General features: G+C 47.4%; 59 protein-coding genes and 1 riboswitch (1 of these 60 running past the window's edge). Of the genes, 4 read left to right on the forward strand and 55 right to left on the reverse strand.

The annotated features are described in order from the left end of the window. Positions 1-987: 987 nt before the first annotated feature. From ACI955_RS11130 to ACI955_RS11185, 12 genes are all read right to left on the reverse strand, one after another. Positions 988-1,428, reverse strand: a complete 441-nt coding sequence (locus ACI955_RS11130) for a hypothetical protein (protein WP_415243808.1) — start codon at positions 1,426-1,428, stop codon at positions 988-990. Positions 1,429-1,533: 105 nt separating this feature from the next. Further along, positions 1,534-1,746, reverse strand: a complete 213-nt coding sequence (locus ACI955_RS11135) for a hypothetical protein (protein WP_415243809.1) — start codon at positions 1,744-1,746, stop codon at positions 1,534-1,536. A 114-nt stretch (positions 1,747-1,860) separates the two neighbouring features. Beyond that, positions 1,861-2,739, reverse strand: coding sequence for a hypothetical protein (locus tag ACI955_RS11140; RefSeq protein ID WP_415243810.1), 879 nt, complete (start codon positions 2,737-2,739; stop codon positions 1,861-1,863). Positions 2,740-3,301: 562 nt separating this feature from the next. Next, a complete protein-coding gene (locus ACI955_RS11145; RefSeq protein WP_415243811.1) occupies positions 3,302-5,470 on the reverse strand; it encodes a hypothetical protein in 2,169 nt (722 codons plus the stop codon). Between the two features lie 94 nt (positions 5,471-5,564). Next, on the reverse strand, positions 5,565-6,335 hold the full coding sequence (locus ACI955_RS11150) for a DUF2971 domain-containing protein (protein WP_415243812.1): 771 nt from the start codon (positions 6,333-6,335) through the stop codon (positions 5,565-5,567). 541 nt (positions 6,336-6,876) lie between these two features. Beyond that, on the reverse strand, positions 6,877-7,161 hold the full coding sequence (locus tag ACI955_RS11155; protein WP_415243813.1) for a hypothetical protein: 285 nt from the start codon (positions 7,159-7,161) through the stop codon (positions 6,877-6,879). Positions 7,162-7,655: 494 nt separating this feature from the next. Continuing rightward, entirely contained in the window at positions 7,656-8,297 is a 642-nt protein-coding gene (locus ACI955_RS11160; protein ID WP_415243814.1) for a hypothetical protein, read from the reverse strand. Positions 8,298-8,573: 276 nt separating this feature from the next. Next, the gene (locus tag ACI955_RS11165) at positions 8,574-9,848 is read right to left on the reverse strand and encodes an NAD(P)/FAD-dependent oxidoreductase (protein ID WP_415243815.1); all 1,275 of its coding nucleotides are present in this window, start codon (positions 9,846-9,848) and stop codon (positions 8,574-8,576) included. A gap of 437 nt (positions 9,849-10,285) precedes the next feature. Further along, positions 10,286-10,993 (reverse strand): glutathione S-transferase family protein, encoded by a 708-nt coding sequence (locus ACI955_RS11170; protein ID WP_415243816.1) that lies wholly within the window; start codon positions 10,991-10,993, stop codon positions 10,286-10,288. 44 nt (positions 10,994-11,037) lie between these two features. After that, complete coding sequence (locus ACI955_RS11175) at positions 11,038-11,475, reverse strand: DUF2721 domain-containing protein (protein WP_415243817.1); 438 nt, start codon at positions 11,473-11,475, stop codon at positions 11,038-11,040. Positions 11,476-11,507: 32 nt separating this feature from the next. Then, complete coding sequence (locus ACI955_RS11180; RefSeq protein WP_415243818.1) at positions 11,508-11,873, reverse strand: Rieske (2Fe-2S) protein; 366 nt, start codon at positions 11,871-11,873, stop codon at positions 11,508-11,510. A gap of 55 nt (positions 11,874-11,928) precedes the next feature. Beyond that, positions 11,929-12,408 carry an Lrp/AsnC family transcriptional regulator gene (locus tag ACI955_RS11185; protein ID WP_415243819.1) on the reverse strand — a complete coding sequence of 160 codons (480 nt, stop codon included), beginning with the start codon at positions 12,406-12,408 and terminating at the stop codon, positions 11,929-11,931. Between the two features lie 320 nt (positions 12,409-12,728). On the opposite strand from ACI955_RS11185, the gene ACI955_RS11190 reads away from it, so the two are divergent. Further along, positions 12,729-14,408 carry a 2-isopropylmalate synthase gene (locus ACI955_RS11190; RefSeq protein ID WP_415243820.1) on the forward strand — a complete coding sequence of 560 codons (1,680 nt, stop codon included), beginning with the start codon at positions 12,729-12,731 and terminating at the stop codon, positions 14,406-14,408. A gap of 72 nt (positions 14,409-14,480) precedes the next feature. Here ACI955_RS11190 and ACI955_RS11195 read toward each other — a convergent pair whose 3' ends face one another. The 43 genes from ACI955_RS11195 to flgB all read right to left on the reverse strand — a co-directional run bounded on the left by ACI955_RS11195 (position 14,481) and on the right by flgB (position 56,289). Beyond that, entirely contained in the window at positions 14,481-15,356 is an 876-nt protein-coding gene (locus tag ACI955_RS11195) for a choline kinase family protein (protein ID WP_415243821.1), read from the reverse strand. Positions 15,357-15,363: 7 nt separating this feature from the next. Further along, a complete protein-coding gene (gene pnuC, locus ACI955_RS11200; protein ID WP_415243822.1) occupies positions 15,364-15,990 on the reverse strand; it encodes a nicotinamide riboside transporter PnuC in 627 nt (208 codons plus the stop codon). Next, positions 15,983-16,246 (reverse strand): YkoF family thiamine/hydroxymethylpyrimidine-binding protein, encoded by a 264-nt coding sequence (locus ACI955_RS11205; RefSeq protein WP_415243823.1) that lies wholly within the window; start codon positions 16,244-16,246, stop codon positions 15,983-15,985. The genes pnuC and ACI955_RS11205 overlap by 8 nt, the downstream gene beginning before the upstream one ends. Positions 16,247-16,332: 86 nt before the next feature. Continuing rightward, on the reverse strand, positions 16,333-18,480 hold the full coding sequence (locus tag ACI955_RS11210; protein ID WP_415243824.1) for a TonB-dependent receptor: 2,148 nt from the start codon (positions 18,478-18,480) through the stop codon (positions 16,333-16,335). A 53-nt stretch (positions 18,481-18,533) separates the two neighbouring features. Continuing rightward, positions 18,534-18,649, reverse strand: a riboswitch (TPP riboswitch). A gap of 448 nt (positions 18,650-19,097) precedes the next feature. Further along, positions 19,098-19,547 carry a DUF2802 domain-containing protein gene (locus ACI955_RS11215; protein WP_415243825.1) on the reverse strand — a complete coding sequence of 150 codons (450 nt, stop codon included), beginning with the start codon at positions 19,545-19,547 and terminating at the stop codon, positions 19,098-19,100. Between the two features lie 64 nt (positions 19,548-19,611). Further along, complete coding sequence (locus ACI955_RS11220) at positions 19,612-20,343, reverse strand: RNA polymerase sigma factor FliA (RefSeq protein WP_415243826.1); 732 nt, start codon at positions 20,341-20,343, stop codon at positions 19,612-19,614. Further along, positions 20,340-21,167: a MinD/ParA family protein gene (locus ACI955_RS11225; protein WP_415243827.1), complete on the reverse strand. Its 828-nt coding sequence runs from the start codon at positions 21,165-21,167 to the stop codon at positions 20,340-20,342. Before ACI955_RS11225 ends, ACI955_RS11220 begins: the two co-directional genes overlap by 4 nt. Positions 21,168-21,307: 140 nt before the next feature. Then, positions 21,308-22,648 (reverse strand): flagellar biosynthesis protein FlhF, encoded by a 1,341-nt coding sequence (gene flhF / locus ACI955_RS11230; RefSeq protein ID WP_415243828.1) that lies wholly within the window; start codon positions 22,646-22,648, stop codon positions 21,308-21,310. An 84-nt stretch (positions 22,649-22,732) separates the two neighbouring features. After that, positions 22,733-24,838, reverse strand: a complete 2,106-nt coding sequence (flhA, locus tag ACI955_RS11235) for a flagellar biosynthesis protein FlhA (RefSeq protein ID WP_415243829.1) — start codon at positions 24,836-24,838, stop codon at positions 22,733-22,735. A gap of 153 nt (positions 24,839-24,991) precedes the next feature. Further along, on the reverse strand, positions 24,992-26,119 hold the full coding sequence (gene flhB, locus ACI955_RS11240) for a flagellar biosynthesis protein FlhB (RefSeq protein WP_415243830.1): 1,128 nt from the start codon (positions 26,117-26,119) through the stop codon (positions 24,992-24,994). Between the two features lie 3 nt (positions 26,120-26,122). After that, complete coding sequence (gene fliR, locus ACI955_RS11245; protein ID WP_415243831.1) at positions 26,123-26,899, reverse strand: flagellar biosynthetic protein FliR; 777 nt, start codon at positions 26,897-26,899, stop codon at positions 26,123-26,125. Positions 26,900-26,906: 7 nt separating this feature from the next. Beyond that, positions 26,907-27,176, reverse strand: a complete 270-nt coding sequence (gene fliQ, locus ACI955_RS11250; protein WP_415243832.1) for a flagellar biosynthesis protein FliQ — start codon at positions 27,174-27,176, stop codon at positions 26,907-26,909. Positions 27,177-27,258: 82 nt separating this feature from the next. Next, positions 27,259-28,005: a flagellar type III secretion system pore protein FliP gene (fliP, locus tag ACI955_RS11255; protein WP_415243833.1), complete on the reverse strand. Its 747-nt coding sequence runs from the start codon at positions 28,003-28,005 to the stop codon at positions 27,259-27,261. Continuing rightward, positions 28,002-28,505, reverse strand: a complete 504-nt coding sequence (locus tag ACI955_RS11260; protein ID WP_415243834.1) for a FliO/MopB family protein — start codon at positions 28,503-28,505, stop codon at positions 28,002-28,004. Before ACI955_RS11260 ends, fliP begins: the two co-directional genes overlap by 4 nt. Further along, positions 28,505-28,909, reverse strand: a complete 405-nt coding sequence (gene fliN, locus ACI955_RS11265) for a flagellar motor switch protein FliN (RefSeq protein ID WP_415243835.1) — start codon at positions 28,907-28,909, stop codon at positions 28,505-28,507. Before fliN ends, ACI955_RS11260 begins: the two co-directional genes overlap by 1 nt. Before the next feature lie 9 nt (positions 28,910-28,918). Further along, entirely contained in the window at positions 28,919-29,866 is a 948-nt protein-coding gene (locus ACI955_RS11270; protein ID WP_415243836.1) for a flagellar motor switch protein FliM, read from the reverse strand. Between the two features lie 10 nt (positions 29,867-29,876). Continuing rightward, a complete protein-coding gene (gene fliL / locus ACI955_RS11275; RefSeq protein WP_415243837.1) occupies positions 29,877-30,347 on the reverse strand; it encodes a flagellar basal body-associated protein FliL in 471 nt (156 codons plus the stop codon). A 407-nt stretch (positions 30,348-30,754) separates the two neighbouring features. Continuing rightward, positions 30,755-31,870, reverse strand: a complete 1,116-nt coding sequence (locus ACI955_RS11280) for a flagellar hook-length control protein FliK (protein ID WP_415243838.1) — start codon at positions 31,868-31,870, stop codon at positions 30,755-30,757. 146 nt (positions 31,871-32,016) lie between these two features. Then, positions 32,017-32,478, reverse strand: a complete 462-nt coding sequence (gene fliJ / locus ACI955_RS11285; protein ID WP_415243839.1) for a flagellar export protein FliJ — start codon at positions 32,476-32,478, stop codon at positions 32,017-32,019. Between the two features lie 65 nt (positions 32,479-32,543). Further along, positions 32,544-33,884 carry a flagellar protein export ATPase FliI gene (gene fliI, locus ACI955_RS11290; RefSeq protein WP_415243840.1) on the reverse strand — a complete coding sequence of 447 codons (1,341 nt, stop codon included), beginning with the start codon at positions 33,882-33,884 and terminating at the stop codon, positions 32,544-32,546. 42 nt (positions 33,885-33,926) lie between these two features. After that, entirely contained in the window at positions 33,927-34,643 is a 717-nt protein-coding gene (locus tag ACI955_RS11295; RefSeq protein WP_415243841.1) for a FliH/SctL family protein, read from the reverse strand. 66 nt (positions 34,644-34,709) lie between these two features. Continuing rightward, positions 34,710-35,732 (reverse strand): flagellar motor switch protein FliG, encoded by a 1,023-nt coding sequence (fliG, locus tag ACI955_RS11300; protein ID WP_415243842.1) that lies wholly within the window; start codon positions 35,730-35,732, stop codon positions 34,710-34,712. Continuing rightward, on the reverse strand, positions 35,719-37,350 hold the full coding sequence (gene fliF / locus ACI955_RS11305; protein ID WP_415243843.1) for a flagellar basal-body MS-ring/collar protein FliF: 1,632 nt from the start codon (positions 37,348-37,350) through the stop codon (positions 35,719-35,721). The genes fliG and fliF overlap by 14 nt, the downstream gene beginning before the upstream one ends. Positions 37,351-37,389: 39 nt before the next feature. Continuing rightward, the gene (gene fliE / locus ACI955_RS11310) at positions 37,390-37,737 is read right to left on the reverse strand and encodes a flagellar hook-basal body complex protein FliE (RefSeq protein ID WP_415243844.1); all 348 of its coding nucleotides are present in this window, start codon (positions 37,735-37,737) and stop codon (positions 37,390-37,392) included. 11 nt (positions 37,738-37,748) lie between these two features. Further along, positions 37,749-38,747, reverse strand: coding sequence for a sigma-54 interaction domain-containing protein (locus tag ACI955_RS11315; protein ID WP_415243845.1), 999 nt, complete (start codon positions 38,745-38,747; stop codon positions 37,749-37,751). Between the two features lie 486 nt (positions 38,748-39,233). After that, positions 39,234-40,328 carry a sigma-54 interaction domain-containing protein gene (locus ACI955_RS11320; protein ID WP_415243846.1) on the reverse strand — a complete coding sequence of 365 codons (1,095 nt, stop codon included), beginning with the start codon at positions 40,326-40,328 and terminating at the stop codon, positions 39,234-39,236. 218 nt (positions 40,329-40,546) lie between these two features. Beyond that, on the reverse strand, positions 40,547-40,894 hold the full coding sequence (locus tag ACI955_RS11325) for a hypothetical protein (RefSeq protein ID WP_415243847.1): 348 nt from the start codon (positions 40,892-40,894) through the stop codon (positions 40,547-40,549). A gap of 88 nt (positions 40,895-40,982) precedes the next feature. Further along, positions 40,983-41,417, reverse strand: coding sequence for a flagellar export chaperone FliS (fliS, locus tag ACI955_RS11330; protein ID WP_415243848.1), 435 nt, complete (start codon positions 41,415-41,417; stop codon positions 40,983-40,985). Between the two features lie 100 nt (positions 41,418-41,517). Continuing rightward, on the reverse strand, positions 41,518-42,918 hold the full coding sequence (gene fliD / locus ACI955_RS11335; RefSeq protein ID WP_415243849.1) for a flagellar filament capping protein FliD: 1,401 nt from the start codon (positions 42,916-42,918) through the stop codon (positions 41,518-41,520). Between the two features lie 162 nt (positions 42,919-43,080). After that, positions 43,081-43,578, reverse strand: a complete 498-nt coding sequence (locus tag ACI955_RS11340) for a flagellar protein FlaG (RefSeq protein ID WP_415243850.1) — start codon at positions 43,576-43,578, stop codon at positions 43,081-43,083. A 141-nt stretch (positions 43,579-43,719) separates the two neighbouring features. Further along, positions 43,720-45,114, reverse strand: a complete 1,395-nt coding sequence (locus ACI955_RS11345; protein ID WP_415243851.1) for a flagellin — start codon at positions 45,112-45,114, stop codon at positions 43,720-43,722. A 401-nt stretch (positions 45,115-45,515) separates the two neighbouring features. Further along, positions 45,516-45,824 carry a hypothetical protein gene (locus ACI955_RS11350; protein ID WP_415243852.1) on the reverse strand — a complete coding sequence of 103 codons (309 nt, stop codon included), beginning with the start codon at positions 45,822-45,824 and terminating at the stop codon, positions 45,516-45,518. A 499-nt stretch (positions 45,825-46,323) separates the two neighbouring features. After that, positions 46,324-47,517, reverse strand: coding sequence for a flagellar hook-associated protein FlgL (gene flgL / locus ACI955_RS11355; protein ID WP_415243853.1), 1,194 nt, complete (start codon positions 47,515-47,517; stop codon positions 46,324-46,326). 80 nt (positions 47,518-47,597) lie between these two features. Beyond that, entirely contained in the window at positions 47,598-49,487 is a 1,890-nt protein-coding gene (flgK, locus tag ACI955_RS11360) for a flagellar hook-associated protein FlgK (RefSeq protein ID WP_415243854.1), read from the reverse strand. A gap of 10 nt (positions 49,488-49,497) precedes the next feature. Then, positions 49,498-49,920, reverse strand: coding sequence for a rod-binding protein (locus ACI955_RS11365; RefSeq protein ID WP_415243855.1), 423 nt, complete (start codon positions 49,918-49,920; stop codon positions 49,498-49,500). A 29-nt stretch (positions 49,921-49,949) separates the two neighbouring features. Continuing rightward, positions 49,950-51,035: a flagellar basal body P-ring protein FlgI gene (locus tag ACI955_RS11370; RefSeq protein WP_415243901.1), complete on the reverse strand. Its 1,086-nt coding sequence runs from the start codon at positions 51,033-51,035 to the stop codon at positions 49,950-49,952. A 59-nt stretch (positions 51,036-51,094) separates the two neighbouring features. Next, positions 51,095-51,799: a flagellar basal body L-ring protein FlgH gene (flgH, locus tag ACI955_RS11375; protein ID WP_415243856.1), complete on the reverse strand. Its 705-nt coding sequence runs from the start codon at positions 51,797-51,799 to the stop codon at positions 51,095-51,097. A gap of 87 nt (positions 51,800-51,886) precedes the next feature. Beyond that, the gene (flgG, locus tag ACI955_RS11380) at positions 51,887-52,672 is read right to left on the reverse strand and encodes a flagellar basal-body rod protein FlgG (protein ID WP_415243857.1); all 786 of its coding nucleotides are present in this window, start codon (positions 52,670-52,672) and stop codon (positions 51,887-51,889) included. A 12-nt stretch (positions 52,673-52,684) separates the two neighbouring features. After that, positions 52,685-53,428 (reverse strand): flagellar basal body rod protein FlgF, encoded by a 744-nt coding sequence (locus ACI955_RS11385; protein WP_415243858.1) that lies wholly within the window; start codon positions 53,426-53,428, stop codon positions 52,685-52,687. Positions 53,429-53,462: 34 nt separating this feature from the next. Next, positions 53,463-54,680 (reverse strand): flagellar hook protein FlgE, encoded by a 1,218-nt coding sequence (flgE, locus tag ACI955_RS11390; RefSeq protein ID WP_415243859.1) that lies wholly within the window; start codon positions 54,678-54,680, stop codon positions 53,463-53,465. Positions 54,681-54,736: 56 nt separating this feature from the next. Continuing rightward, the gene (locus ACI955_RS11395) at positions 54,737-55,402 is read right to left on the reverse strand and encodes a flagellar hook assembly protein FlgD (RefSeq protein ID WP_415243860.1); all 666 of its coding nucleotides are present in this window, start codon (positions 55,400-55,402) and stop codon (positions 54,737-54,739) included. An 11-nt stretch (positions 55,403-55,413) separates the two neighbouring features. After that, positions 55,414-55,815: a flagellar basal body rod protein FlgC gene (gene flgC / locus ACI955_RS11400; protein ID WP_368375490.1), complete on the reverse strand. Its 402-nt coding sequence runs from the start codon at positions 55,813-55,815 to the stop codon at positions 55,414-55,416. Between the two features lie 3 nt (positions 55,816-55,818). After that, positions 55,819-56,289, reverse strand: coding sequence for a flagellar basal body rod protein FlgB (gene flgB, locus ACI955_RS11405; protein ID WP_415243861.1), 471 nt, complete (start codon positions 56,287-56,289; stop codon positions 55,819-55,821). A gap of 271 nt (positions 56,290-56,560) precedes the next feature. Here flgB and flgA point away from each other — a divergent pair, with 271 nt between their 5' ends. The 3 genes in view from flgA to flgN are tightly spaced (at most 59 nt apart) and all read left to right on the forward strand, a layout consistent with a single transcriptional unit that may run on beyond the window. After that, complete coding sequence (flgA, locus tag ACI955_RS11410; protein WP_415243862.1) at positions 56,561-57,271, forward strand: flagellar basal body P-ring formation chaperone FlgA; 711 nt, start codon at positions 56,561-56,563, stop codon at positions 57,269-57,271. 59 nt (positions 57,272-57,330) lie between these two features. After that, a complete protein-coding gene (gene flgM / locus ACI955_RS11415) occupies positions 57,331-57,633 on the forward strand; it encodes a flagellar biosynthesis anti-sigma factor FlgM (protein ID WP_415243863.1) in 303 nt (100 codons plus the stop codon). Positions 57,634-57,638: 5 nt separating this feature from the next. Next, on the forward strand, positions 57,639-57,671 hold the start of the coding sequence (flgN, locus tag ACI955_RS11420; RefSeq protein ID WP_415243864.1) for a flagellar export chaperone FlgN. The gene runs 393 nt beyond the window's last position; 33 of the gene's 426 nt are visible here — the first part of the coding sequence; its start codon is at positions 57,639-57,641; its stop codon lies beyond the right edge, outside the window.

Consider the following 57,671-nt stretch of genomic DNA (forward strand, 5'->3'; position numbering starts at 1 on the left):
AAGTAATAAACTTCTCTATAGTTCAATTTGAGTGAATTACTTTTAAAATCAGTTGGTGACGGCTCACAAATTGGCACTTGTGAGCCGTCACCCAATAAAACTTATGGATACTTTGTGTCATTAGTTAACGTTAAAATGTGGAATACCAACGATAATAAGTTTAAACCAGCCCCACAAATGAGCAAGAGACTTCAGTTAGTATTGCCCAAATATGATCGTGCTTTCACAAAAGCTAAGGTCAGCTTATGGCTATCAGTTGACCTAAATAACAACCCATAGTTAATGTCAGCAATGCGTACCAAGTGAACATTAGCAACAATATTCATTGGTGCTAAAAAACTACGTCGTTCGAGGGATTTGGTTTAAACGTCACTTTTGCCACTTTGCTGACATTAGCATTAACTAACTAAAATTGAATTCGGATAAGATTTTTTATCGACAACGCCCAAGCCAGGGGCAGACAAAGTGGAGCGCGCTTTTGTGCAACAATGAGCGAAGCGATTGCACAAAAACGCGCGAGGCATTGGCTGTCCTGCCGCGCTTCTCAGCGGCAAACTGCGCGTGTTTGTTATGCATTTTTAAATGCCTCTCTAGTTGCTGGCTTCACCAAAACCGAAACTAGATAACCGGTGAAAATTAATAGCACTAACGACACCCAGCGACCGTAACCGACCCCAACGACTCCAGGAGTTATCAGCGGTTGTACAATTGAAGACCATACAGACAATGCGCTACCAAAGCAGAACATAGACAACAAAATCAGAGAAGACCACCAAGCCCATAGCTTACGCTTCATGAAGCACGTACCTGTTTGATACCAAATGCCTGCCAGCACGACGTATATCAATGAAACTTCAACGTTGCCCTGAGCGGCAAAGATTGCCACAAGCGACAATACCGCCAGTACAAAAAAAGTACGCTACAAAGTTCATATTTCGGCCTTATGCATAACGCCGCATTCAGCGGCTAGTCCGCTGCAATGCCTTGTTATGAGTGTAGAGTTTCAAAATACCCCTCCCAAAACTCGATAATTTTATCTGCAAGTTTAAGTATAGGGATGGAAGAAGCCCCTATGTTTTCTGCCTCCACTTCGCTTAGCTGGATTGTGAGCACTTCCTCGAAGTAGTCTCCTACAACGTGACCCTCTTCTACATAAATATCGACACTGCTCGACTCTACCTGCGTCTTATTCTTGTGCGTAACAATGTAATGCTTTGCTCCAGTAGCTAGGTGTGAGCATATACGCAGATAAGGATTTGAATACTTGAGCTCTTGTTTACCTAACCATTCTGGCAAGTGCTCAGCTGTAACGAAAAAATTAAATGCTGAGTAAGGGTCGAGCTGATTACCCTGCAAAACTTCATAGTCGTGTTTAACCTTCTCGAACAGACTACCAGCTGTAGAAAGTAGTAAAAATCCAGCTTCCATCAGAAATACTCATAACGCCTCGCACACGAGCAAGCGAAACGCAGTGTAGCTTGTCCGGGCAGCGAAGCTGCGCTGTGCTGCGACTTGTTATAAGTGTGCACTGCTTCAAAATACATTACGCGAGGCTCCTGGGAGTAATTTGGCGAATTTATTTTTACCTAATATACCAAATAGAAAAAATATAGGACCAAGAATTACACCGACCCAAAGATCAGAATTACCCAATGCTAAATACATGAATGCTGCCATGCCAAACATGAAGAGACCTAACAGCACTGCAAGGACTCTGAGTATTTTGGTAAATCTGGCTTCTTCCATAATTACCTCAACTACTTATAACGCTTTGCCAAAGGGCAAATGCGAACGTTGTCGGGCGAAGCCCAGAGAGTATTTGTCCCAGCCGCGCTGTTTGCGGCGAATTTAGGCAACTTGTTATGCGGTTGCCTCACGAACTGTCATCTCAATTCGTTGCCCAACATTAATGGGATCATCCACATACTTAAAAACTCTCATAGAATTCAATTTAAATTCAATTGCATCTCGTTGAGATTCATATTTTGCAGGCAAAAGACTTATAAGATTGTCCAATTCATTTTTACGGCCTTCGGTTATTTCTATTTCTTTATTTATTATGGTGACAATATCCGAGAGAGTGTATTTTATCTCATGGCCATTTTTAAGTTCAAGTATGGCTGTCGTTGTATAACGAGCCAAAGCGTTGGCTTTAACTCCTTTTAAATCCCAAACATCACCAATATTTTTTTCAAGCTTTATATCAACATGTTCAATTTTATATTCTAATGCGGATTTAACCGTTTCAGTGTCTTGCTTGCACTTGTCAAAATTTAAATTAATTGATTTGTGTTCATCAAATAATCGAACATCTATATTTTTGCTAATTTCTTGTTTAAATAAATTAAAATCTTGTCGAAATAGCTTTTCTTTATCGTTATAAAGAGTGTTAATTTGTTTAATGAAATCAAAATTAGAATTGGATATTTTTTTATCTAATTCTGTCTTGATACTATGAATTTCTTCTTTTTTTAATTTGAAGTTAAATAAGAATTGAGTACCAAATAACGCTATAAGAAAAGTGATCACAACTCCAATGATCAGATGTATTGTAGTAATTAGACGATCGTTCGCACTCTTAGAGTTCTCATATAAAATCTTATATAGCTCTGCATTTTCTTTTAAATTTATTTCAACAATTCTTCCCGGTGTTTCATTATTAATTGAAGTAGTATTCTCAGTAGCAAAAGCTGGCAAAGAACAAATTAGACCTAAGACGAGTATTAGTTTTGTAAGCACATTTAAATCCTAATTTGGTAGCTGAAATTTAATGACCGCATAACGCCTAGCACAACGGCGTAGTGATATTGGCGACTTTTGTGCGTTTCTTTGCGCTAAAGGTGCCAATATTACGGAGTCCGTTGGTACTACTTGTTATGTGTTGAAGTTGAACAGTACACAAAACTAAGTACCCCAGTGTTGTACTTTGACTTTGTGACTGCAATTATTGCAAACTAAGCTTTTAGTATATTTTCTTGGCCCTCGATAGAAAGAAACCGTAATTTCTTTTGTGGCATTAAAGCCCACCGGATCTTTAACTTTATCTAGAAACAAATTACCGCCGCATTCAGGACACTTTTTATTGATCAATTTGTATACCTTTGAGAGGGGAATCGCTATACAGACTCCAATAATCAATAGGTAAAGTACTTGATTGAATTCCATCATTATTTACACATAACGCTCGCTTCAGCTGCGCTGAAGCCGGAAGGTTTTTGTGTTAATGTTTGAGCGCAGCGAGTAACACAAAAACGTGGAGGCTTTGGCGTCAGACTGGAAGCGCTTGTTAGCTGATTTTCAGTCACAACAGCGTGTTCTTAACATTTTCGTATAAATTAACAAGAGTCAGATTAGACATATCCAATATAGGTTCATACATAAACGAATTTATATGAATATTTTCCGGTGTCATCAAATTTACTTGGGCGAGTATTTCCAATTTTAGTCGGTCACCAAGACTCATTTCAATGTACTTACTGTATAGCTTGAAAGTCTGGTTGCTAGTAATCGAATTAACAAACACTGGATTATTGATTGAGGCGATCATATATTCCTCGGCCTTTAGGCGAATGGCAATTGCCAATACTATCTTTCCTTCCAGGTCGATCTGCTCCCCTTCTTCACCAGTAATCCGATTTGCCTCTTCAAAAATAATATCTAAAACAATGTGATCTTTATCTGGCAGATCCAAGTTCGCGTGATTTTTCAATATCCCTTTGTGAATGCATTCGAGATCAGCCACGCTGATAGAATCAGTATCATTTTTAATATGTAACAGCGATGTTAACTTATTAAAACTTTCCGTATCATCAGAATACTCGGCAATATTTCGGACAAATGGAATGGATGCAATAAGCATTGCTTTATTGCTATTCAAATGATTTTTCCAGTGCTGAAATGGGCTATTCTGATACTTTTCTTGCACCAAGATCACTTCATCATCATTTTTTATCGTATGTAGCTTATGCTCTCGTCTCATGTCGAGCCTGCCACATATTGTTCTGTAAAAATCGAAATTATGAGTAAGTAATATTTGGTAAAAATCACTGAACATCGAAATATCTTTCAGGTACTCTACTATTGCATACTTATTTTTGTAATCGAACGAATCGGCTATATCATCTACTATAAATAATGTTTTCTGCCTTTTTGACTTCCTAGCCTCAACTTCAAATATAATATTTAGTATATATAGTGCTCGCTTTTCCCCATTACTAAGAACTCTTAACAAATCTGACTCGTTAATAGGTTTGCTACCTTCAGAGTCTTCGAAGGTAAATTTAATGCTAGGCCCATCGCTCTTTAAAATTACATCTTCTTGATTGTCAACTGAAAGTCGAAATGGAACCGAAAACCTTTTATTAAAAATATCTATTACATTTCGCCAGCCGGTCTCCTCCCTTTTTGCTTCTTTTATAATTACCTCAATCTCTTCCTTACCTTTACTATATTCAAGTTCAAGATTAACGTATGATTCTTTAGTAGCTTTAAGATATGAAATCCATAGCTTTTGTTTAAATAAATCAAGGTTTTCTAACTCGGGTAATATTTTTTTATTTTCTAGTAAGTAATCCCTAAAGTCCCGCAACTCCTTGTTAGCCTTTAGTTTGGAATCTAGAGCATCGAACGCCTTTGTTAGATCAGGATTATTCAATATTGCATCTTTTTCTTGAGTTATTACCTCTTCCAATTCTTTTTGTGTCGATATTTCCTTTTTTTCACCTCCAGAATTCAGCGACACGGAGTGTTTCGCCTCAAAGAAACCGTTGTCCTTTAAATTTTTTGCTACAACCGATGCGTTATTGTGATTAAAAACACCTCGTTTGAAATAGGTTGAGGAGTCGATTAATTCATCATATTTTTCAATATATTCAGATATTTTTTCTTTAAAGTCTTTTGTACCTATAAAAGCAACAACTTTATCAGAGAAGACTGACGTGTAAGATATATCGTCAAATAGAGGCTCCTCTTCATCAAGCACCTCTTCTTTAACCCTAACCAATGCCTTATAGAATTCATTTTCAGAGTGTGTAAATGCGAAGGAAAACGATTTATCAATCCCCTTCTTGAGTCCGGAAAGCGGATTAAGTTCGTTCAATAAAATTACTTTTCTCTCATCAATACTGCCATGAATCGCATCATATTTTGCCTTTAGGTCACTATTAACCAGCAGAGTAGATAGCTTTTCTGATTTATATTCTTGGTTGTATGGTTCAATTACAAATATTTGCTCGGAATCTAAATCATTTCCATCTTCACTTTTTATACTTCTAACCGTGTTTCTATCAGGAAAAACCAAATCGGACGACTTGGAATTTTTACTAAAATCCATGAAAGCCTTTGCAAATGAAGTTTTCATTGTTCCGTTAGGCGAATAAACTGCGTAAATAGACTTTTCTGAAAAGTCAAAAACATAATTGAGTTTTTTTATTCCGTAACAATTTTCGAACGATGTATGGACTTTAAACATTTCGAATCACTTTCCTTGGCAGCTAACGCCCGCATTTTTGGCTGGTTTGGAGCGCAGCGGAAAACCAGTCCGCCAACATGCGCTTTTTAGGCGATTACAAAGCCTTAAATTCCACTTTGAATGAGCCGTGGGCTTTTACACCTTTAAAAAAGTTAATATTAGTTAAACCTTTGCTACAACATATTTTACGTATCTCATCAATATCTTCTTGAGTAGTGTTGATTCCAAAATAGACTTCACGGATAGCCTTTTCGCTAATTTTGTGTAGCCCTGATTTATTTTTATATATCCTGATTTCACTTTCATAGATCCATTGAGACGATTTAATTTTGAGTGTATCAATGGTTGATTTTTCAGGATCAGATAAGTAATTAAGCTCTTCATAACTATCTTTGTAATCGATTCTTATGGGCGTCACAAAGAAATCTAAGTCGGCTTCCATATCTAAGCCGAAAACAGCCCCTTGGTGATATTGAGAATAATGTGACCACATTAAAATATCATCAAATCTTTCTGAAAGAGATAGAACACCTTTAGTGTAAATGGACTTCTCCTTCGCATTTTTTACAAGTCCAGCTAATTCTTCTGGATTTCTTTCTAGCCACTCTATTGATTTCTCTATTGTCTCTTCAGCAATTTTCAGCCTCTTAAAGTGATTTCGTGCGTCATCCAAAGTCGGAGCTGGATTCTCTGAAAGACCACAGTCAAATGGGTCATTAAATGTGTCTGGAGTAGCAAACCAAAATGAGAAATTATCTAATATTTGTTTTACTTGATTTAATGTCCTGTACTTATATAGCAGCTTAGGGAAATTCCCGTTATCGATGCCTCTTTGTATCAGTTCTTTTTTATATTCTTGATTCATGACGTACTTCTATTTTCGCCTAACAGTTTATTATAACGACTCAGGCCATATATCACTTTGGCCCCCTTATCACGGAACTGGTTCTTATGTTGATTGAAAAATTATTGGGAATTCAATCAGATGGCGGCCTAGCTATTAGCGAGTGCCAGTCAAACGGAGACTAATTCCCTTTATTTCTGCCAAATATTCCTTTCCTTTGATCGTATCTCGTTTTTTAGAAATTTCAATAAGTTAAGTAACTCTCCACTGTGTTAATAGGAAGCACTCTATTGTTCACTTGTCTCGACAACGCGGAAACAGCGACTGACCACTATTGTAACTGTACAGCCAAGCTCGCAGATTAATCCTCGAGTTTGTTTAAGCCTGCAGTTATGAGCAGTTGAATATTCAAATACCAGCGTAGGGCCTGATAAGAGCCGCCTAGCGACAATATTTCAAATCATAGTTATAGCTTTGTTTGGATAACACTAGTGGGGCCTTCATATCTTAATGGCTCGCAGCAATTTCATTGCAAATATGTTCCGTGTCTCGGCCGACCTTATTATGCATTTCGGCGCCAAATGGACGTTGTTGTTTTGACTGGTGGCACACGATCATCAGTTTCAGATGCCGCGGACTCAACCTGAACAATACCAAGACGCTCTTCATTGCGTCTTAGCAACTTACCAAATTGCGCATTGAAGGAGTAATAAGCAGGCGTTTCCTTATTGCTGAAAAAGCCACCGCAATATTCACGCAAGACAGCTACAGTTGAAAAATCATCTGCTCCGAACCCATCAATGATTTTTTCTACACGTTCAAGACTAACCTCAATTACTTCATCCATTTTGTATTTCCACTTTAAGTGCATAACAGTTTTATTCAGAACAATGGCGCCATATATAACTTTCGCCCCCCTTATCAAAGTTGGAGCTTCAGTATGGATTAAAAAATATCAGGGAATTCAATGAGATGGCGGCCTCGCTATTAGCGAGTGCCGGTCAAACGAAGACTAATTCCCTTTATTTCTGCCAAATATCCCTTTCCCCTGATCATATCGCATTTTTTATTAATTTCAATGGGTTAAGTAACTCTCCAATGTGTTAATGGGAAGCACTCTCTTGTTCACTTGTCTCGATAACGCGGAATCAACGACTGACGGCTATTGACGGCTATTGACGTAGGAGTCCGTTGCATCAGATTTCCACAACTTATGCCCTGACCTAGTAAAAAGCGGACGGCCAAAAATCCCGAATTAAATGGAAGTCTGTCGGTTTTTATACAGCATGAAAGCCTTAAGCAGAAGCGCGCTAGGTTTGCGCGTCCTTCGGGCTTAATGGGTTATGCTTTTTCAACGATTATCTGATAATAAAAAGTATCAGGGGTGTCAGACGATTTTTCCGCAATCACCAGCTTTTGTTCCTGTTTACTCTTCCTCTGAAGCAATCTGTCAACTTGGTTTAATGGCTGCCCTGGAAAATACAATTGTGTGGTCAGTTCAATATATCCCTTTTTGGTCACCTTAAAATGAATATGTGGCGGTCGCGACCACCCTCCTCCAACAGGATAAATACCTGGCAACACAGTTCTAAATCGAAACCCTCCACTTTGTCCACTCGGCACTATCGCCCAGCCCTGAAAGTTGTCGTCCACTGGTGCCGGATTTGAGTCATGTGGGTGAGAATATCTTCCAGCCGCGTTAGCTTGCCATAGATCGACGGTAGCACCTTCGACAGGATTGCCTTCTGTATCAATAACGACTCCATGGATGACGATATGCTGTCCCAACGCCTTCGCTTTGCGTCCCTTAACCTTGGTAAGGTCAAAATCTTTATCTTGCTGCGCAATCACTGGATAGAACGGACCCTCTATTTCTGTTGGTGTTTGCAAGCCTAAGGTCACATTCCCATTACTTCCAATGGCTTGACTTGCGACACCTAAACTTCCTACGGCTCCAGTTTTGAGAAAGCTACGACGGTTCATTTAAACCTCCTTTTAGCATAACGTCTTGGTTCACCGGCTTTTGAGGTGACGCCTGTTTTTGCGATAGTGTAGTGGCGTAGTGAATTTGGCCATCTGAAAAGAGGTGACCAATGCGCAATCGCACAAGAAACAGCGACGGACTCCTAATGTGACTTAGCGGATAAATCCCCACTTTTATTTAATGCCTTGCAATAAGATGCAACTTTCAATGTGGGACTGCTTTGCCGAACTGCGGCAAGCCATCCTAGTCATTGCCGCATCACTCTCATTTTTAAGCTAGTGTAACTTCAATCTAGGCCTTACCAGCCGATTAAAACGCCCCGCCATTAGTAACATAATGGTCCGCAACCACCCATAGATAGCCGCTTGATGCAGTCGATACAGGCTGATGTACATTATTCGCGCCAGCCAGCCTTCTATGAAAAAGCTGCCGCCGCGCATACTGCCCATTAAATTCCCCAGTGCGGAATATTCAGACAGCGATACCAATGAACCGTGATCACGATAGGTAAACGGTTTAAGTGGCTGTCCATTAATAATGCGCTGTAAGTTTTTGGCAGTGTGCTTGGCCATTTGCTGAGCCGATTGGGCGCGCGGTGGTACGTTCTTGCCCGCTGCAAGTTCACAGGCACAGCAATCACCCATCGCAAAGATTGCGGCATCGGCAGTTTGTAAGTTTGGATCAACGACCAACTGGTTAATACGATTAACTTGCAGGCCCCACTGGCCCACTACATCCGGCGCTTTTATTCCAGCAGCCCAAACCAAAAGCGCGGCGTCAATACGTTCGCCGTCACCAGTGATAAAGCCCTGCTCATCGGCTTCTTTGACCATGGTTGCGGTATGCACTTTTACGCCTAGGTTTTCTAGCTCGACCTGGGCGGCGCTTGCGATCTGCTCACTTAGTGCGGGCAATAGGCGCGGCCCTGCCTCAATGACGTGAACTTGCAGCCGGCTGCGATCCAGCGCTTTAAGACCGTAGAGTTTTAACAGCCCCACAGCGTGGTGAATTTCTGCAGCTAATTCAACACCTGTGGCGCCGCCGCCGACAATTGCAACTGACAGGGTGTCGTTATAATAATCTGCGTTTGAGCAGTGATTTAAAAATCGTTCATGAAAGCGATCGGCTTGCTCGCGGGTGTCTAAAAACAGACAATGATCTCTGACCCCAGTGGTATTAAAATCGTTGCCAAGGCTACCCACGGTAATCACAAGATAATCATAGGGAATACGACGTTCCGGCAATATCTCCTGGCCTGTCGATGTCATGACCGGCTCAAGAATAATGTCTTTTTTATCGCGATCTAGACCACTCATACGGCCTTTAGCAAAGTTGTAATGATTTTGATGGGCGTGGGCTCGATAATCTACCGCATCTAAATCTGAATCTATCGCGCCAGTGGCGACTTCGTGGAAGCGGGGCTTCCAAATATGGCTGGGGCTGGCATCTACCAAGGTGATCTTTGCTTTACCGCGCTTGCCTAACGTTTTCCCTAATTTTGTTACCAGTGGTAAACCTCCTGCCCCACCGCCAACAACAACAATATTCATACTCACCTCACCTCTACATCGCTAACTCAATTTGTACCACTCGTTATCGTCCTGGGCTTGATCTTCCACTGTTGTCACAACCACCATTGTGCCTGCCATTTTGTCGTGCCAGCCCTGCTTCTTTGGGTCTATAGCGACCCAGAGGATACCGAGCAACCCAGAGGATGCCTATCAACAAGGAGGGGGGCATCGACACGTAGTAGCCAATTTAGCGCAATACACATTGAGTGGTCGTTGGTTTTGCCCCAGTGCGGGCATCAACAATACATAAATGGATTATCACTTGCTCAGGAGTCTTAGACTTATACACCCAGTACATCAGCACCGCAACGGCGGAAAGCACATAATTCAGTAACACATCTAAACTGGCGCCAATGCCCTCTTCGCCATGACAGTTGGGCCTGCTTAGGGTGAATCAACACGCTATGAATAGACTGCTAAGCCTGGGCGTAATAACGCTTTTGAATCTGATTGCAGAAGGCCACTAAATTTTCATACCGCATGGCGATAGCGCTAAAATCGTTGACGACATCCGCTAAAATTACTTGGCCTAGAAAACCAAAAACACAAGCGTCGAGTACGCTGGGCTTATCGTTCATAAAGTAACTTTTACTGCCCAGCAGAACCGAAAGGCTGTCTAGGGTATTAATAAAGATCTGTTGAATTTCCGACTCTGAATGCCGGCCCATACCCTGCTTATAAATAGCAGAGCGGATATTCCTGCGCACGACTGTCGCCGCTATATGGCTTATGGGAAAAGGCAGAGCGCCAAATAGCGCCTGCTTGGTTAGTGGCCAGGTTTGATCACTAATCCAACGGGAATACAGCAAACACCAGTAGAAATTTTCATCCAAGGATTTGGCAATCAAATAAGCGTGTGCGCGCTGCTCAGGACTCAGAGCAGAACTCATGGTGACACCGGGCTTGTCGTTTAAGTAATCGATAATAAACGCCGAGTCCGCAATGGTTTTACCATCGTCGACGATATACGGCAGCTTGCCCTTGGGCGCGGTACGCAAATTACAAATGACCGACTTGCGCTCAAACTCTAAGCCCGCCATCCGCAGATAGGCATCGATCTTCAATACAAAGGGACTAGCATCTACCATGCCAAACGCCTCACCAAATCCATATAAGGTAATCATCACGCTTCCCTGGCTAATCGCCTATGCTCGTTCAATACTTAGATCTAAGGTCCGTTTAACATAATCCGCGTAGCTAACTGAATTTCGCGTAAAAACCCAGTTAGGGCCGCTATTAAAAAACACATCGCAAAAACAAACAGCAAGGCCACTGCAGCACTGCTATTCCAGCTCATGACCGCACCCAAAAACAACATGGCAATCACCACACACACCAATAGTGCACTGGTAGTGCTAAAGCCAATGGCGCGATGTACCACCCTCGCCCGACGAGTGAGCATTGCCAACTCGTCAAGAATCACCAGACGACGCTCTTCGCTCACAGTTTCTAAGCGGTGGTGTAAGTTGCGACTGCGATCAATAATCCGCGCCAAACGATTAGTTAGTACATTTAAAATACCACCAATACCCGCCAGCAAGAACACCGGCGCGACGGCTTGCTGAATGGCATGGGAAATGGTGACGACTTCAAAATCAACTGCCATTTTATTCCTTAAAACGCTGCTTAACTGAGTTCTTATACGTAAATAAAAACCTGTTCGCCTTCGCACTCTACTTTGAAGGTTTTCAATGCCCGTGGCGATTTCCCTAGGGCAATCAATTTATGGGTCCATCCCGGCATGGGCATACCGATAAATGCATTGGTCCAATCAATATTGTCGCCATTCAGGAGGTCGAAACTTGAACCGTGGAAGGGACACACTACCGCGCCGTCACACACTTTGCCCTTGGCGAGCGGCAAGCCCAGATGAGGGCAGCGGTTTTCTACCGCGCAAATCTGGCCATTTATTCGACTCAGCAATACTTTATTGCCACTGACATTTTTGCTTAACAAGGTGTCCGCCTCAATATCATCAAGATTTGCTGCAAAAATCTTCTCCATAAAGCCCTCTCTTATTATGTGTTTTCGTCATTAAATATCGTTGTATTCAAAGATATCAGCCCGCTGGTGATGGCAACAAGGGCAGTGAGGTTTTACTTACCGGAGACTTCATCACAAAGCTAGAGTGTACGCCGGTCACACCATCTATTCGAGTGATCTTATTGAGCAGCAAAGCCTGAAAGCCATCCATATCGGCAACTATTACTTTTAACAAATAGTCCGCCGATTGACCGGTGATCAAATGACATTCCAAGACCTCCGGTAGCTCTCCGATATGGCGTTCAAAATTCTCGAAACGCTCAGGTGTATGCCTATCCATACTAATCTGAATGAACGCCATTAAATTCAGTCCCAGCGCCCGAGCATTTAGCACGGCGCGGTAGGCGGCAATCAGCCCCGCCTCTTCTAAGCGCCTCACCCGTCGCAAACACGGCGAGGGTGACAAACCAATCAGATCAGCCAAATCCTGATTACTCAGGCGACCATCCTCTTGTAAAGCTTCTAAAATCCGCCGGTCATAACCATCTAAACTCATTTTATTTCAACCAATGATAATATATAAGCATAATATTCTATTATTTATATGATTTAAGCAATAATTGATTGCATTTACGCCATTTTAAACACAACTTCGCAATCCCCTGCCAAAGTGATCCCCCTATACTAGGTGACGTGGAGTTACCGCTCCGCACACTACGTCGCACTGACCGCTACACCCTGCGCTCAGCACGCACGAAAACACCAGTCTTTATAAAAGATGGCCAAGGAAACACGGTAAAACGCCCGGTACACCGGGCTCCTACCCTCACACTATTTACGTAGAACACCGACGCAACGCAAAAGGAAAGTCAGATCATGGGCGAGTTCAACCACCGCAAATATCGGTCCACACCGGTCATCAGCATAGCAGACCGTCAGTGGCCCAATAACACCATCTCGGCAACACCACAGTGGTGTTCTGTCGATTTACGCGATGGTAACCAGGCATTGGTTGAGCCCATGAACGTGCAGCAAAAACTGCGAATGTGGGATCTGCTCGTCAAACTCGGCTTCACTCAAATTGAAGTGGGCTTTCCCGCCGCATCGCAGCCGGATTTCGATTTTGTGCGCGCACTCATCGACGGTGACCGCATTCCTGAAAACGTCGTAGTTCAGGTACTGACGCAAGCCCGCGAAGAACTGATTGCGCGCAGTTACGAGGCGCTGAAAGGTGCCAAGAATGCCATTATCCACGTCTACAATTCCACCAGTCCGGTGCAGCGTGAACGGGTTTTCGGTCTGGATAAACAAGGCATTACCAATATTGCGGTACAGGGTGCAAAGTGGGTTAAGGACTACGCTATCCGGCAGCCTGAAACCAACTGGTCATTCCAATATTCGCCAGAAAGTTTTAGCAGCACGGAAGTTGAATTTGCAGTTGAGGTCAGCGACGCGGTGATTGCAGAATGGCGCGACAGCGGTAATCCCATCATTATCAATTTGCCGGCAACCGTCGAGTGCGCCAGCCCCAATGTGTTTGCCGACCAAGTTGAATGGTTCTGCCGCAACACGCGCTATCGCAAAGATATTACCGTGAGCGTACACACCCACAATGATCGCGGCTGTGGCGTTGCCGCTGGCGAGCTGGCTGTTATGGCGGGCGCCGATCGGGTTGAAGGCACGCTGCTGGGGAATGGCGAGCGCACCGGTAATATGGACATTGTCACCATGGCCATGAACCTCTACAGCCAGGGTGTAGACCCCGGTCTAAATTTGGCTGATATGGACGAGATTATCGCTGTGGTAGAACACTGCACGGCGATTCCACTTCATCCCCGTCATCCTTATGCCGGCGAGCTGGTCTTTACTGCCTTTTCTGGCAGTCATCAGGATGCAATCCGTAAATGCCTGAGCAAGCAACAAGCTGACGAACCGTGGCAAGTTGCCTACCTGCCGATTGACCCCGCCGATTTGGGTCGTAGCTACGAAGCCGTCATTCGTATTAACAGCCAGTCAGGTAAAGGCGGCGTGAGCTGGATACTAGAAAATGACTTCGGCTTAGAACTGCCTCGCTGGCTGCAAATAGACGCCAGTCGCATGGTGCAAGCGCGGGCCGAGGAAATTTCTGGCGAAGTCACCTCGGCGCAAATATGGGATTTGTTCGACGCCCATTATCTGCAAACGAGCCAGAATATTAGCATTCAAAATTTTTCAGTTAGCCAAGACAATACTGAAAACGCGGGGCAGGACTTGCTCAGCATAAGCTACAAGAACCGCCGAGGCATCAGCCATCTTCAGGGGCATGGCGACGGCGCCATCAGCGCGCTGGCCAACGCCTGGCAGCAGGAATTTGGCGACAAGATAGAAGTTCTAGACTATCGCGAACACGCGCTGGGTAGCGGGACAGACTCGCAGGCGATTGCCTATGTGCACCTGTCCATCAATAACCAGCGATATATTGGGGTAGCCAAACATCGCGATGTGATTTCAGCCTCTCTGCAAGCAGTGCTCAATGCAGCGGAGCAAGCCGCCGAGAGCCAAGCTGAAGCGGCCTGAGCATTTAGCTAGCTGATGACACAAGCGCGATCATAGAGAAAAAAGCCGCGTTGAAGCAATTTAGCGCGGCTTTTATATTTGCTCAATATTCATAAGCGTCCGCAAAGCACAAATCTGCTCGGCAATATCATTGGCCGTCTTGGCGGAGGCCATCACTCCGCTAGACCACTGCACCGCATACCAGAGCACCGTTAAATAAGCGTAAATAACCCGCCAGTGATACAGACGACGCCAGTCATCGGGCTGCAGGGGTCGCTGCAAATATTCTGCCAGCAACATGCGCTGTTGCTGCTCATTTAAGCCGTGCCCCTCAACAATTACCGCAAGCTCGTAGAAGGCATCACCCATGGCGGCGTATTCCCAATCGATGGCGTAGAGACGGCCATCATCGCCGGCAATTACATTTTCTAGCAGTAAATCGTTATGACAGAGACAGCTTCCCGCACTAAGAGTCTTGGCATATTCAATATGCGGTACCACATCCCCCGCTAGATTTTTTAAGTCAGCGGCATACTCAGCGGCGCTGCTTATTGCCCGCCAGTAACTCGCCGCTTTTTCATTAATATCTAAATATCCGTCGACTGCAGCTAGGCCGTGAATACTGCGCAACAAATACGCTAAGGATGTTAAGCCCGCCGCATCCGCCCGCCAATGCTGGCCGCTGACAAAATGGCCAACCATATACTGATAATCTGCATCGTAGTGGATCAGCGGAGCACATAGCCCAGCGCGATCCGCTAATTTTAAAACCTGCGCCTCGGTAACCCGATCTAAATTCAGTGCTGCACTGATAGACGAATTTTGGCGCAATACCATCACGGTGTTATCCGCAGAAATCAGCCAGCTTTTGTTGGTCAAGCCACCCAATAGTGGCCTTATAAGGACAGGCTTGGACTTGCTCCACAGGGCCCAGTCTGACGGAATAATGTCTGTTAGCGCTGAAGTCATAGCGACCTTATGATTGCGACGCAAGCTGCTCGCGCTTGTAAATGGCGTACCACTGAAAGAAACCAAACACCACCAACACCACATACATCACAAACAACAAGGCAGTGAGATACAGCCCACGATCAAGATATAAATATACCGAGGCGCCGTCGATTACAATCCAGTAGATCCAGTTTTCCAAGACCTTACGTGTCACCATATAGGTGGTGATGACCGCGCCCCAAGTGGTAAATGAATCTAAATAGGGTAAAGCCGCATGAGTGGAGGTATCCAATACATAGCCAAAGACCAGTGTTAACACCCCCACCACCGCAGCGATTAGCAAGTGGGTGCGCAGCGACCAGCGATGGATACGCAAATCCTGCTGTTCATCGCCTCTATTGCGCCACTGCCACCAGCCGTACACTGCCATCACTAAATAGAAAATCTGCAGGGCAGACTCCATCAGCAAGCTCACATCCCAAAACAAAAAGACGTAGATAGACGTACTGAGGAATGCCGCGTACCAGCATAGACTATTTTCCCTCATGACCAGAATAAGATACGCCAGCGCTAATACCACCGCGCCCAACTCCCAGAAGGACATCGCCGCAACAGCATCAGTCATCGCGGTAACGACCTGCTCACTAAGCATCGCGAGTCTCCGGGCTTAAATCGCCATCGATAAACTTGCATACAAAAATCGCGCGACCAAATTTTTCATAAGACAGGCGAATTTCTTTTTTCAGAACATCCATCACCACATCGTAGTCACCAAACACTTGGGTGCTCATGGTATTGGTCAACACCTCAAGGGCTGAGTGAGCATTCAAGCGATCAATAAAATCTTGAATCGCGGGAATAAACTCGTCTTTTAAGGGGTACATACTGATTTCAACAGAGAGTTGCATTGCACTCGTCCTTCAATATCGTGTTATTACTTAATCGGCTATAAGGGGCAATTTACTGCCCCAGCTAAAATCAACAAAGCCATTGATTAAAAAGTATAGTTAGCCGACACACCCACTACCCTCGGCTCAGCCAACTGAGAGTAAGTCTCTGGCGCGTAGCCATTGGCGGGGTTGTTGCCGAAGGCATTACTAAAGTAGAAACCTCGAGTTTGATAGTCTTGATCCGTCAAATTCCGACCCCACAAAGCTACGTCCCAGTTGCTGGCAAAGTAAGTTAGGCGCGCATTGATCAATTCATAGTCGCTGGATTTTTCGTTGTGGCTATTAGAAAAGTAGAACTCGTCTTTACCTTCTAGCTCTACTCGCAGTATCAAGTTTGCCATTAGGGATATCTCACTACCCACAAAGAATTGGTATTTCGGCGCGTGGGCCACTTCCCGGCCATCCAAGTTTACCGGCGCCAATGCCGCGCCATTATTGTCATCTTTGGCATCGACATGAGACTGGCTTACAAAGTCATCAAACTCTGCATTCAAGACACCGGCTGCGGCAAAAAATCGTAAGGATTCGCTAGCCGAATAATTAAGCTCTACTTCTAGACCACTTGTTGTACCCCCGGCTGCATTGGCAAGAAAATCGTCGAAAGAGAAATTGTTCGGATCAAAAAACGATTGCTTGGCCTGCACATCACTTCGGTCTTGGTAAAATACCGCCAGCTGCGCCTGCAAACGGCTGTTCAGCCACGAACCCTTAACGCCCACTTCGTAATTGATCATATGCTCGGTATCAAACTCGAATACATCGGGCGTAATCGCTGTGTTGCTTGCCGACGCGGAAATGATACGGCCGTTAACGCCACCCGCCTTATAGCCTCGCGAAATAGTGCTGTATACCAGTTTATTGTCGGCGTAACGGTATTCCACAGTCAGATTGCCACCCCACAGGTCCTCGTCGTTGGCTGAATTCACCATCAGCGAATCACTGTAATCGGCATTACGTTTTTCAAGGCGCAGACCAGACACCACGTTCAATTTATCACTGAGGGCCGTTATCAACTGGCCATACACGGCGTAGTTCTCGGTTTCGAACTGGCTGCTAAAACTGGCATTGCGCTCTAAATCTTCGGCTTCCTCACGGAAGTAGACACCGACTACCCAGCTGCTACTGGCATTAAACAGTTTGGACTGCTCGCTAGAAATAAACCGCAATTCCGCGCTGATATTATCTTTATCGCGCAGGTAGCTGTCTTGCGAGCTGTACTCATTGGGATCAAAGCCCACATAGCTCCAGTCCTCATCGTAACCGTATTCGGTTTCTGAGCTGGCCGCGCTTAAGATCGATTCAAGGCTAAAGGCGGAATTACCAGACCAGCGCGTAATCACCGAGCCTGCAAGGGATTCCTGCGCATCAGTGCCGGGCTGGTCAGACTGAGTTTTACGATTATTGTAAAAAGAGAAGGCGTCGTAGCCATTGTCGGAATCGATATGTAAGAGATTAAAGTCCATCTCTAAGGTCTCGCTGGCAGCAAAACTCAGCTTGCCACGCAGCACCGACTCATCGATATTATTGACGTCATCTCGGTTTAAAAAAGTGTTCTCAATGTAACCGTCGGATTGCTGATTTTGCACCGCCAGCCGATAACCGAAGCGCTCGCTTAGCGGGCCACTGGCAATTAGCCCAATGATTTTACCATTGTAAGTAGCCATCTCCGCCGAGACCTTGAGCATTTGTTCTGCCGATGGCGCCTTGCTGCTCATACTAATCAGGCCTGCCAAGGCATTGGCACCGTATGCTGTGCCCTGGGGGCCACGCAGCACTTCTACCTGGTCAATATCTAGGGTGCTCGCCGCCAAACCCAGACCGCTAAAATCAATGCCATCAATAATTAAACCCACCGACGGACTGACCGGATCGATAAATTGGCTGCGCTCACCGATACCGCGAATCTGAAAGAAACGACCGCGCGACGCACCAGAGGAGAAATTTACATTGGGAGCTAAATTGAGTAGCTGTTCGATATTGTTAGCGCCGCGTGCTTGAATAGTCGCGGCGTCAAACACACTGACGGTGCTAGCAAGATCCAGCAAACTGCTGTCCCTAAACTGACTAGTCACCACTACTTCTTCAAGATTATTGGCTTTAGAACTGCTGCCAGCATGGACGAATCCCGCTGTCATTAGACAGGCAAGACCGACAGACAAGGCAATGGGTTTTGGGGTAAATATATAATTCATGGCTCTCTCATATATAACAAAAATAAGAGACCCGGCACGCGCTAGAAGAGGGTTTTTGACTGCTCACCTATTCCTACGCCGGTATTAACCGGATCAGGTTCAAGGGTTTGCAGTGTGGATTTATTCAAATCCACCGCATCTCAGGCCGTAGCCACCCCTTAGGTTTTTCACGTAGGACTATAACAGATTTAAAGGCCGTCGGGGAATGGGGGGCCTTTCATATAAGGCTTAATTTGACTAATGAGGAATTATTGGAGCTAAGGTATATCAATAAATGAAACACTTAAGCTAGCCTAAATTGCGCCTTATGGTTCTTAGTCCTTAATCCTTGTCCTTGGCCATAACTTAAGCACATTTAACGCGATAACAAACGGCCACAAACCGCAGGCTTAGCGTAGTAGAAACAAGCTGAGAGAAAGCTTAAGAAGAGAGATTTTAGACGTAAACGATAAGAAAATTACCAGTAAGGACAGCAGTACTTGCCCTGCATTTTGCAGCAAGCGACTACAGACAACTATTAATCCTGCATTTTTATTGGTTTAGTCCCACGATTGTCAGAACTATACTAGCGGCGATATATAGCCAAGCAAGCTGCTAGGTAATGTTGAGTGTTTAGTTCAATGGGCCTTCTTAGACAAGGCCGTAATCAAATCAGCTTCGCTGGCAGAAATACCACAGCGCTGAGCTAATTCAGGCGCGCCAACGCCCTGCCCTGCCATCACGCTAACTTGCTGGTAAAAGCGCATGTCTTTTTTATCAGCGTCATTTCGCTGTTGACGCTCGCCGAGCATCTCCAAGTATTCCTCTAACGCCGATATACGCTCGCCGAGCATTGTCATAGCAGAATTCTGGTATTCAATTTTGCGCTCCAAGGCCACCACAACGACATCGGCATTTTGGGTTTGGGTAATCTCTTTGACAGTATAGCTGCGGCGGGCTTTAACCATAAACATCAGCAAGCCAACACCCACTATGCTCAGAACTAAGCCGAGCAATGACGCCTCAGATAAGTTTTGGCACCATTGAACAAACTTCATAGGAAATTCTAGATAGTCATATTTAGTCATTGTGAATTCTTCCTGTACTTACATCTTAGCTCTTGATTACTACCTTGGCGGCAGCTCATATTGGCTAGGCCGCAGTCCAGTCGCTTAGCCGACTTTTAAGCCTGACAATCGCTTGACTGTGGATTTGGCATACTCTTGATTCGCTTACTTCCATAACCTCACCAATTTCTTTAAGGTTAAGGCCGTTTTCGTAGTAGAGCGCCATCACTAATTTTTCCCGCTCTGGCAAGCTCTTTATCTGGCTCACCAGTGCGGCCTGAAAGTCGTCTTCAAGTACATTTTCCAGCGGTGCATAGCGATCATCGCCGCCGCCCACCTCAATAGCTTCGTGTTCGCCTTCGCTCATTTGGTCCAGGCTAAACAGGCGCACCGAACTGGTGTCTCGCAATAAGTCATGATATTCGTCTAGCGATATGCCCATTTCATCGGCAATTTCATTGGCGTTTGCCTCGCGGGCTAAGCGGCTTTCAACCTTGCGAACCGCTTCGCTCATTTCCCGCAGTTGACGAGTTACAGAGCGTGGTGCCCAGCCGTTGTGGCGCATCTGATCGATCATGGCGCCGCGAATACGGATACTGGCGAAGGTTTCAAAACTTGCGCCTTTATTCATCTGATAATTACTGCCCGCTTCCAGCAGACCAATCATGCCCGCCTGAATAAGGTCATCAACTTCGACACTGGCCGGCAAACGACTGACCAAGTGATAGGCTATTCGCTTTACCAAAGGCGCATGACGCTCTACCAGCTCTTCGCGGCTGCCGTATTGCACATTGAGGTAGGCGGAGTGCCCGTTCACATCGCAACTCCGGCGGCAGCCGCCGGTGTAAACATGCGGTCAACAAAGAATTCAATATCGCCGCTTGGGCTGCTGGGCATTGCCCATTTATCGACTGTTTCTGCCAAGCGGCGGAATGCCAGCGAGGACTCCGCGCCTGGATATAAATCGCTGACGACTTTTTGGCGGGTATCGGCCTTTATCAAATACGGATCGCGGGGAATAAATCCGGCGTATTCCAGTGTGACGTCTAGAAAGCGTTGGGCAACTTCGTTTAAACGCTCAAAGCCATCGCGGGCGTGATCGTGGCTATTAACCATATTGCGCAGAACCTTAAAGCGCTTAATGCCAGCATCGCGATTCATAACCTTAATCAAGGCGTAGGCATCGGCCATTGAGGTTAATTCGTCTGTTACCACCACTAATACATATTGGCTGGCGCGACTGAAGGTAATAACGCTGTCTGAGATGCCGGCGGCGGTGTCGACAATCATTACATCGTAATCACCACTTAACGCACTCAGGGAGCGAACAATAGCAGCATGCTGGTCATTGCCCAGCTCTGCCATTTTTTTGATCCCCGACGCAGCCGGAATAATCGAAATTCCCTCTGGGCCAGTAAGCAGAACATCTTCGATTGAGCACTTGCCGTCTAGTACATGAGACAAATTCCATTTCGGCTTTAGCCCCAGCATGATATCGACGTTAGCCAAACCTAAATCGGCATCCATCAGTAAAACGCGATTACCGCGTCTGGCTAACTGGCAAGCCAAATTAACTGAGATATTGGTTTTACCAACACCACCCTTACCACTGCTTACAGCTATGACTTTTACAGGACTCATTATCTTTATCACTCTCCCGATACATTTTTAGCCACCCCAATTAGATGGTAGCGGATTCTCAAACTATCGTTGCTCTATGGTATGTCTGTCGTCCTAAAATTGCTCTACGCACTATCACTAACTTTTCATAGAAATCTTGCCTAAACCCGCACGTTTAGCGCACGTCCGCGCTGACTTTGCTTGGCTGAAGCCACCTCAGCGGGCACAGATTCTTGCTGTTCGGGTGCCGGTATTGGCGCCGGAGTGCCATTGCGACGAACCTCAAAGACCTTGGTCATCCGCACCGCCATATTCACCAGTTTACCGGCATCTGCCGCTGACAAGTTTTGTGGTACCCGGGGGCCGTTAGCACACCACACCAACGGCAGGCGATGCTGGATCAAATTTGACATGGCGCCGCCTAAGCGCATGGCCTCGTCAATGCGGGTAAGAACTGCACCCTGGACGTTAAATGACGAGTAGGCGTCGATAATTTCGCTCTGCACATAGTTCTCTGAGTCGGCGGCCAGAGTTAAAAACACTTGAACATCCTGCATGCCCGAAATCAGCTGATTGAGCTCACTGATACCTTGCTTGTCCCGAAAAGAGATGCCCGCCGTGTCTATTAACACCAAATTCTTTTTACGTAAAAGCCGGTAGGTTTTCACCGCCTCGTCTGGGTCGCTGGCGACGTGAACCGGTATTTGCAGAATACGGCCATAGGCCCGCAATTGTTCTTGCGCCCCGACGCGAGCCGCATCTGTAGTTAAGATCGCAATGCCTGAGCGCCCGTGAGTCAGCACATATTGCGCTGCAATTTTGGCGATAGTGGTAGTTTTACCGGCGCCTTGAGGACCGACTAAGCAAATTGCCCCAGCACTTGGCGGCGCCTTAACCGCCAATTTATTGACCAATAGCATTTTAAGCATTTCACGCTGCACGGTCGTCGATTCATCACTAGGAATTTCTGCGCACAGGCGTTTACCCAAGGCTGGATCTATATCCATTGCCGACAAAAAATCATTTAATCCTTGATGCTCTGGGGCTTGATGACTAGCTTGCTGCCAATTATGGCCTTTTAGTTGGTCCATCAGCATAGACTTCATTGAGGCCATCTCCTGCTTCATGGTGAACAGCTCTTCATTCTGCGACCACACCATTTGCGGTTCTACCGCAGCCGGCCTATTAGTATCAACAGACGGCGCTGGCGGACTGCTATGCTGGCTGATTTCTTCCCCGGCTTTTTTACGGCGGTTAAACAGGGCATCGAGTGCGGTTGGCTCGCGATCAGTGTCGGCGCTGCGAGTTTGCTGCTGAGCCGAAAATGATGCTGCGGGCGCCGCAGCCATTGAGGTTTCGAGCATACCCTCAAGACTAACAACCACCTCCACTCCGCCTGCCACCCTACGACAGTCGAGAATAACGGCATCTGGACCATGGGCAGCGCGAACCAATCTCATCGCCTGCTGAGCATCCGTTGCTTGATATTTTTTCACTTGCATAAGCCACTCCCAGCACATTTCAATTTACGGCGAAATGTCATTAATAAATTTGTTACTACTTGCTTAACGCCAACTTCAAACATCTTAACTTAGGCGCCCTTGCTGACCGATTGTTGACAGTAATCTCACTTGCTTGCTGTCTGGTACTTCGTTGTACGACAACACGGCCAATCCCGGTACGCTGCGGCGTGTAAAGCGCGACACCCAAGAACGTATAGACGGTGACACAAGAACTACCGCCGGCTGCCCTGCCAGCTCCTGGCGATGGCTATAGTCTGCCAAGTCATTCTGTAAACGCTCTGCAATTCCAGGCTCTAATCCGGCGGCGGCAGCATTACCTCTAAGCATGTCTTGCAACAACTGTTCCAGATCTGGATCTAGCGCAGAAACAGGTAAGTCTTCCTCTAAGCCATTGATTTCTTGAACAATCATTCGACCTAACGCCACCCGAACACCCTCCAATAATTCGTCAGGATTTTTGCTACGCGGCGCTTGCTCCGCCAAACTTTCGGCGATTAGACGAATACTGCGGATAGACACGCCTTCTTTCAGCAGATTTTGTAACACCTTAACCACAATGCTCAGTGGCAATTGTTTGGGCACCACATTCTCAACTAAGCGCGGATCTGTTTTAGCGAGCCTATCCAATAGCTGCTGCACTTCTTCGTGACCCAATAATTCATGGGCATGATTCTTAATAATTTGACTGAGATGAGTCGCGATTACCGTACAGGGGTCAACCACGGTATAACCCATAGTTTGCGCCTGATCGCGCTGACTAGAATCAATCCATACGGCCTCCATACCGAAAGCCGGATCTTTAGTCGGAGAGCCGCGCAATGTCCCCTGTGCACCACCGGGATTAATGGCCAATTCCTTGCCTGCCTGAATATCTCCCTGTGCGATAGTGTCTCCTAACAACTGAATTCGGTAACTACTTGGCGACAGTTCAAGATTGTCGCGTATATGGACCGGCTGAATGAGAAAGCCCAAATCCTTGGAGAGCTTCTTGCGAACGCCGGTGATTCTTGCAATCAGCTCGCCACCTTGATTACGGTCTACTAGGGGAATTAAGCGGTAGCCTACTTCGAGACTAACTACATCCATTGGAGTGACTTCGTCCCAGCTCAGCTCACTGGGTTCACGAGCAGACGGCAGCTCTTCGAGATTTTGATCTTCATCAATAATTTCTGCTGCCGTTTTCTTCTGATTTTGCATCCACCAGCCACTGCCGCCGCAGGCCGCAGCCATCATTAGAAATACCAAATTCGGCATACCTGGAATGATACCGATCAGGCCCAGTAAGGTAGCTGACATATACAGCACATTGGGATTGGCAAACATTTGCCCAACAATCTGCTTACCCATATTTTGCGAGCGGGAAATACGCGTCACAATAATCGCGACCGCAGTCGAGAGCAGCAATGATGGCAACTGTGCCACCAAGCCGTCACCGATGGTGAGCAGGGTGTAGTTATGCATGGCTTGCGCAAAACTCAAACCATGCTGCGTCATCCCCACGCCCAAACCACCAATAACATTGATGAACAAAATCATAATGCCGGCAATCGCATCACCGCGCACAAACTTGCTGGCACCGTCCATGGAGCCGTAGAAATCGGCCTCCGTCCGCACTTCTTCGCGACGAATGCTGGCCTGCTCTTGGTTTAACAAGCCGGCGTTTAAATCTGAATCTATGGCCATTTGCTTTCCGGGCATAGAATCTAGAGTGAAACGCGCAGTGACCTCGGCCACCCGTCCAGCGCCCTTGGTGACCACCACAAAGTTAATAACAACGAGAATGATAAATACCACGATACCGACAACATAATTGCCGCCGATAACAAATTCACCAAAGGATTCAATAACCTTACCCGCAGCGCCGGGGCCAGTATGCCCCTCTAGCAATACCACACGAGTCGAGGCGACATTCAAGGCCAGGCGCAACAAGGTTGCCAAGAGTAATACGGTGGGAAACACCGAGAAGTCGATGGGACGATCAACGTAGATAACCGCCAGAATAATGACCAGCGACAGGGTGATATTAAAGGTAAACAGCAAATCCAGTAAAAACGGCGGCATGGGTATAACTAACATACCCAGACAGGCCATTAGCAGTACCAAAACGCCAATGCCGCTGTCTGCGGTCTTTTGTAGCCATCCCGGCATTGAAAGTGCTTGTGTTGCCATACTGCAGTCTCTCTACAATAACGTAATGCGCTTTAAGTCTGCGCCAAAATTTCGTCGTTATAGACTACCGTTGCAACAAGGGGGCCACTATTTGTAGGGGTAAATACGGACCAGCAGTGGATGGTCACTTGGGGGACTCAAATGCTGGATTTGCTACAGCAGATTGCCTAGGTATTCATCAGCAATATCAGGTTCCGGGGTATCCGGACAATCGCCACCCATGGTTTCCCAGCTGCGTAACTGGTAGACATAAGTGAGTATTTGCGCCACCGCCAAGTACAAACCCCCGGGGATTTCGGAATCTAGATCAGTGCTGGCAAAAATAGCCCTTGCCAAACGCGCGGACTCCACAATGGGAATATTGTGTTCCGTTCCTAATTCCCGAATCTTGGCCGCAATATTGTCTGCGCCTTTGGCCAGTAAAATAGGTGCTCCCATGCGGGCCTCATCGTATCTTAAGGCAACCGAAAAATGAGTAGGGTTGGTGATAATAACGTCGGCAGTGGGGACTTTTTCCATCATGCGATTATTAGCAGCGGCCTGCTGCATTTCACGCATTCTGGCTTTGCCTTCAGGACTACCGTCAGACTCCTTGTGCTCATCACGCACTTCCTGACGAGTCATCTTTAACTCTTTATTAAAATTCCATAGCTGCCAGGGCACATCGATGGCGGCTATCGCCACTAAAGGCAAACTCACCACGAAGAAAAACCACCCCAGCTGTGAACCGCTGTTAACGATGGCTTCCTTAGGTGCCTGCAGACTCAGACCTAAAATATCATCGGCCATTCCGGATAATAACCATATTGCCGCAACACCGATAAATACCATTTTCATAATGGATTTAACCAGCTCACCTAAGCTGCGCAAAGAAAATAATTTACCCAATCCCTTGATGGGGTCCATCCGTTCTGGCTTTACGCTCAAACTAAAGACCCAACCGCCTAGGATAGTCGACGAAACCACCACCGCTAGCAGTGCAACAGCCAGTATTGGCCAAATACTCAACATTCCCATTAACAAGGTTTTATATAGACGAGAGACAATGAGGGTTTCACTGTCGACTAATAAAAATTCTGGCGACAGGCTACTAGCAAGAATTGTCTTTAGCGCTTCAGCAAGGTCGGCGCCAGTAAATAATAATACTCCGGAGCCGCCTACGGTGACCATCATTGTGGTTAATTCTTTGGACCGCGCTACTTGCCCTTTTTTTTTGGCATCCGCCAATTTCTTGGGGGTTGCCTCTTCTGAGCGTTCCTGACCGCTTTCGTTCTCAGCCATACATCAGCCTCCGAGAAACAGTTCGACAGCAATAAATGCACTGCCCAACATAGTCGTTAACAGAGGAAGTAAATTGGGTAAAAGACGATCTACCACCAAGAATCCAATCAGCATTGCGATAGGAAAACCCACCGCAAACAGGTTTAAGGTTGGCGCCGCGCGACTCACAATACCAACGGCAAGCTGCACAACCAACAGAGCGACAACGGCGGGTATGGCCACTCGTATTGCGCCAGAAAACAACTCAGCGCCGCGCATCCACACAACACTAAACTGATCACGGGAAATACCGTCACCTGCCACCGGCCAATATTCAAAGCTTCTTGCCAAGAGGGCCAAAAAGTCGATATGACCATTCATGGCAACAAATATAAGCATGGTAAATATCAATAAAAACTGCGACAGCACAGGTACCTGCGCGCCGCGCTGAGGGTCTACCATCATGGCAAAACCCAGCCCCATACCCATGGCAATAATTTGCCCGGCAAGAATAATGGCATCAAATACCAGCTGCACGATTAAACCAATACAGATACCAATCAACAATTCATTGACTGCCAGCAGCATGGCTTCTATGCCGATTAAATTCGTCGCCTGCACTGGAGGCAACATTGGTAAAATAATGGCGGTGATAAATATTGAAACCAAAATACGCGCAGGTGTGGGTATATACACCGCGCTAAATAGGGGGGCCGCAATCATCGCCCCGCTAACACGCACAAACGGCAGCCAAGCGGATGCGAGCATAACACTGAGTTCGTCTGGCGTTGGCGCGATCATCGCCAGACTACCCGACTAAACTCGGGATCATAGTGAATAATTGACGGGTATAATCAAGCAATTGCCCCAACATCCACGGGCCCGCAACCCCCAAAACCACAACCAGCACAACTAGCTTAGGTATAAAGCTCAGGGTCATATCCTGAATCTGGGTTGCGGCCTGAAACATCCCTATCGCTAAACCAGCGGCTAACGCGGACAATAGCAAAGGTGCCGCCAAAAGTACGGTGACATTCATAGCCTGGCGGCCGAGTTCAATTACCGTGTCTGCATTCATTGCCTGACCTCATACATTATTGTCATAGTAATTGCCGACGCTATCTTCATTGCTGCCAAGTTCGTCATTGCCGTCAGGGTCGTCATTGATAGAAACTCGCCGCCAGTGAACCCATCACCAAAGTCCAGCCGTCCACCAAAACAAACAACATAATTTTAAACGGCAGCGAAATCATCATGGGCGAGAGCATCATCATACCCATTGACATCAATACGCTGGCGACTACGAGATCGATAACCACAAAGGGAATAAAAAGTAGGAAGCCAATCTGAAACGCGGTTTTTAATTCGCTGGTTAGAAACGAGGCCATGAGAATAGTGAAAGGCACGTCTTCCGGCTTATCAAGCTGTTGGATACCCGCAATCTCAGCAAAACGGCCGATATCCTCTTCCCGTGTTTGGCGGAGCATGAATTCGCGAAACGGCTGGAAACCCGTTTCAAGAGCTTGGTCAAAGCTCATTTCTTCTGCGATATAGGGTTTGATGGCATCGGTATACGCTATTTCTGCTACCGGATGCATGATGAACAGGGTAAGAAAAAGCGCCAGACTCAACATAATTTGATTCGACGGCGTTTGGCCAGTACCCAAAGCCAACCGTAGAATCGACAATACAATCATTATGCGCGTAAATGCCGTCATACCCAGCAGTATGGCTGGCAGCAAGGTGAGCGCCGTCATCACCGCAAGTAATTGCAATGACACCGAATATTCTTGACCACCCGCTGGGGTGGCTACCGAAGTAAACGCAGGCAAGGCCAGCGGTGCTGCATCGGCAAACAAAGGCAAGCCACAAAGGCAAAGTAATGTTAGAAAGCGGCTAAGTTTCATTTGGCCTCACCCCGCGGTGAGAGATCTTTATTGGCCTTATTTGCTGGCGCCAGTATTTGCCGCTTTGCCAGTAATTTGGCAAATGGCGATTCCTGTGGCTTACCGCTTTCATCATCTGGTGACGAAGCCCAGCAGTGAAGCGTATTGATTGCGGTAGCAGTGCAGCCTATCAGCAATTTTTCATCGCCAACCTGCACTACCAACAATTTTTCCTTCATACTCAGCGGTATTTGCGAAACCAGCGTGACGCCAGCCTGCCCGGTTGTAGACACCAAGCGACTGCGCCGCAATAGCCACGTTAGGCCAACAATACACACAATAACAAACAGCAAACTACCGACCATACCGGTTACATCAAACGATGGGCCCACCGGTATAGGCGTCGTAGCAGAGTTGTCCGCAAGGTCTTCGGCAAGCACAGTGAGTGACGGCATAAAGGTCGCAGTACTTAGCAGCGCCACTGCCACGCGGGACCTTAGATGACTAGCGAAATTAGCCATTAGTGACGCTCACGCTCTTCTTGACCAACCACCTCGGTCAGCATAATACCGTACTTGTCTTTTACTACCACGATCTCGCCACGGGCCACTAAAGTCCCATTAACAAGGACATCCAGGGGGGTGCCCGCCGCTCGATCTAATTCAATAATCGCGCCCTGATTCAAGTCACGTAGGTCCCTGATACTCATTTTGGTTCGCCCCACTTCAACGGCAACACTCACGTTGACGTCCATAATCATATCCAGACTCATATCCTTGCTCATGCGTCCTTTTCCTTGTTTTGGAGATGTAGTTTGCGCTGCATTATTGTCACCTAAAGTTGTGCTCTCCGAGCTTGCGGCCATCGCATTTGGATTAGTCGCATCGCCACCATTTACTTGCTCGCCATTAGTTTGATCCGTCATGGTCAATCCTCAATGCTGATTTCGACTGGTTTCCGATCTGCCGGTCAAGCGAACAGCTAACTTGTCTTCATTGCTGCCAAAGCGACCGTGCATAAACGGCGTATCGTCGATCATAAGAATCACATCTTCCGCCGACGGAATATCGATAACATCCCCCACTTTAAGCAGGGAAACACGTTTTAAACTCATTCGGATTTGAGCCAAAATGGCCACTAATTCAATAGGCGCGGTCTCAAGCCCCTCAAGCAGACGGTCACGCCAATCTGCGTTCGACGCTTTGCTGGTCGATTTAGCCGGATCGCCCAAGCTGTCGCGCACCGCATCAATAGCACTCCATGGCACTATCGACCAAAGTCCGCCGGCAAATTCGCCCACGTTAACAATAAATCTTGTTGCCACTAGGGAATCAGCCTCGCCAATACTGTCCAACATCCGCGGGTCACTGACTTGTGCAGAAATACTGGGCTCAGTTTTTATGACCGATTTCCAAGCGCTAGCCACGTCAGTCAATAGAGCCGAACTGAGCATTTCCATAAAACTAAATTCGGAGACCGACAACAGTTCGCGCTGACCTTTTTGAATACTGCCGGATCCACCAAAGTAGCGATCTACCATCTGGAACACCAAGTCAGATTCAAATGCCAATAAGATATTGGCGTTCATTGGCAAACCTTTCACCACAGAAATGCTGCAGGGAGCGGGTAAGGTATTCAGCATTTCGTCAAATTTCATGACGGTAATTTTATCAACTCGCACCGCATCCACCGTGGACACAAACTCGCGCATCCGATCCCGAGTCGCAGTAGCAAACTGCGATTGGATAAGTGATAGTGCTGGGATTAATCGCTGGATCGCATAATCTTGGCGAGCTAAGTTATACTTTTCGCGACCAGGATCATTCTGATCCTCACCCTCCATTAACGCTTCTAGCTCTTCGGGATCGAGAATATCGCTCATGTTACTATCCTCACTGAATCACAAACTTGGTGAAGTAAACGGCCTCGACGCCATCTTTTCCTGACTCTGACGTCAGTACCTTGTTAATCGCAACAAGTGCTTCACTCTGAAGTCCCTGACGCTGCTCGGCAGTGGCTATGGCATCTCTGTCTAGCTTGCTAAATAACATCAGTAAGTCATTGCGAATGCGCGGCTCATATTGCTCAATGCGCGAGAAAACATCATCTTTACGAGACATTAAGTCGATTTCCACCATCAGAAAGCGAATACCGCGTTCATTCTGCAAATTAACAACAAAGGATGGCGCCATACTGAAATACATTGGCTCTTTCTTTGTAATTACCGCGTCGCCAACAGGCTTACCGTCGGCACCAACAGCAACCGGCACTGGTTCAGCTTCATGCATAAAAAACCAGGTACCGCCCGCAGCGGCAATCAACACCACGACCCCTACCGCAATAATAATAATTTTCTTATTCATACCTATTCCTAATTTTTTTTTGCCAAAAATCAGCATTCTAATAAGGTTACAGCAAAGCTCATGCCAACCAAAAAATAGCTTAAACAACAATATGTTATGAAAATAATTTGGGAGAACGACAATAATTTGGCGCTCGCGGCTGAACACAGAGCCACTGTAGCAATACAGAGAAATCAGGCCATTAGTAATAACCACAGCTTGAATACGCGCATATAACTTTTGAGCGAGGGAGGGAAAATCGAGAGACGCAGATCGCATGGCGAATTCTGCTGAAAAGTTGACCTAGTAAATAACGGGGTAGGCGCACCTATAAGTATTGGCAGACCTAATAAACTCGGTTTTTGTTAGTTTCAGAACGTAAATATTGACAAGCAATAATGACGTCATTAAGAGGACTCAAGCATAGCTTAAGCGTAGTAATCGACGCCGCTGTTTTGCAGTATCACGGTCGCATTCTGTAACCCTGAGGAACTGCCATCGTCATCGCCACCGACGCCATTTTCACCAAGACTCTGTTGGTTAATGCCATTGCGAGCGTCATTGTCCGCACCAGAACGATCACCCGCAGATTGTCCTGTAAACTGTTGAGCACTGCCATTTAAATTTGGATTGTGACTGACTTTAACGTCTTCTAGACGCAAACCTTGATTTTCCATACCGCTATGCAAGCGCGGCATCATCTTTTCCATAAGATCGGAAGTATCTTTATGCTGGGTTTGGATCTGTACAGAGGTTGTATCCCCCTGTATAGACAATTGGATATGGATGCTACCGAGCTCAGCCGGACGAAGTTGCAGGGTAGCACTGTGCACGCCATTCCCCCCCATCCACGAAATTTTGGCAGCCATCGCCTGTGACCACGCAGGATCAGTCAAAGCATTTTGAGTTACCGTTAAATTAACCGGCGCACGCGCCGCGTTAGTGTCTGAGCTTCGCGTCGGCGCGGCAGACAAGAGATCAAGGACCGCGGTCAAATCAGCTTTTAATTCTATTGGCTGAACAGTGGCCTTCACAGTTGGTAGCGAACTAGCCGCCGAACTTAGCTGCATTGCAGTGGCAAAACCCGTGGTGGGTTTGCTTAAATCACTGCCGGTAGGTACTTGATTAGAAACTATCGAGGCGGACTGCCTAAACCAGTCAATCTGCGACTGCTGCAAAGTCACTAGGACATCGCCCTCATCACTATCTTCTTGAAGTGCAACACTGCTTAATAATTCGCTAGACTCAAGCGTAGAAAGCGGCAAACCCTGTCCGCCTTCTGGCATCAATTTACCGCCAAAGCTTACATCGGCTAAAGAATCGGAAAATATATCCATCTCAGCACTAAGCCGCTGATCAACCGTCATTTCGGTTGACTCAGCGCTAGCAATATCTTTACTTGGGGTCGCGCCTTGCGCGGTGCTCAGCAACTGATTAAATGGTGTACTTAGCTGAGCACCATCACTAACTCCCGTGCTGCTCAGAGCAGTTGTCTTTGCACTGCCGTCTACTTTAGGAAGCGCTGGACTAATACTATTCTGCATCGTGTATGACCTGTTTGTTACGTCTAGAAAATGTAACTCACTTATGGCTAAATCGGTTTACAAATTCTATTTATGTACGCCAAACTAAATAATCTAACGTAATATATGTGGCGAAATGTTTGTAGTCATATATTTATAGGCAATATTTATGCCATCGCGTTATTTTGGCGCATAGCCCAAACAAAGCGCTGACTACTTAGATCATCTGCTATCCGTTGTTCATTAGCGTCCGCTTCGCATAGCTCTTGATGAACATAGCGTTCAGTGAGTTTTTGCATACTCATTGCACGGCGGCGACAGTCCATCCAATGTTTGCGAGCAGTATTCATGGCAAGCTCGGTCTTACACACTATTTCGTGCTGCTGGGTAATCGCAGTGGCTAACTTGGCCATAAACGCGCGGGATTCTTGTAAGCGGTTTATATCTAAAAACTCATCACGCGGATTGCGGCTAGCATCAACATATTCTTGATAATATTGCTTTAGTTCCGCTAATTTATTTTTCTGAGCTTCATAGTGTCGCTGACTCTTAGAAAACTTATCGGCCTGTTCCCGCTCGTCCCGCTCAGCAATGCTGTTGACGGTTTGCATACGTTTGGATTTTTTCATTCTCAGGTCTCTTACTACGTCACTGCGAAAATGCTGTTGCGGTGGGTGCCGCGCCTACGAATTGATTATTTATCTAGCAAGACACTTAACTGATCTAGTGAACTATCAAAGCCCTCAGACTCGTCATAGGGCTGCTGTAAAAACTTCACCATACGAGGCCATGCCGATACTGCCTCGTCTAGACGAGCATCACTGCCCGGTTGGTATGCTCCGATCGTAATCAGATCTTTATTCTGCTGGTAGAGCGAATACATCTGCCGAAAGTAGCGAACCTGATCTTGATGGCTTTTGTCGGTGACATCGTTCATGGCTCGACTCACTGACCGCTCAATATCTATAGCTGGAAAATGCCCAGCATCGGCAAGTGCCCGCGACAAGACCACATGCCCATCTAGTATCGCCCTAGCTGAATCGACAATCGGATCATTCTGATCATCGCCCTCGGCAAGCACGGTATAAAACGCGGTAATTGATCCACCGCCTGCCGCGCCATTACCCGCTCGTTCGACCAAGGCTGGTAAGCGCGCAAATACCGATGGCGGATACCCTTTGGTCGCCGGCGGCTCACCCGTTGCCAGCGCAACCTCACGTTGAGCTTGAGCGAAACGAGTGAGAGAATCCATAAGTAGTAACACCTGCTTGCCCTGATCACGGAAGTGTTCGGCGATAGATGTTGCTAGCCAAGCACCTCGCATACGCATGAGTGGCGGGTGATCTGCGGGCGTGGCAATTACCACCGCGCGCTTCATATCTTCTGTACCTAAAATACTGTCAATGAATTCTTTTACTTCTCTGCCACGCTCACCAATAAGACCCACTACCACCACATCGGCTTCGGTGAATCGAGTCATCATGCCTAGCAGTACGCTTTTACCCACACCACTACCTGCAAAGAGGCCAAGTCGCTGTCCGCGTCCTACTGTGAGTAAGGCGTTGATAGAGCGCACGCCAACATCCAGCGGCTCGCGTATAGGCTGACGTAACAAGGGGTTTATCGGTACCCCTGATATTGAGCGTGTTTGACTGCACTGCAGTGGGCCTTTGCCGTCTAAGGGTCTCGCTGCGCCATCTAGCACCCGCCCCAAGAGACCGTCCCCAACGGGGAAATCTGAGCCCTTTTCAATAGGTATCACTCGGGCATTTGGCATTACCCCGCGTAATTCACCCGTAGGCATTAATAAGATTTTGTCTGTGGCAAAACCAACCACCTCAGTTTCTAACCATTCGCCATCAGCCGCTTCCACCAGACAGTAACCACCCACTGGCGCCTTGCAACCCACTGCCTCCAGCATAGTGCCAACCACACGTTTAAGCTGGCCTTCGACCACCGGCCGGTCCGCACCACTGAGACGTTGACGATACTGAGCGAATTTTGCCGTCAGTTCGCCGCGAGCTGATACTGTCATAAACACTTACTCTTATTCTGCAATAGTATTGCTGGGATGTACTCAGCCATTGGCAGGCGTTAATTCCGTTTGCTCACCTAACATTTCGGCGGTGATTCGCTGCAGTCGAGTTTCAAGCTCCTCGTCAATACGCGAACAGTCAGTGCTGATACGGCATCCGCCGCGACTCACGCTAGGGTCTTCTAGGAGAATCCACGACGATTCGATTGGCTCGCCGTGCTCCACCGCCAGCTCGCGCAATACATCAACATCGGCGGGGTTAAGATAAATATTTAAATCACCGCTAGTGAGCGGTAAGGCCTCGATGGCCTGATGTACCAGGTTTTCGATCAACTCCGGCCGAACACTCAACTCATGTCGCAAAAGTTGACGAGACAAGGTTAGGGTCATGGCCAATAATTCACGTTCTAGCTCCGTGTCCACCCATTTTTGCGGCTCGCGCAAGGCTGCCATTGCCAGTTGTAGTTGCTGGCTTTGTTCGGCAAGTATGCGCTTAGCCTCGGCGTGCCCCTCTGCAAGCCCTTGCTCGAAGCCCTGTTTTTTTGCGGCTTCGCGGGCAAGATCCGCTTCGTTGGGAATGTCGCCATGAGGCGATGATTGTTTTTTCGCTGCAGCCGTGTTGGCTGCCGCACCGCTAACCCGCGGTGGCACCCACGTTTGATACCCTCGCTCATCAACCGTGCTCTTCACAGGCGGCTCTTGGGCTTGCGCATCCGCGGGTACAACGCGGGGACTGAAGACCTGAAAGATATCTGGCATATTAGCTTCCTAATTCGCTATAACACGCAAGGTGACGGCGAGACTAATCGACACCAAACAACACCATTAAACGTAGTCATCGCCACCACCTCGACCCAAGTCAATTTGACCAGCATCTGCGAGCTTTCTTGCCACCGCCAATATATCCTTCTGGGCAGCTTCAACATCGCTTAGCTTCACCGGACCGCGTGACTCCATGTCTTCAAGCAACATCTCGCGAGCACGTTTAGACATGTTTCCTAAGATCTTCTCACGCACCTGCTCATCGGCGCCTTTAAGTGCCATTGGCAGCACGTCGGAACCGACTTCGCGCAACAGTAATTGAATGCCCTTGTCAGGAATATTGATGAGATTCCCGAATACAAACATCAGGTCTTGGATGCGATCAGAGAGGGATTGATTCTCTTTGGCGACCACCTCCAGAATGCGAGTTTCAGAATCGGGGTCTAAGCCATTCATAATGCCTGCAACGGTCTTGGCACCATCAATTTTACGGTTTTTAAAGGTCGCGGTAACAGATAGCTTTTTCTTGAGCACAGTCTGTAATTGCCGCATGGCTGACTGGGGAATGGTTTGCATATTGGCAATACGCATCACAATATCGTCTTGTAGTGCCGGCGGCATTTGTTTGAGTACCGCAACTGCCTGAGCCTGATCCATATGCGCCATGGTAATGGCGATAATCTGCGGGTGCTCATCCTGCATCATGTGAAGCAATGCCTCTGGCTCCAACCAGCGCAGGGAACTCATTTCCTGGGTTTCTTCGTCGCCGAGAACCCGATCAGCTAAGGTACTGCCTTTTTGATCACCTAAGGTTGAGGTAAATAATTTGCGCACGTAGCCGTGCACACCCACACCTAGGGACGTCTCCTGATGCAAGGCGCTACGGAATTCATCTACGACTGCCTCGGCCAAACGATTGTCTACACTGCGAATGGACGCCATTGCAGTGCCGATTCGCTCCACCTCGTGAGGTTCTACAAATTTTAGCACCTTGGACGCTTGCTCTTCACCGAGCATCAGCAAGAATAAAGCTGCCTTCTCGCTGCCGCTACCGCCGGAATTCGTCGCCATCTCAGGATTTGCCATTTTCTTCTGCCACCCATTTTTTCATTACTTGAGCAACCCGTTGCGGATTTTCATCCACCACCGAGCGCGCCTCAGTCATCTTATCTTCAAAGCCCATACGTCCCGGTCCACCTAATGCGGCTAGTGCGGCGACCGCAGGATGCAATACGTCACCGCTAACATCCTTCTCTCCGCCATCTGTTAAGGCCTGAGGCGCAGCGTGCGCGGCGTTAACCTGAGCGCTCATTAAGGTCCGCATTCCGGGGCGCAGTATGGCGAAAATGATAAACAATACGCCTATACCAACCAACGACTGCTTAATTAGATTTGCAAACCACGGTTGCTCCCAAAAAGCCGTTTCCACCGTTTCCATTTCAATATTTTCTTGAGGTATAAAATCGGCAGAAACTACGGTGACTCGATCACCGCGGGTCGCGTCAAAACCGATAGCATCACGCACCAACAAATTCAGTTTTTCTAGCTCTACCGGTGATAATTCTACCAAGGTACTTTGACCTTCTGCATCTGTGCCTTGACGATTTGCCACCACCACGGCAACCGACAGACGACGAACCGTGCCAGTCGGTGTCGATGAATAATTCAGAATTCGCTCTATTTCGTAATTACGTACAATAGACCGGTTACCCGTATCCGCTGCGGCATCGTTATTCCCTGCGTCGTTAGTTGGTGGCTGGTTACTTAAAGCCCCAGGAATACCACTGGCATTGGCATTCACATCACCGCTCATCTGCTCATTTATCTGCTCGCTGCGAACCACCTTGCTTTCAGGACTCCAGCTTTCGCGACTTTGCTCAGCACTGGAAAAATCAATATCTGCGGCCACTTTGACCCGCACTTGACCAGCGTCGGCCAAGGGCCCCAATAACTCTTCAATATTTCTCTGATAGGCCTCTTCAATACGCTGGCGATAAGTAAATTGACGCGAGCTTAGCCCCAGGTCGTCCTGGTCGTCCTGAGAAGACAGTTGCTGCCCCTGCTGGTCGACTACAGTAACTTGCTCTGGTGATAAACCGGTGATACTTGACGCTACCAGATTCACAATAGCTCCCACATTTTGCTTGTCGATAATGCTGCCGGGGAACACATCTAACATGATTGACGCACTAGCCGCTTTGCGGTCACGAACAAATACTGATTGCTTGGGAATGGCCAAATGAACCCGCGCCTTGCGCACTTGATGCATACTTTCAATCGTTCGACCCAACTCCTGCTCTAAGGCGTAATGAAATTTCTTAGACTGCATAAATTCACTAACACCAAAGCCTTGTTCCTGCTCTAGCATGGCCATACCAGACCCATCGCGCATCACGCCCTGGCCAGCAAGTTTGATACGCGCGTCATGCAGCTGCTTCGTTGGCACCATGATAGACCCAGTACCATCTTCAATTTTATAAGGGATACCCGCAGCAGTTAGTGCATCGACAACGCCTGCGGCCCGCTGGGGCTCAACATTGGCGTATAAAGTGCGGTAATCGCTACCCTGCGACCACATTACTGCCGCCACACCGACAGCAACACTGGCAGCAATTCCCACCAATATAAGTAATTGCCGCAGAACGTCATTACCTGCCAGTTGCGCCAACAAATTGGCGGGGGGGTTTGCTTTAGTTTCGGCCATGATGATTCTCCACCGTCACGATTACGCTGATAGCTGACATTACATCGACATCCTCATCACTTCTTGGTAAGCCTCTACAAATTTATTGCGCACTTCTACCATAGCTTTAAAACTAACCGAAGACTTCTCCGAGCTAACCATCACCTCGGTCAAACTCACATCTGGGTCTCCGCGCTCGAAGGCGTTACGCAGTGCACCTGCGCTTTTCTGGGTATCGTTTACGGAATCAATGGACTGCTTAAGTACCGAGCCAAAATCAACTTTCGGCGTACCACCCACATTTATAGCGCCCAGGCTATTTGCACCACCTTCTGGTCCAGAGATCCCAGGTTGGTCGCGAAGTGAGCGAATCTGAGTGAGAATTTGATCTACGCGCATATCTGACATGTCTCTACTCCTTAACCGGCGATATAACGTTGTTCACGCAAGCGTGCGAGCTTGTAGCGCAAAGTGCGTGGGCTAATACCGAGGATTTCAGCTGCCTCTTTTTTAGATCGCCCCATTTGGAGGGCATCCGTTATAACGCGGCGCTCTTGATCCCGCATGTATCCACCTAGTACCCCGCCGCTATCACTGGGCTGCACCTCGCCCACCGTATTCGCGGCAGCAACACGATCAAAGTGCTCGTCAAAATCACTGACAAACCTCAATCCAGTTTCAAATTGAATATCTCTTTCGGTAATGATGTCTTCCTGCCTCAAAATTAAAGCGCGCTGAATCACGTTATCCAGTTCGCGAACATTACCAGGCCATGCATAGGCCAATAATTTATGAATCACCTCTTCATTCAACATGGAAGACGGATCACGGACACTGCTATCGCGAGCCAAAAAGTGATACGCCAGTGGCAAAATATCGCCGCGACGCTCGGCAAGACTGGGGACGAGTAAAGGAAAAACATTTAGGCGATAAAACAAATCCTCACGAAACTCACCTTCGCGAACTGCTGCGCGAACATCTTGATTGCTCGTTGCAATAACCCGCACATCAAGTTTTAGCGTTTTTCTGCTACCTAAACGCTCTAGCTCACGTTCCTGCAATACCCGCAATAGTTTGCTTTGCAGGCCGAGGTCCATCTCAGAAATTTCGTCAAGTAATAAAGTTCCTCCCTGAGCCTGCTCAAACTTACCTGTATGGCTACTAATAGCGCCGGTAAACGCGCCTTTTTCATAGCCGAACAGCATGGCTTCAAGCATATTTTCTGGAATTGCTGCGCAATTCAAAGCGATAAATGGCGCTTCGGAACGGCGCGACTGACTGTGAATAAAACGTGCATAAACTTCTTTGCCAGCGCCACTCGGACCACATATCAATACGGTCGCATCCGTCTTAGCAACGCGAGATGCGAGCTCTTGTACTGATTTTGATGCCTTGTCGGCTATAATTAAATCAGCCATTTTTAACGACCTCCATAAGTCGCGCTGCTGTCCGCAGCCAGACGTTTTGCAATCGATAATTCCGCAAGTAGACGTTGCGTGGCGTACGTTATTTCCCGATGACAGAAATCTAAGCAACGACTATCGATAAGTTTTTTGTTTCCATTGAAACTATTGTTCACAAATTTATCTTTTGTCATCGCTGCAGGCCCACACCAGTTACTTTACAAATATAAAGCAATCGCCATGCCACTATATAAAATCTATTATAAACAAGCACTTAGATTAAAAATGGATGTTTGTGACGGTTTTTTGGCGAGCTATTTTTGGCGCCAATTACAAGAATATTAAAGAAGTAAAAGATGAAATTATTTTGTGTCTTAAATCAACTTATTATTAACGTTAGTTTTTAATATATTGGAGTTTAAACAACACAGAGAGGTATTACGGCAAGATACTTATTATTCTAGGGCCTAGCTGATAAGCAGGCGGAGCAATCATAGCAGATTACAAGACACCCAATTTCTTCATTTTCTCAGCTAGAGTGGTACGCTGCAGGCCCAGAAGCTGGGCTGCTCGGGTAATCACACCCTGTTCTTTACGCAGGGCTTCGGAGATAAACCACTGTTCGATATCTTGTAAATACGATTTTAAATCAATGCCATCTTCGGGTAGCGGCGGCTTACCATTGTTAGTCTGTACTGACACGGCTACGTCGAGATCATCACTACAGGGACGCGCTAGCAGAGATGTCATCAAAGCATCTTGATCTTCACGCTCTTCATCAATAGCAGAGTCAACCATACCCATAGTGCGAAAGCGCTTAGGCAAATCGTTCATACCTACAAGTTTGCCGGCATGGGTAATCGCTAAACGTTCCATCAAATTTTCTAGCTCGCGGATATTTCCTGGCCAGCCATATACTTTTAAGGCGCGCAAGGCACTAGAAGAGAATCGGGGAGTACGCATACCTTTAGCTTCGAGCTTTTCCATAAAAATGGACATCAAGGTCGAAATATCGTCGGTGTGATCTCTTAATGCCGGGACTTCGATAGGAAAAACATCTAAACGATAAAATAGATCTTCTCGAAAAGTACCCTCGGCCACCATCTCTTCTAAATTGCGGTGAGTAGCCGCTAGGATACGTACATTACACTTTTTGGTATCATTGCTGCCAACACGCTCAAAGCAGCGCTCTTGCAACACCCGCAGCAACTTAACCTGCATAGGCAGGCTCATATCACCAATTTCGTCGAGGAATAGAGTGCCACCTTCAGCCAGCTCAAAACGTCCCTGACGGGTAGCTATCGCCCCCGTGAACGCGCCCTTTTCATGGCCAAATAATTCACTTTCCAATAAGTCGGCGGGAATAGCGCCACAATTAACCGGAATAAAGGCTTTAGTTGCTCGAGGAGATGCATTGTGAATACGGCGTGCAACCACTTCTTTGCCGCTTCCAGATTCACCACGAATGAGTACTAAGGTGTCGAATGTCGCTACCTGAGAAATTAACTCATCAAGATCGCGCATCGCGCGTGACTCCAGTGTTTTTTTGGCAAGCCGATCATAGTCTTCAGTGATTAATCTATTATTGTGACGCATTGAAGGTTCACTCGTTCAATAAATATAGCGCCCAGCAAACGTTAGAACAGATAATCGCATTGCAAAATAGGCCCTTGAAACAATGCCGTGAGATCACTATGCATTGCCAGTGCCCCTATAATGCAAAATAAATAGGGTGGCTGTGTATACGTGGATGTCCTAGGTTATGGTGCGACAGCATTGCTGAAGGCACAATATAAGACATAAAGGCGGCGATTTTAGAAAGGACTATTGCTCAAATAGCGATCGACATTGCGAATATTTTGACACGATTGATTGGCCTCTTGGGTCATTGTGCCGCGCTGGCGATACAACATTTCGCTAACCAGCTTATCAACCAAAAGTATCTTTTCAATAACACTGGCTACGTCGCTGCTCTCAGCGGGAGTACAGGGCGTTGCAAAGAATTCATCCATTAATAGGCGGCGCCGGCGTTGCTCATTGAGCGCTGAAACCCAGTCATTGTTCTCTGCAAGCTCTTGAATATATTCAGTCAAGGACATCAGGGCCTGCAAGCTGCGCTGTCTGGCAATGAGCGCTGTAGGTATGCTTTCAATATTGTTCATTGTTCACCCTAGAGGCTGCTCCTGTCGTGGCGTGAACGCCACGAACAGAGCAAAGCAAAGCAAAGCAAAAATATACTCGATTTCACCATCACATTGTTGATGAGGATACACTTTCATGAACTTCGCCATTTTGTAGACCATGAGGTATGGCATCCCACGCCTCCTTTAACTCGCGCAACAAAGCCGACACTTCATCTAAACCCGTAACATCATTGTTAATATTGGCAAGTAAAAGACGACGATTCATATAATCGTATAGGTTTTCCAAATTATCACTCATCGCGGCGTCAATACTGTGATCTAAACTCATTCGCAAACCGTCGACTATCGACATAGCCCGATTTACCGCATTGACTTTTTGAGGCACTTCTCTACGTTGCATATGGCCCTTAGCGGTTGCCAGCCTATCAAGCGCACCATCCATTAAAAGCTGAACTAGGCGATGCGGCGTTGCTGCCGACACCCTCGACTGAGCCCCTACTGATGCATATGCTTGAGTCGCCCTACCTGCTGAATAGCTCATTTTTTTTCCTCTTGGTAAGCTTCGTTGCTTACCCCCATTGACGACTTTTCAGTCATTTTCTTTAGCGATTTATCGAGGTATTTATACTTACAAAAATTCACTACTTACCGTTTCTGAACACGACGCCAGGGAGATTGGCCAGCTGCAGCGTTAAAAAGTCACCCGTGGAGTTAAGCTGACCCAACAAGCTATCTAACGCGCTAAATTGGGCCTGATAGCGAGCCTCAATACCAATGATACGGGCCTCTAAGGCTTCACGCTGCTCACCTATACGCTCAACTTGGCTACTTAGGCCGGTGGTGCGACTTGATAAAATGCCGCCGCTAGCGGTAAGATTTTCAATTAAGCTGTCTAACCTAACCGCGTAGCCTGACTCACTTGAAAAAATACCGCTGAGCTTATCAAAGTCATCACTCATCACCGCGGCAAACTGCTGATCGTCTAGTACCAGCTTATTATTCTCGCCGGTGGTGATTCCCAATTCCGCTAGGGAGTCGAGCTCGGTTCCCAAACCACTAACGATTGTGCTCATTTCCCGGCGAAGCTGATTGGTAACGCTACGTGTCGCCGAATCGCCCTGCAGTAAGCCGGCTGTTTTTGTCTCAGGGTCATATGCCGTGAGATCGTTCAAGATGGTCGTTAAGCTATTATAATTGGTGACAAAGCCCTGAATGGCGCTTTTCACCGAGCGGCTATCAATTTGTATATTAAGGCTAAAACTTTCACCCGGCAGCGCTTTCTTAAGATCTAAGGTCACACCGTCGATCATGCCCTGTATTTCTGTATTCGAACTGGTTTGAGTAAAACCATCAACGATAACAATCGAATCCAAACCCGCCGTTTTCTCGACCATTGAACTCGTCTGAGTGCCTAAACTGGTATCGAAGGCCAGCTGGCTCAAATCACCACTGGCGCCGTTAGTAACGGCAATATTGACGATATTCTCCACCCCGGTTTTAGTCGCTGAGAACACCAAATGTGCGCCGTCTTGATCATTAATAATTGAGGCCGACACCCCGCTATTATCGACAGCAGAATTCACCGCATCACGGATATCCGCCAAGCTATCGGCCCCATCCACTACGGTCACCGAAAAAGACTCGCCATTAACTGTAAAGCTCAGATCACCGCTACCCACACTGGTGTCGCTATCGGTATACGCTTGAGATGCAATTTTTTGCCTGGTGGCTAACTGCGCTACTTCAACCGAATAACTACCCGGTGCGGCAAGCTCGGTGACCGCCGCTGAGAAGACCGTTGGGTCTTCTATGGAGGCGCTACGCTTGGTAAAGCTATCAGGGTTTGCTAGAGAACTAATGCTGGACTGAAAATTTGTAAGAGAAGATTTAAGTGAGCCAAACGCAGATAGTCGCGCCTGAATCAGCGCTTCTTTAGAATTTAGTCGCGATTCCACCGGACCGCGTTCCGCCGCAACTAATTGTTTAACGATGTTATTGATGTCGAGTCCTGAGCCTATGCCGGATGAGGTTATAGCTGCCATATTATTTACCTACCCGCCTCTTTCAACATTACATTGTGAATCAATACTGTATTATCGCCATAAACATATATACTTACTAACGTATAGAATATGTCTTTAAAAATTGTAAAACCACTCCTTATAATGCTCCATATCCAGTTTGTAATGCAGGTATCGCGCCAATCATGCCTGGTCGTCAATCAAACTACCGGTACCTTCAATAAACACTCGCGCCAAATCCAACAGCTCTTCAGGAGGAATTTGCCTGATGACCTCGCCAGATTCCGCGTGTATCACTTTCAGAACAGTTCGTCCGGTGTCTTCATCTACTGAAAACTCTAGGTCGCGCTCCCGATCTTTAAGCATTGCATTAAGTTTTGCGACGGCCTGTTCGGTGCGCTCAAGATTGCCCGGCGAACCAAATTCAGTGACAAGGGCAGCAACCATAAGACTTATCAGATCGCCTTGCATTATGGAGGAGGGTTTCTCTGCAGCGTCTTTTTTATCTGCTGCTAGCGGCAACTTAACGCCTATATTCTCTTGCTGAGGCAATACCTTGCCGGCTTGGGACTGACTAGCCAACACTGACACCTGGCCCATATTTGGCAAGGTATTCACGGCCTTGGGCGGCACGTTGGCGACTCCAGTCGCGATTACTTGTACATTTAAACTCGTGTCCATAATCTAACCTTTCACCCATTCAAACAGCTAATCGGAAAACACAAACAGGGCCAATTGGCCCTTAAGTCTCTCCTTTAACTCCCTTTTGGGGCCGACAAGTCCCACGCTCCAAGAGCGCGGGACATCATCGGGTTACGCTGCTTACTGCAGCAGACTTAAAGCCGCCTGTGGAAGCGCATTAGCCTGAGCAAGGATGGCAGTACCAGCCTGCTGCAGGATCTGTGCTTTGGTCAGGTTTGCAGTTTCTGCGGCAAAGTCAGCATCGAGAATTCGACCACGTGATGCTGTCAGGTTTTCAGAAATTGTCTGCAAGTTAGTGATAGTTGATTCAAAGCGATTTTGTACCGCACCGAACTCGCTCCGCAGGTTACTAACTGAATTCAATGCTGAGTCGATCCGTTGAATTGCATCGTTTGAGTTATCTACGGAAGATACCGACACCGAGGACAAGGTAGTTGTATCTTTTGCAACTGTGCCGTCAGCTACCCCAATGGTTGTGCCACCGACCACCGTGATGGTATCTGAAGATGATAGGGTCACAGTGCCGTAGCTTGTGTCATCACCAACACCACCAATAACTGTGGTCTCATCCAGCGCGATTTCACGACCATCAGCCGCAGTGAACACTACATCCGTACCCGATACGCTTGCCGTTACACCAGTTTCAACCGAATTTTGGTTTACGGTGTTTACAAAGGCGTCAATATCGATAGCCGCAGAGGCATCAGTACCCGCGTCGAAGACATCCACACCATTAATAGTCAGTGCGTAGGTGTCAGTTGCCGAGCCACCGATATCGGTGAATGCCAAGGTGCTTTCGTTAGCCGCTGTAGCACTCAAGCCAAACACACCAGCCGAGTTTATGGCCTCTGCTTTAGCAAAAGCACTCGCAGCAGTTTGACCCTCACCGTTACCCGCTACCGAAGGATCAATAACAACCGCTTCACCGGATCCGACTGCAATACTCAGTGTGCTTCCAGCAAGATCAGCAGACGTTACCGCACCATCGGTGCTCGCAATTTGGCCAATCTGATTAGATTTTACGCCGGTTGCCAGGTTGACACCGATAGTTTCACCAACGTTCGCCCCCACTTGGAAGCTAGCATTACCGAAGCTACCGTCGAGAAGCTTGGTACTGTTAAAGGAGGTTTGACTACCGATACGGTCAATTTCAGCTAGCCGTTGCTGCACTTCGGAATCCATTGCTTGGCGGTCAGAAGCAGAATATGTTGAGTTAGCAGATTGCACTGCCAATTCACGAATACGCTGCAAGTTGTTAGTGATTTCGTCGATGGCCGCTTCACCAGTTTGCGCTAGTGAAATACCGTCATTGGCGTTGCGAACGGCTTGATTCAAACCATTAATTTGAGTTGTGAAGCGGGTAGTGATCGCCAAGCCTGCGGCATCATCTTTTGCGCTATTAATACGCAGGCCAGTAGAAAGGCGCTGCAGCGAAGTACTCAAAGTCTCTTGCGACTTTTCCAAATTACGCTGCGCATTTAGTGACGCAACATTGGTGTTAATACTTAGGGCCATGGTAAATCTCCTTACTAACTATGCGGTATAAAGACTAAAAGTCTTTGATTAAGCACCAGCCAGATTGACTGTGATTTGCTTTCACCCCATGTAACGGTCTTCCGAGGAAGATCTTTAAGTTTATTTAGTAAGTAGATGTACGGATTTGGGTAAGTACTGAACATCGAAAACGGCTTTATTTGGCCGCTGCAAGTCCAAAAAACATTGGACTTTAGTTTTATCGACCCGATAATCGAAAACTAAAGTGACTCAAAACTCAAATATTACATATAACGCGTCATGATTTTAATCAGTCGCGCCCTACTACTCTTCTCATTCTCCGCGATCTAAAAATCCAAAGGCTTCCAAGAATCCCGACTATGCACCAGACATAAGGTGCAGGCGTGCTCCAAAGCGCCTTATCACCGACTATCGCCAAACTGACACCGAGTAATGCGAAGCCAAAACTCATCGTAGTAGCAACCGTCGCCATCAATAAGTTTTCCCGCTTTTTTAGTGATGAGAATAAATAGTGCAATCATCGCTATAATTGCAACGGACCCAAGGCGTCTAGAAAAATGGTGAAGCCATATAACCTCCGCAGGCAAATCGGCAGCAGATAAAGAAGGCAATACCATCGGTGCTCCGAGCAATTCATGAGCTACAAGTACCAGAACACATAATACAATGGCTGCCCCTAGGGGCTTGGATAGTTTATACGCTGTATTCAAGAAGTGATCTTCCCAATATTTCGCAGTGGACGCTGCGGTAGTAAGCGCACTATGGGACTCGTGGCTTGTTCCGCTGATTGTTATAGATAGCGCTAGCTATCGCAGGAGACAACAGTAGAACTATTAAAGCTAAGGTAGGTATACATAGCTAATTTTCGTTTTTTCCTACCCATAGATAGAGATGAAAATCTTTAAAAATTATGTGCTTATAATTATTACAAGAGGGAATCGGAAACTCAGCCACTGAATAAAGATGTTCCTGCCTTCGCTGGCGGGAAAATAAGGGCGCGGAATAAAGCTAGTGAGCTAGCCTTCATAGACGGCAATCTAAATTTGAGTTGAAACAAACTTGCGGCTAGCCGAAATGAATTTAAATGAAAGTGACCATCCCATCACCTCAACTCAACTCAACTCACACGAAGGTATTGGAGTGCCGATGTCTAATCTAAACTCGATTGTAAGCGTTGAAAGTTATTGAAACTATAGCTTTACTATCAACTTACAAATAATTAAATAAAGACAAACCCTGGGTCTTAACAAAGGCCTGTTGCGCTGCCTGCAGTGCCGCTTGCTGCTGACTAAACCGTGAAATTGCTTCAGCGTAATCTAAATCATTGATCAAGCTCAGGCTTTCGGCAATTTGCAGCGTCGCACCCTCGTTGATATCTACCTGGCGCTGGAGAGACTCCATTCGAGCGCCAATATTAGATTGCTTTTGTATTAGATGATCCAAAGCTTGATCGAAGCCACTGAGTGCGGTGTTTATTTCATTGTGCTGAGCTGCGCGCTCGGCCGGGTTTCTTCGCCCCGTTTCTAGCGATACCGTTAGTGACTCAACCATCGAGAATAAATCTTGGCGTCTTGAGGGACCTAAATTAAATTCATCGCCAGCCGCCGGCTGACCTTCGATATTAACCGACATACCTGCAACGCGGATATCACCGCCGTCGAGGTAATCGCCACTGTCAATAATTGCGCCGCTGTCATCGATCAGATCATACTGGGTGTCGCTGCTAAAGCGAATACTCACGTTGTCACGATTAAAGGCAGGGACATCGGCAACACTGCCAGCGTCAATAATTCCGGTGCCAGTATTCGTAGTGGCGGCGCTTGCAATAAACTGACCGTTGCCATTAAAGATACCCATGTAGACATCTGAGCCGGGGTCGCCATCGGCCATGCGACGTGATGGGCCGATTTGTAATTCGCGTTGGCCATCATCGCCATTATAGATATACCCACTTGCCGTTTTCGAGAATGGTGTACTGCTCTCTTGGTAGCCCGCGAAGATAAAATGCCCGCTGCTATCCTTGGTATTCGCATAGCTAAGTAGGTTATCTAATTGCTGCCGCATCTCTGAAGCGATAGACAGACGCGATTCATTACTCTGCGAATCATTATTAGCCTGAATAGTAAGCTCACGAACACGCTGAACAACATTTATACTGCTTTCGACAATACTCTCTTCAAGACGAAGACGACCATCGAGTAAATCTGCATTGCGTAAATACTGCGTGGTTTGATCTTGAGCACGGCTTAGCTCGAGACTGCGAACCGCACCCACAGGGTCCTCCGAAGGACTAAGAACACGCTTGCCGGTCGATAGTTGTTCCTGCGTGGCCGCCAGTTTAGATTGCTGGTTGAGCATACTGGTCACGCTGTTGGTATACATTTGACTGGTTGAAATTCTCATTAGCCTACTCTCTATTTCTAACGCTAACTGTCTCTGATGCCGGTCTGCCGCAATGACAACTCTAACACTATTCTTATGGCTTAACGAAATGCGCCCAATAGGGTTTGAAATAGATCATTCGCTACGCTCGCTGCCTGCGCTGCAGCCTGATAAGCCTGCTGAAATTTCAATAGATTCGCAGCCTCTTCGTCGAGATTCACGCCGGATATTGATTGCTGGTTGGTACGGGTCTGATTAAGCAAATTTTCCTGTGATTGATAATTTATCTGGGCACTACGGGTCGCCACAGCGATATCACCCACCAAGCCATTCACGGTATCTTGAATACTGGCGCTGCCGCCATTAAGTACCTTACTACTCTCTGCGGCCGCCATTTTCAATAGGTTGCGGTTATCGCCCAAAGCATTAGTATTTGCGCCGATAGTGAATTTATCACCCGCCTCTGGAGATCCCGTAATCGCCACTTTACTGCCGTTAATCGTAATATCTGAGCCCGATGTGAAACTAAAGCTACCCGCGCCATTGACCTGATAGCTAGTCGCCGACAAAAACTGAATGGCCACAGGGCTAAGTAGATTCGGATTACTACTGTCGATGACATCGGTCTCAGATATTTGCCCAGAGCCAATATTGTTCAAATCTGCCGTGCTGCGTGTCGCAGCGGCCGCAGCTATACCAGCCGGATCAGTCATGATCACCTTGAGGCTGTCTGCCGCGCCCTGGGTTGAGCGCAGCAAAAACTGATCGCCCAGCGCCGCCGGGGCAGTCAAACTGACGGATACCCCATCCACAATAAAGGGGTCGACGGTACTACCCGTTCCCGTTACGCCGGCGACGGCGGCACCGGTACTTTCATCAAAGAAACGCCAGCCACTGCCATCTAAACGAATAAGCGTATTGTTACCTGTCAGCGCGGAAACATCGCTTACCTGCGCGTTAAATTCCGCGCCGCTGGTATTGTTTCTACTGCGATAGACCTCAGGATCTGAGACCGAGAATATATCGCCACCCTGTACGCCCTTTAAATCCATACCTGAGCGATTAATATTATTGAGAGTATCGGCAATCGCCACCGTAAGTCGCCCTAACTCATTACGGGTATCGCTTAATACACCATCTCTGAAACTCAAGATACCACCCAGGATGCCACCGCTCAGACTGTCACTTATTACCGCGCTATTGCCACCAACTTCCATCGCAATTTCTACCCGGCCGGGCTCGAACACATTGGTAACTGCACGTATTGCAATTGAGCGTTCACCTAAAACCAGCGCCTCACCGCTGCCGATAAATACACTGACACTGCCGTCAGCCTGCTCAACCGAAGAGGTGCCGATTAGCTCATTAAGAGACAATAAGGCCTGATCTCTCTGGTCAAGCAAGTCATTAGCGTCTGAACCAAACTGTCCCTGAGCTTTGCTAATCATAAGATTGAGTTCAGCAATTTGGGTGCTGAAGTCATTGATATCACTCACTGACGCTCTGATGCGGGTACTCACCTCGCGTTCCAAGCTGTCCATCTGAGATGATAAGTCTGCAAAGCGATCACCCAAACTTTCCGCTTCAGCCAACATCAATTGCCGTGCGGGAATAGACGAGGGGTTATCTGCCGCGTCTTGCAGACTATTATAGAATCGAGACAAGGACGCACTGAGACCAAGGTCGGCATCCGCTAAGGCATTATCAACTTGGTTAGCCAGTTGGAAATAGCTGTCTGCCTGGGAAAATGCAGCCTGAGAATTGCGTAACTGATCGACGGTGAAGCTGTCATACACACGACTGACCGACGACACTTTAACCCCAGAGCCAATGGTTAAACTACCGGATTGCGACGGCACACGAGTAGCAAAATCAACTTTTTGGCGGCTATAGCCCTCGGTATCCGCATTGGCAATATTATGACTAGTAGTTGCCAAGGCACGCTGATAAGACACCAGTCCCGACAACGCATTACCTAACATATCACCCATGAACTACCCCTTATTTACTAACCGATGTATCGGCGTTCAAGCTAAAATCTTGAATACTGCGCTCAATACCACCAAGCTGCTGCAGCCGACTGCGCAGCGCGCTACCCTCGGCGCTTAAGGCTTGCGGCGATTGCTCTGCAGGCCCTTTTAATTGCGTTACTATCGATTCAGCCATGCCAATGCCGCCTTGATCAGACAAAGTTACCGACAGCTGGCTGTCGAGCATTTCTTCATACATCGCCACACTGCTATCACTAAACAAGCCACCTTCGGGCACTGCCGCGCGCATACTCTTTAACATCATTTGCAGAAACAAGGCTTCAAACTGTTTAGCAACCGGCTCAATGGCTTCTTCAGGCGAAGCCTCGGCATCACTGCGCAGCGCCGCCAAGCCCGAAAAGTCGTGATAATTAGCTGCTGCCTTAACGTCCATTACATTTTAACCTTGTGTTAATTTAAGGCTTAAATAACCAGTAGCTCGGCGCGCAAGGCACCGGCCTGATCCAAAGCTTCAAGAATGGCCACCAAATCGCTTGGAGACGCGCCAACATTATTTATTGCCTTAACAATGTCTTCCAAGGTCACGCCCCCATCGAGTAAAAACATGCGTGAACCCGTTTCCTGAACATCAATATCCGATTGTTGAGCCGCAACGGTTTGACCACCTTGAGCAAAGGCACCCGGCTGCGATACTTCGACGTTTTCAGAGATCGACACCGTTAATGAGCCGTGACTCACTGCGGCCGGCATAACCCGAACATTGCCGCCAATAACAATGGTGCCAGTACGTGAATTTACCACCACACGAGCACTTGCCTGCGCCGGAGTAATCTCTAAGGTCTCTAACATAGAGATAAATGTGACGCTGCGATCAGCATTACTTGGGCCCTGCACCTTAACGGTGGCGGAGTCCATTGCACTGGCCGTACCGGCGCCAAATTTAGAGTTAATTTCTTCGGCCAAACGTCGAGCGGTGGTGAAATCTGATTTTTTCAGATTCAACATAATCTCACCGTTAGCAGACATAACACTTGGCGCTGCGCGCTCGACAATAGCGCCATTGGGAATGCGGCCTGCGCTGGGTATATTTACAGTGACCCTAGAGCCATCTGCGCCAGACGCACCTAAACCACCCACCAAGAGACTGCCCTGCGCCACCGCGTAAACCTGACCATCTGCACCCATCATTGGTGCCATCAACAAACTACCACCGCGCAAACTAGCGGCGTTACCGATTGATGAAACGGTCACGTCAATGGTCTGGCCCGGCTTGGAAAAGGCCGGCAAACTAGTATGCACGGTCACCGCTGCGACGTTTTTTAACTGCGGGTTTACATTATCTGGAACCCGAACACCAAAACCTGTCAACATATTACGAATACTTTGAATAGTGAACGGCGCCTGGCTGGTTTGATCGCCGGTGCCACTTAAACCCACTACTAAGCCGTAGCCTACCAATTGGTTCTCGCGCACCCCGGCTACATTCACTAGGTCCTTTACACGCTCTGCATTGGCCGCTGAAATATGGCAGAGAAGTATGACTGCCATCGCAAACACTGCACTGCGGACTCGCTCTAGGTTTTTAAATGCAGACATAATGGCGTACCTCAAAAGGGCGATATTACCGACTGGAAAATTCGTGCCAGCCAGCCCATGGAATTAGCATCTGCCAATGCGCCTTTACCGCTGTAGGTAATACGCGCATCTGCAATTTTATAAGACGGCACTGCATTGTCGGGGCCAATATCTTCAGGGCGCACAATACCTTTAATGCGAATAAACTCTTCACCCTGGTTAATGGTTACCCATTTTTCACCGCGCACTCGCAGGCTGCCGTTACGCAGCACTTCCGATACCGTAACCGTAATGCTACCGGTTAAACTATTACTTTGACTGCTAGTACCCTGGCCGGAGAAATCCTGATCAGAGGACACCCCCGAAGAAATAATTGGCACCCCATTATGGGTCACCCCACGGCCGAACAAAGTCACAGTGGGAACCGAAATATTGCTCTCTTTGCCGGTTGCCGTGCTGGAAGACTTCGATGCATCGGTTTTTTCTTCAAGGGTTACAGTAATAATATCGCCCACTTGCCGAGCGCGACGATCTAGAAACAAACTCATGCCGTAGCCGGAACGGTATATCGAACCCATATTTTGACTATCGTCGGACATCGCTGTCGGCGCCGCAGATTCATAATCTGCAGATTGATCGTTCGCAGGCGCTGAGGAACAAGCAGACAATAAAATCACCGCGGCTCCCGCCATCAGAACGTTTATGCACTGGATGTTTCTTGCTGTGATTTTAATCATCTTAATCGCCTGCAATTTGTATTCATAAGTGCCATTAATAAGTGCCTTCCATTCGCTCTAGCTAACCGAAGCGCGGCAAATAGCTACTTATAAATTATTGTTAACGTACTGCATCATCTGATCGCTGGTGGCAATGGCCTTGGAATTCATTTCGTAGGCGCGCTGAGTTTCAATCATGTTTACCAGCTCTTCCACCACATTAACGTTAGAGCCTTCTAGGGCGCCCTGCTGAATAGTCCCCAGCCCGGTGAGACCTGGTGTACCGGTCTGCGGCGAGCCGCTGGAGGCCGATTCCATATACAAATTCTCACCGCGAGCTTGTAAGCCCGAGGCATTAACAAAGTCGGCGAGCTGAAAACTGCCTAATTGCACCGGCGCTGAACTACCTGCCAACATCGCACTAACAACACCGTCGGAACCTATCGTGACACTTAATGCGCCCGGCGGAATCGTAATGCCCGGGTCAACAATATTGCCGGTATTGGTCACAATTTGGCCTTGATCGTCTAACTGGAAAGAACCATCGCGGGTATATGCGGCGGTGCCATCTGGCATTTGTACCTGAAAAAAGCCACGGCCATTAATAGCCACATCCATCGAGTTACTGGTTTGAGTCATGGTGCCTTGTTGGAATATTTTTTCCGTCGAGACGACCCTGACACCAGTACCGACATGCATCCCGCTGGGAGATCGGGTTTGCTGTGAAGTCTGGCCACCAACCTGACGCATATTTTGATACAACAGGTCTTCGAAAGAAGCGCGGTCGCGCTTAAAGCCGGTGGTATTGGCGTTTGCCAAGTTGTTGCTGACCACTTGCATCCGTGTTTGCTGGGCATCGAGACCCGTTTTAGCAACCCAAAGTGATGAATTCATAATTACTTCCTCTTATTCCAAACGCAGCATACGGCTGCCTGTTTCTGCCACTGAGTCAGCTGCACTCATGACCTTGACCTGCATTTCAAATTGCCTGGCCAAGGCGATCATAGTGACCATGGCGTCGACGGTGTTTACATTTGAAGACTCTAAACTGCCGGCGATGATTCGAATTTCCGATGACGTTTCTGCAACACCACCATTTCGCATTCGCATCAAGCCGTCCTGACCTTTTGTGAGTTCTGCTGGCGCGGCATCGACTAAACGAATTCGATCAACCGTGGCAACAGATTCTGGCCCCTGCCCCAGCGGCACAATTGATACCGTACCGTCATCACCGATCATCAAACTGGTATGCTCGGGAATAGCGACTGGGCCACCGTCACCCATCACCGGTTGGCCTGCGCCATTCAATAACATCCCGTCTGCGCTTATATGAAAATCTCCACGGCGAGAGTAGGCTTCGCTACCATCATTGGCCTGCACTGCAAACCAGCCCTTATCACCGCGAATAGCAATATCCAAATCACGTCCTGTGGTAGTCACTACGCCGGTAGAAAAGTCACTTGCCTGGCCATCAAGTACCGAATTAAATCGAGTTTCCATGCCGGGACCGGCAACCTGACCCGACAGTAAGTTTTGAAAGTCACCACGAAAGCCCGCCGTACTCACGTTCGCCAAATTATTGGCGTTAGTGGCCTGCGCTTGCTGGGTGTTTTTAGCACCCATCATGCCTATGTAAAGTAACTTATCCATAAACTCTCCCGGTCAGTCTTCGCGATCAACGCGACTATCGGATATTAATAATTGCCTGCGTTACCGCATCAGCGGTCTGGATCATCTGAGTATTCGCTTGGAAGTTACGCTGCGCAGTAATCATTTCAACCAGCTGGGCGGTCAGGTCAACATTGGAGCTTTCCAGCGCGCCCGACTGCAGCAAACCAAAATTTGAAGAACCCGCTTCACCCACCCGAGCGCCGCCGGAGGCAAAGGTTTCTGCCCAAGACGTATCACCTTGTTGCTGCAAACCGTTGGGATTAGAAAAACTCGCCATAGCCACTCTACCGAGTTGGTTAGACTGACCATTGGTAAACCGAGCAGATACGATACCGGTGGTATCTACTTCAATACCCGTTAACCGCCCGGTGGTGAAACCATCCTGCTGCAAGTTGTTAACACCGAATTCTTTGCCGTATTGCGTGGTTGCAGTAAAGTCAAAACTCAAGTCAATTTCCGCAGCCCCACTACCTGGGTCATAGGAAGGGTAGGTAACTAGGCCCGAGGCTGGAGTTTGCAATTCGCCAGCATTACTAAAACTCACCGGATTGAAGCCACCGACAGCGTTATTATCGACATACAGCTGTTGATTCCAGGTATTCGCAGCCGCGTCCTTCACAAAATACAAGGTCGCCGTATGTTGAGTACCCAAAGAATCGTATACCGTCAGCGACGTCGCATGGTTATAGCTTGTTGCCAGTGTTGGATCGAATGGCGTTGCGGTTGGCACGGGGGCATTGGCGGGCAAGTTCACACCGATCTCAGCGCGCTTTGTGGCAGCCGGCGCATTTTCCGAGATCTGCAACTCTAAATCACTTAAAGTGCCGGTAGAGAAGCTGCCATCCCCGGAGGGTGGAAACACCTGTAGACGCTCTAGATTATTGTTCACAACAAAGCCATCGCGATCGACACTAAAAGAACCGGCGCGGGTGTAACTCACACCGCCGGATCCTTTCATGGTAAAAAAACCTTCACCCGAAATCGCAAGATCCAAATTGTTATCGGTAAAGTCGACATTACCCTGCGAAAACTCTTGGGCAATCGTATTTAAACGTACACCCGCGCCCGGCGTGGTCTTGGTGACATCGTTATTGGATGTGGCGTATACATCTGCGAATGCCACCCGCGACCCTTTAAAGCCTGACGTATTCACGTTGGCGATATTGTTTGCGGTTACATCAAGATGAGCTGATGCGGCGTTTAATCCACTCAGTGCTATACGAAAGCTCATAGGGTCTACTCCTAGTCTAAAAACATCTAATTTGTACTAAACAGCATGATTACTGCTTAGCTGATTTCAAGAATTTGTGACATGCTCACAGTGCCCACACCTTGGACTTGTACCTGCGGAGTGCCACCGCCAGCCGGCACACTCACGCTCAGGACTTCGCTACGAACTTCAGTCGCCGCCGCTTCCAAGGTATTGCCATTCAAATAATTGGCACGAATCTGGTAAGTACCGGGTGGCATGCGCTCACCATTGAGACCGACACCATTCCATTCAAACGGAATTGTTCCAGCGCGCTGCGGACCCAGCGGCACTTTGCCGATAACCTCGCCACTAGGCGCAATAATTTCTATGTCTAATGCGGTGGTACTGGTGGCCAAATTTACCTGCCCCTGCACACTGCCACCTGATGGCAGCGCTGCAAATTCAGTCTCTAACAACACGTCCTTGCCAATTAATGAAGAGGCATCTAGCAATTGAGCCGAATACAATGACTTGGTTAATCCAGCCAAGTTTTCGTTCATCTCACTAATACCACTCACCGAGGTCAGCTGCGCCATTTGGCTAATGAATTCGGTATTGTCTGCCGGATTAAGCGGGTCCTGGCTCTTAAGTTGCTGAAGCATAAGTTTCATAAAGTCATTCTGATCGAGCGAAGACGCATCTTTCTTTGTCTTACTCGTTGACGTCTGCAATTGCAGCTCTTCTAAAGTGCGAAGTTCCATAATCTATATTCCTACTGCTGGCCTAGCTGCAAGGCGCGCAGCATCAGGGTTTTAGTGGTTGAGAAAACTTCTGCATTATTTTGATACGCCCGTGATGCAGACATCATATTCGCCATTTCTTCCATCGTGTTGACGTTCGAGCTATAGATATACCCCTCCGCATCGGCTTGCGGATGACCGGGCTCATAACGTTTAGTTACTGGCGCGTCACTTTCAACAACACCGGTAACGGCAACACCAATAACTTCGCGCTGCTGATCCATCATGGTCGCAAATACCGGTTGGCGAGAACGATAGGCGCCCTCTTCTGTGCCGCTCACGGTATCGGCGTTCGCCATATTACTGGCGACGGTGTTAAGCCTAAGCATTTGCGCATTCATTGCAGATGCGGCGATACTCAATGGATTAGCCATAACTTAGCGACCTCCTTGCAAAATAGATTTTAATCCGCTGAAACGGCTGCCTAAGAACGACAAGGTGGCTTGGTAGCGCATGGCATTGTCGGCAAATTCAGCCTGTTCAATATTCATATCAACGGTATTGCCATCTTCCGATGGCTGACTGGGAACTCTGTACTTAAGGTCCATCGGCAAAGTTTCCGCACTGCCACCTGAAGCTGCTTGTATGTGCCCACTATTCGTAGTGCGCATCGCTAGTTGCGACTGATTTCCAGCGGCCGCAGACTGTGACAAGACCGCTTTAAAATCGATGTCTTGTGCTTTGTAGCCAGGGGTATCAGCATTCGCTATATTGCTAGCAAGCACTTCATTGCGCCGCTGGCGTACTTGTAATGCCTGATCGTGTATCCCTAGTGCTTTATCAAAGTTAATAGCCATTTTTAATACCATTCTTTCTAAAGTTTCTATGGTCACTGCCGATGTAGTCATTAGCCTTAACACATACCGGCTTTCGTCGCCGCGCACTAACGACCAAGGCAAGGCTCGTGCCATAAAAAATAACTGTTTAATTTCAACACGTTACATATCATAAAATCATCACTTGCCAAAAAAACGGCGCTAATCTTCCAATAACGGCAAAATTCCGGCAGGCTTCATCCTCCGTATAAACCCCTATCTTTTCTGGTTAACTTAATTGTCACTTTGGCATAGCCATTGCAACAATTTAGCAAATGACAAAACTTTGACAGTTTGAATGGCTATGAAAAAACAAGGACATTACTGCGCACTACTGCTAATAGGCATGCTACTCACTACGGCGAGCCAGCCGCTTATTGCTAGCGCAACAGAAAGTCACACACGCATCGCTGACACCGCTCGCGCCTATATTGCGGAGCGTCACCCTTGGCAACAAATGACGACCAAAATCACCGTTCAATCTTTAGACCCTCGAACCAAGCTCAGGCAATGCCCAATAAAACTTGAGGCATTTTTATCAGCGGGAGCAAAAGTAAAACGCCGGACCACCGTGGGTATTCGTTGCAACGGCAATAAACCTTGGAAAATATACTTGCCGGTAACGGTAGAGGCATTTGCAAAAGTGATGGTGGCTCGCCATCCCATCGCCCCCAACACCGAGATTAGCGAGCGCGATATTAGCTGGAGTCAACGTGATATCTCTGCCTTAGGATATGGGTATTTACGATCCTTAGGTAATCGCGGTGGCTACCGCAGCCGGCGCAGTATTGCGCAGGGCGCCGTACTCACGCCTAATATGGTTGAGGCCAGTAGTATTGTTAGCAAGGGACAGCGCGTACAGTTAAATTCCAAGGCCGGAGCAGTCAATGTGAGCATGATGGGTATTGCCATGGAGAGTGGCGCCCTAGGGGCGAGAATATTGGTAAAAAACCTCAACTCTGGCAAGAGCTTAGAGGGAGTGGTGGAATCAGAAAATGTTGTACGACTTAATTAAAGTTTTTTGCCCAGCTGCCGATATACAGGCACAGGCATATTAAACGAGAGGATTCTGACATGATCGACCGATTAGATGGCTCATCACTGGGCCAGCTCCGCAGGTTAGAGAGCGGCAGCGCTGGCGGCAGTAAATCTGAAGGTGTCGGCGCGAACACCGCTGCGGCAACTAATAACAAGACATCATCTACTGCGGAGACGCCAATGATGGAGCGCACCCGCACGCAAGTAAATAATAGTGATGGTATTGACCGTCAAAAAGTAGATGCCATTAAGACTGCTATTCGCAATGGCGAGTTTAATATCGATGCCAGCAAAGTAGCGGAAGCAATGGTAAATATGGAAGCACTGACAGGCGCCTGATAAAAATGACTGAACTTAGTGATGTAATTCAACACATT

The sequence above is a fragment of the Zhongshania sp. genome, assembly GCF_047636175.1.
GTDB lineage: Bacteria > Pseudomonadota > Gammaproteobacteria > Pseudomonadales > Spongiibacteraceae > Spongiibacter.

Excerpts from the sequence above, each read along its gene's own strand:
- ACI955_RS11130 (WP_415243808.1), bottom strand. The coding sequence starts at position 1,428 with ATGGAAGCTGGATTTTTACTACTTTCTACAGCTGGTAGTCTGTTCGAG.
- ACI955_RS11135 (WP_415243809.1), bottom strand. The coding sequence starts at position 1,746 with ATGGAAGAAGCCAGATTTACCAAAATACTCAGAGTCCTTGCAGTGCTG.
- ACI955_RS11145 (WP_415243811.1), bottom strand. The coding sequence starts at position 5,470 with ATGTTTAAAGTCCATACATCGTTCGAAAATTGTTACGGAATAAAAAAA.
- ACI955_RS11150 (WP_415243812.1), bottom strand. The coding sequence starts at position 6,335 with ATGAATCAAGAATATAAAAAAGAACTGATACAAAGAGGCATCGATAAC.
- ACI955_RS11155 (WP_415243813.1), bottom strand. The coding sequence starts at position 7,161 with ATGGATGAAGTAATTGAGGTTAGTCTTGAACGTGTAGAAAAAATCATT.
- ACI955_RS11160 (WP_415243814.1), bottom strand. The coding sequence starts at position 8,297 with ATGAACCGTCGTAGCTTTCTCAAAACTGGAGCCGTAGGAAGTTTAGGT.
- ACI955_RS11165 (WP_415243815.1), bottom strand. The coding sequence starts at position 9,848 with ATGAATATTGTTGTTGTTGGCGGTGGGGCAGGAGGTTTACCACTGGTA.
- ACI955_RS11170 (WP_415243816.1), bottom strand. The coding sequence starts at position 10,993 with ATGATTACCTTATATGGATTTGGTGAGGCGTTTGGCATGGTAGATGCT.
- ACI955_RS11175 (WP_415243817.1), bottom strand. The coding sequence starts at position 11,475 with ATGGCAGTTGATTTTGAAGTCGTCACCATTTCCCATGCCATTCAGCAA.
- ACI955_RS11180 (WP_415243818.1), bottom strand. The coding sequence starts at position 11,873 with ATGGAGAAGATTTTTGCAGCAAATCTTGATGATATTGAGGCGGACACC.
- ACI955_RS11185 (WP_415243819.1), bottom strand. The coding sequence starts at position 12,408 with ATGAGTTTAGATGGTTATGACCGGCGGATTTTAGAAGCTTTACAAGAG.
- ACI955_RS11190 (WP_415243820.1), top strand. The coding sequence starts at position 12,729 with ATGGGCGAGTTCAACCACCGCAAATATCGGTCCACACCGGTCATCAGC.
- ACI955_RS11195 (WP_415243821.1), bottom strand. The coding sequence starts at position 15,356 with ATGACTTCAGCGCTAACAGACATTATTCCGTCAGACTGGGCCCTGTGG.
- pnuC (WP_415243822.1), bottom strand. The coding sequence starts at position 15,990 with ATGCTTAGTGAGCAGGTCGTTACCGCGATGACTGATGCTGTTGCGGCG.
- ACI955_RS11205 (WP_415243823.1), bottom strand. The coding sequence starts at position 16,246 with ATGCAACTCTCTGTTGAAATCAGTATGTACCCCTTAAAAGACGAGTTT.
- ACI955_RS11210 (WP_415243824.1), bottom strand. The coding sequence starts at position 18,480 with ATGAATTATATATTTACCCCAAAACCCATTGCCTTGTCTGTCGGTCTT.
- ACI955_RS11215 (WP_415243825.1), bottom strand. The coding sequence starts at position 19,547 with ATGACTAAATATGACTATCTAGAATTTCCTATGAAGTTTGTTCAATGG.
- ACI955_RS11225 (WP_415243827.1), bottom strand. The coding sequence starts at position 21,167 with ATGAGTCCTGTAAAAGTCATAGCTGTAAGCAGTGGTAAGGGTGGTGTT.
- flhF (WP_415243828.1), bottom strand. The coding sequence starts at position 22,648 with ATGCAAGTGAAAAAATATCAAGCAACGGATGCTCAGCAGGCGATGAGA.
- flhA (WP_415243829.1), bottom strand. The coding sequence starts at position 24,838 with ATGGCAACACAAGCACTTTCAATGCCGGGATGGCTACAAAAGACCGCA.
- flhB (WP_415243830.1), bottom strand. The coding sequence starts at position 26,119 with ATGGCTGAGAACGAAAGCGGTCAGGAACGCTCAGAAGAGGCAACCCCC.
- fliR (WP_415243831.1), bottom strand. The coding sequence starts at position 26,899 with ATGATCGCGCCAACGCCAGACGAACTCAGTGTTATGCTCGCATCCGCT.
- fliQ (WP_415243832.1), bottom strand. The coding sequence starts at position 27,176 with ATGAATGCAGACACGGTAATTGAACTCGGCCGCCAGGCTATGAATGTC.
- fliP (WP_415243833.1), bottom strand. The coding sequence starts at position 28,005 with ATGAAACTTAGCCGCTTTCTAACATTACTTTGCCTTTGTGGCTTGCCT.
- ACI955_RS11260 (WP_415243834.1), bottom strand. The coding sequence starts at position 28,505 with ATGGCTAATTTCGCTAGTCATCTAAGGTCCCGCGTGGCAGTGGCGCTG.
- fliN (WP_415243835.1), bottom strand. The coding sequence starts at position 28,909 with ATGACGGATCAAACTAATGGCGAGCAAGTAAATGGTGGCGATGCGACT.
- ACI955_RS11270 (WP_415243836.1), bottom strand. The coding sequence starts at position 29,866 with ATGAGCGATATTCTCGATCCCGAAGAGCTAGAAGCGTTAATGGAGGGT.
- fliL (WP_415243837.1), bottom strand. The coding sequence starts at position 30,347 with ATGAATAAGAAAATTATTATTATTGCGGTAGGGGTCGTGGTGTTGATT.
- ACI955_RS11280 (WP_415243838.1), bottom strand. The coding sequence starts at position 31,870 with ATGCAGAATAGTATTAGTCCAGCGCTTCCTAAAGTAGACGGCAGTGCA.
- fliJ (WP_415243839.1), bottom strand. The coding sequence starts at position 32,478 with ATGAAAAAATCCAAACGTATGCAAACCGTCAACAGCATTGCTGAGCGG.
- fliI (WP_415243840.1), bottom strand. The coding sequence starts at position 33,884 with ATGACAGTATCAGCTCGCGGCGAACTGACGGCAAAATTCGCTCAGTAT.
- ACI955_RS11295 (WP_415243841.1), bottom strand. The coding sequence starts at position 34,643 with ATGCCAGATATCTTTCAGGTCTTCAGTCCCCGCGTTGTACCCGCGGAT.
- fliG (WP_415243842.1), bottom strand. The coding sequence starts at position 35,732 with ATGGCAAATCCTGAGATGGCGACGAATTCCGGCGGTAGCGGCAGCGAG.
- fliF (WP_415243843.1), bottom strand. The coding sequence starts at position 37,350 with ATGGCCGAAACTAAAGCAAACCCCCCCGCCAATTTGTTGGCGCAACTG.
- fliE (WP_415243844.1), bottom strand. The coding sequence starts at position 37,737 with ATGTCAGATATGCGCGTAGATCAAATTCTCACTCAGATTCGCTCACTT.
- ACI955_RS11315 (WP_415243845.1), bottom strand. The coding sequence starts at position 38,747 with ATGGCTGATTTAATTATAGCCGACAAGGCATCAAAATCAGTACAAGAG.
- ACI955_RS11320 (WP_415243846.1), bottom strand. The coding sequence starts at position 40,328 with ATGCGTCACAATAATAGATTAATCACTGAAGACTATGATCGGCTTGCC.
- ACI955_RS11325 (WP_415243847.1), bottom strand. The coding sequence starts at position 40,894 with ATGAACAATATTGAAAGCATACCTACAGCGCTCATTGCCAGACAGCGC.
- fliS (WP_415243848.1), bottom strand. The coding sequence starts at position 41,417 with ATGAGCTATTCAGCAGGTAGGGCGACTCAAGCATATGCATCAGTAGGG.
- fliD (WP_415243849.1), bottom strand. The coding sequence starts at position 42,918 with ATGGCAGCTATAACCTCATCCGGCATAGGCTCAGGACTCGACATCAAT.
- ACI955_RS11340 (WP_415243850.1), bottom strand. The coding sequence starts at position 43,578 with ATGGACACGAGTTTAAATGTACAAGTAATCGCGACTGGAGTCGCCAAC.
- ACI955_RS11345 (WP_415243851.1), bottom strand. The coding sequence starts at position 45,114 with ATGGCCCTAAGTATTAACACCAATGTTGCGTCACTAAATGCGCAGCGT.
- flgL (WP_415243853.1), bottom strand. The coding sequence starts at position 47,517 with ATGAGAATTTCAACCAGTCAAATGTATACCAACAGCGTGACCAGTATG.
- flgK (WP_415243854.1), bottom strand. The coding sequence starts at position 49,487 with ATGGGTGATATGTTAGGTAATGCGTTGTCGGGACTGGTGTCTTATCAG.
- ACI955_RS11365 (WP_415243855.1), bottom strand. The coding sequence starts at position 49,920 with ATGGACGTTAAGGCAGCAGCTAATTATCACGACTTTTCGGGCTTGGCG.
- ACI955_RS11370 (WP_415243901.1), bottom strand. The coding sequence starts at position 51,035 with ATGGCAGTCATACTTCTCTGCCATATTTCAGCGGCCAATGCAGAGCGT.
- flgH (WP_415243856.1), bottom strand. The coding sequence starts at position 51,799 with ATGATTAAAATCACAGCAAGAAACATCCAGTGCATAAACGTTCTGATG.
- flgG (WP_415243857.1), bottom strand. The coding sequence starts at position 52,672 with ATGAATTCATCACTTTGGGTTGCTAAAACGGGTCTCGATGCCCAGCAA.
- ACI955_RS11385 (WP_415243858.1), bottom strand. The coding sequence starts at position 53,428 with ATGGATAAGTTACTTTACATAGGCATGATGGGTGCTAAAAACACCCAG.
- flgE (WP_415243859.1), bottom strand. The coding sequence starts at position 54,680 with ATGAGCTTTCGTATAGCACTGAGTGGATTAAACGCCGCATCAGCTCAT.
- ACI955_RS11395 (WP_415243860.1), bottom strand. The coding sequence starts at position 55,402 with ATGGAACTTCGCACTTTAGAAGAGCTGCAATTGCAGACGTCAACGAGT.
- flgC (WP_368375490.1), bottom strand. The coding sequence starts at position 55,815 with ATGGCTAATCCATTGAGTATCGCCGCATCTGCAATGAATGCGCAAATG.
- flgB (WP_415243861.1), bottom strand. The coding sequence starts at position 56,289 with ATGACTACATCGGCAGTGACCATAGAAACTTTAGAAAGAATGGTATTA.
- flgA (WP_415243862.1), top strand. The coding sequence starts at position 56,561 with ATGAAAAAACAAGGACATTACTGCGCACTACTGCTAATAGGCATGCTA.
- flgM (WP_415243863.1), top strand. The coding sequence starts at position 57,331 with ATGATCGACCGATTAGATGGCTCATCACTGGGCCAGCTCCGCAGGTTA.